Origin of the sequence: Saccharospirillum sp. (genome assembly GCF_039982735.1) — a bacterium.
GTDB lineage: Bacteria > Pseudomonadota > Gammaproteobacteria > Pseudomonadales > Natronospirillaceae > Saccharospirillum.
In genome coordinates this window covers 1-57671 of sequence record NZ_JBDWXV010000018.1, presented here as the reverse complement: position 1 = coordinate 57671, position 57671 = coordinate 1, and the positions used below count along the sequence as shown (strand labels likewise).

The 57671-nt window shown below is 56.0% G+C and carries 43 protein-coding genes (1 of these 43 running past the window's edge); 16 read left to right on the top strand and 27 right to left on the bottom strand.

The window, feature by feature from the left end; all coding sequences use genetic code 11:
- Together ABJT94_RS15980 and ABJT94_RS15975 are read right to left on the bottom strand one after the other, a co-directional pair.
- On the bottom strand, nt 1-120 hold the 5' portion of the coding sequence (locus tag ABJT94_RS15980; RefSeq protein WP_348476440.1) for an ABC transporter ATP-binding protein. 981 nt of this gene lie to the left of the window's left edge; the window shows 120 of its 1101 coding nt (coding positions 1-120); the start codon lies at nt 118-120; its stop codon lies beyond the left edge, outside the window.
- Between the two features lie 689 nt (nt 121-809).
- Nucleotides 810-1016, bottom strand: a complete 207-nt coding sequence (locus ABJT94_RS15975; protein ID WP_348476439.1) for a cold-shock protein — start codon at nt 1014-1016, stop codon at nt 810-812.
- 479 nt (nt 1017-1495) lie between these two features.
- On the opposite strand from ABJT94_RS15975, the gene ABJT94_RS15970 reads away from it, so the two are divergent.
- On the top strand, nt 1496-3115 hold the full coding sequence (locus ABJT94_RS15970) for a GMC family oxidoreductase N-terminal domain-containing protein (protein WP_348476437.1): 1620 nt from the start codon (nt 1496-1498) through the stop codon (nt 3113-3115).
- Between the two features lie 36 nt (nt 3116-3151).
- Here the strand turns inward: ABJT94_RS15970 and ABJT94_RS15965 are convergent, their stop codons facing one another.
- The gene (locus ABJT94_RS15965; RefSeq protein ID WP_348476436.1) at nt 3152-3472 is read right to left on the bottom strand and encodes a hypothetical protein; all 321 of its coding nucleotides are present in this window, start codon (nt 3470-3472) and stop codon (nt 3152-3154) included.
- A gap of 113 nt (nt 3473-3585) precedes the next feature.
- Nucleotides 3586-4566 (bottom strand): nucleoid-associated protein, encoded by a 981-nt coding sequence (locus ABJT94_RS15960; protein ID WP_348476435.1) that lies wholly within the window; start codon nt 4564-4566, stop codon nt 3586-3588.
- A gap of 141 nt (nt 4567-4707) precedes the next feature.
- Between ABJT94_RS15960 and ABJT94_RS15955 the strand changes: the two genes are divergently transcribed.
- Nucleotides 4708-6063 carry an AarF/ABC1/UbiB kinase family protein gene (locus ABJT94_RS15955; protein WP_348476434.1) on the top strand — a complete coding sequence of 452 codons (1356 nt, stop codon included), beginning with the start codon at nt 4708-4710 and terminating at the stop codon, nt 6061-6063.
- Between the two features lie 148 nt (nt 6064-6211).
- Entirely contained in the window at nt 6212-8041 is a 1830-nt protein-coding gene (locus ABJT94_RS15950; RefSeq protein WP_348476433.1) for a sensor domain-containing phosphodiesterase, read from the top strand.
- 7 nt (nt 8042-8048) lie between these two features.
- Here the strand turns inward: ABJT94_RS15950 and ABJT94_RS15945 are convergent, their stop codons facing one another.
- The 5 genes from ABJT94_RS15945 to ABJT94_RS15925 all read right to left on the bottom strand — a co-directional run bounded on the left by ABJT94_RS15945 (nt 8049) and on the right by ABJT94_RS15925 (nt 14532).
- A complete protein-coding gene (locus tag ABJT94_RS15945) occupies nt 8049-8789 on the bottom strand; it encodes a GntR family transcriptional regulator (protein WP_348476432.1) in 741 nt (246 codons plus the stop codon).
- Complete coding sequence (locus ABJT94_RS15940) at nt 8782-9780, bottom strand: oligopeptide/dipeptide ABC transporter ATP-binding protein (RefSeq protein WP_348476431.1); 999 nt, start codon at nt 9778-9780, stop codon at nt 8782-8784. The genes ABJT94_RS15945 and ABJT94_RS15940 overlap by 8 nt, the downstream gene beginning before the upstream one ends.
- On the bottom strand, nt 9777-11669 hold the full coding sequence (locus ABJT94_RS15935; protein WP_348476430.1) for a dipeptide/oligopeptide/nickel ABC transporter permease/ATP-binding protein: 1893 nt from the start codon (nt 11667-11669) through the stop codon (nt 9777-9779). Before ABJT94_RS15935 ends, ABJT94_RS15940 begins: the two co-directional genes overlap by 4 nt.
- Before the next feature lie 26 nt (nt 11670-11695).
- Entirely contained in the window at nt 11696-12655 is a 960-nt protein-coding gene (locus ABJT94_RS15930; protein ID WP_348476429.1) for an ABC transporter permease, read from the bottom strand.
- A gap of 320 nt (nt 12656-12975) precedes the next feature.
- Entirely contained in the window at nt 12976-14532 is a 1557-nt protein-coding gene (locus ABJT94_RS15925; protein WP_348476428.1) for an ABC transporter substrate-binding protein, read from the bottom strand.
- A 189-nt stretch (nt 14533-14721) separates the two neighbouring features.
- Between ABJT94_RS15925 and ABJT94_RS15920 the strand changes: the two genes are divergently transcribed.
- Genes ABJT94_RS15920 through ABJT94_RS15910 form a run of 3 tightly spaced genes read left to right on the top strand, consistent with a single transcriptional unit; the run spans nt 14722 to nt 17671 of the window.
- Nucleotides 14722-15411: a DUF1028 domain-containing protein gene (locus tag ABJT94_RS15920; protein ID WP_348476427.1), complete on the top strand. Its 690-nt coding sequence runs from the start codon at nt 14722-14724 to the stop codon at nt 15409-15411.
- Nucleotides 15411-16634, top strand: coding sequence for a M20 family metallo-hydrolase (locus ABJT94_RS15915; RefSeq protein ID WP_348476426.1), 1224 nt, complete (start codon nt 15411-15413; stop codon nt 16632-16634). Before ABJT94_RS15920 ends, ABJT94_RS15915 begins: the two co-directional genes overlap by 1 nt.
- Nucleotides 16631-17671, top strand: a complete 1041-nt coding sequence (locus ABJT94_RS15910) for a M20/M25/M40 family metallo-hydrolase (protein WP_348476425.1) — start codon at nt 16631-16633, stop codon at nt 17669-17671. Before ABJT94_RS15915 ends, ABJT94_RS15910 begins: the two co-directional genes overlap by 4 nt.
- A gap of 344 nt (nt 17672-18015) precedes the next feature.
- On the opposite strand, the gene ABJT94_RS15905 is transcribed toward ABJT94_RS15910, so the two are convergent.
- The 5 genes from ABJT94_RS15905 to ABJT94_RS15885 all read right to left on the bottom strand — a co-directional run bounded on the left by ABJT94_RS15905 (nt 18016) and on the right by ABJT94_RS15885 (nt 23834).
- Nucleotides 18016-18987 carry a substrate-binding domain-containing protein gene (locus tag ABJT94_RS15905; protein ID WP_348476424.1) on the bottom strand — a complete coding sequence of 324 codons (972 nt, stop codon included), beginning with the start codon at nt 18985-18987 and terminating at the stop codon, nt 18016-18018.
- Between the two features lie 120 nt (nt 18988-19107).
- Complete coding sequence (locus tag ABJT94_RS15900) at nt 19108-20094, bottom strand: ABC transporter permease (protein WP_348476423.1); 987 nt, start codon at nt 20092-20094, stop codon at nt 19108-19110.
- Nucleotides 20091-21614, bottom strand: a complete 1524-nt coding sequence (locus tag ABJT94_RS15895) for a sugar ABC transporter ATP-binding protein (RefSeq protein WP_348476422.1) — start codon at nt 21612-21614, stop codon at nt 20091-20093. The genes ABJT94_RS15900 and ABJT94_RS15895 overlap by 4 nt, the downstream gene beginning before the upstream one ends.
- Entirely contained in the window at nt 21611-22753 is a 1143-nt protein-coding gene (locus tag ABJT94_RS15890) for a Gfo/Idh/MocA family oxidoreductase (RefSeq protein ID WP_348476421.1), read from the bottom strand. The genes ABJT94_RS15895 and ABJT94_RS15890 overlap by 4 nt, the downstream gene beginning before the upstream one ends.
- A 28-nt stretch (nt 22754-22781) precedes the next feature.
- Nucleotides 22782-23834, bottom strand: coding sequence for a sugar phosphate isomerase/epimerase (locus tag ABJT94_RS15885; protein WP_348476420.1), 1053 nt, complete (start codon nt 23832-23834; stop codon nt 22782-22784).
- Between the two features lie 301 nt (nt 23835-24135).
- On the opposite strand from ABJT94_RS15885, the gene ABJT94_RS15880 reads away from it, so the two are divergent.
- Nucleotides 24136-25149 carry a substrate-binding domain-containing protein gene (locus ABJT94_RS15880; protein WP_348476419.1) on the top strand — a complete coding sequence of 338 codons (1014 nt, stop codon included), beginning with the start codon at nt 24136-24138 and terminating at the stop codon, nt 25147-25149.
- 103 nt (nt 25150-25252) lie between these two features.
- A complete protein-coding gene (locus ABJT94_RS15875; RefSeq protein ID WP_348476418.1) occupies nt 25253-27178 on the top strand; it encodes an alpha-amylase family glycosyl hydrolase in 1926 nt (641 codons plus the stop codon).
- 22 nt (nt 27179-27200) lie between these two features.
- On the opposite strand, the gene ABJT94_RS15870 is transcribed toward ABJT94_RS15875, so the two are convergent.
- Together ABJT94_RS15870 and ABJT94_RS15865 are read right to left on the bottom strand one after the other, a co-directional pair.
- Nucleotides 27201-27623, bottom strand: coding sequence for a GFA family protein (locus tag ABJT94_RS15870; RefSeq protein WP_348476417.1), 423 nt, complete (start codon nt 27621-27623; stop codon nt 27201-27203).
- 216 nt (nt 27624-27839) lie between these two features.
- A complete protein-coding gene (locus tag ABJT94_RS15865; protein WP_348476416.1) occupies nt 27840-28346 on the bottom strand; it encodes a GNAT family N-acetyltransferase in 507 nt (168 codons plus the stop codon).
- 146 nt (nt 28347-28492) lie between these two features.
- On the opposite strand from ABJT94_RS15865, the gene ABJT94_RS15860 reads away from it, so the two are divergent.
- On the top strand, nt 28493-31033 hold the full coding sequence (locus ABJT94_RS15860; RefSeq protein WP_348476414.1) for a mechanosensitive ion channel domain-containing protein: 2541 nt from the start codon (nt 28493-28495) through the stop codon (nt 31031-31033).
- A gap of 99 nt (nt 31034-31132) precedes the next feature.
- Here ABJT94_RS15860 and ABJT94_RS15855 read toward each other — a convergent pair whose 3' ends face one another.
- The 5 genes from ABJT94_RS15855 to ABJT94_RS15835 all read right to left on the bottom strand — a co-directional run bounded on the left by ABJT94_RS15855 (nt 31133) and on the right by ABJT94_RS15835 (nt 39345).
- Complete coding sequence (locus tag ABJT94_RS15855) at nt 31133-32143, bottom strand: adenosine deaminase (RefSeq protein WP_348476413.1); 1011 nt, start codon at nt 32141-32143, stop codon at nt 31133-31135.
- A 188-nt stretch (nt 32144-32331) separates the two neighbouring features.
- On the bottom strand, nt 32332-33303 hold the full coding sequence (locus ABJT94_RS15850) for an alpha-E domain-containing protein (protein ID WP_348476412.1): 972 nt from the start codon (nt 33301-33303) through the stop codon (nt 32332-32334).
- 33 nt (nt 33304-33336) lie between these two features.
- Entirely contained in the window at nt 33337-34788 is a 1452-nt protein-coding gene (locus tag ABJT94_RS15845; protein ID WP_348476410.1) for a circularly permuted type 2 ATP-grasp protein, read from the bottom strand.
- A gap of 25 nt (nt 34789-34813) precedes the next feature.
- Entirely contained in the window at nt 34814-38182 is a 3369-nt protein-coding gene (locus ABJT94_RS15840) for a transglutaminase family protein (protein ID WP_348476408.1), read from the bottom strand.
- Between the two features lie 59 nt (nt 38183-38241).
- On the bottom strand, nt 38242-39345 hold the full coding sequence (locus ABJT94_RS15835; RefSeq protein WP_348476407.1) for a putative zinc-binding peptidase: 1104 nt from the start codon (nt 39343-39345) through the stop codon (nt 38242-38244).
- A 138-nt stretch (nt 39346-39483) separates the two neighbouring features.
- On the opposite strand from ABJT94_RS15835, the gene ABJT94_RS15830 reads away from it, so the two are divergent.
- Nucleotides 39484-42099 carry a circularly permuted type 2 ATP-grasp protein gene (locus ABJT94_RS15830; protein ID WP_348476406.1) on the top strand — a complete coding sequence of 872 codons (2616 nt, stop codon included), beginning with the start codon at nt 39484-39486 and terminating at the stop codon, nt 42097-42099.
- Complete coding sequence (locus ABJT94_RS15825; protein ID WP_348476405.1) at nt 42096-42998, top strand: transglutaminase family protein; 903 nt, start codon at nt 42096-42098, stop codon at nt 42996-42998. Before ABJT94_RS15830 ends, ABJT94_RS15825 begins: the two co-directional genes overlap by 4 nt.
- A gap of 24 nt (nt 42999-43022) precedes the next feature.
- Here ABJT94_RS15825 and ABJT94_RS15820 read toward each other — a convergent pair whose 3' ends face one another.
- The 3 genes from ABJT94_RS15820 to ABJT94_RS15810 all read right to left on the bottom strand — a co-directional run bounded on the left by ABJT94_RS15820 (nt 43023) and on the right by ABJT94_RS15810 (nt 46616).
- Nucleotides 43023-44885, bottom strand: coding sequence for a GGDEF domain-containing protein (locus ABJT94_RS15820; RefSeq protein WP_348476404.1), 1863 nt, complete (start codon nt 44883-44885; stop codon nt 43023-43025).
- Between the two features lie 366 nt (nt 44886-45251).
- Nucleotides 45252-45458, bottom strand: a complete 207-nt coding sequence (locus ABJT94_RS15815) for a cold-shock protein (RefSeq protein WP_028671572.1) — start codon at nt 45456-45458, stop codon at nt 45252-45254.
- Nucleotides 45459-45752: 294 nt separating this feature from the next.
- A complete protein-coding gene (locus ABJT94_RS15810; protein ID WP_348476403.1) occupies nt 45753-46616 on the bottom strand; it encodes an SMP-30/gluconolactonase/LRE family protein in 864 nt (287 codons plus the stop codon).
- Between the two features lie 125 nt (nt 46617-46741).
- Between ABJT94_RS15810 and ABJT94_RS15805 the strand changes: the two genes are divergently transcribed.
- From ABJT94_RS15805 to ABJT94_RS15785, 5 genes are all read left to right on the top strand, one after another.
- Complete coding sequence (locus ABJT94_RS15805) at nt 46742-49096, top strand: NdvB protein (protein ID WP_348476402.1); 2355 nt, start codon at nt 46742-46744, stop codon at nt 49094-49096.
- A gap of 159 nt (nt 49097-49255) precedes the next feature.
- Nucleotides 49256-50269 (top strand): TRAP transporter substrate-binding protein, encoded by a 1014-nt coding sequence (locus tag ABJT94_RS15800; protein ID WP_348476401.1) that lies wholly within the window; start codon nt 49256-49258, stop codon nt 50267-50269.
- Nucleotides 50270-50321: 52 nt separating this feature from the next.
- Nucleotides 50322-50882 carry a TRAP transporter small permease subunit gene (locus tag ABJT94_RS15795; RefSeq protein WP_348476400.1) on the top strand — a complete coding sequence of 187 codons (561 nt, stop codon included), beginning with the start codon at nt 50322-50324 and terminating at the stop codon, nt 50880-50882.
- A complete protein-coding gene (locus ABJT94_RS15790) occupies nt 50882-52198 on the top strand; it encodes a TRAP transporter large permease subunit (protein ID WP_348476399.1) in 1317 nt (438 codons plus the stop codon). Before ABJT94_RS15795 ends, ABJT94_RS15790 begins: the two co-directional genes overlap by 1 nt.
- Before the next feature lies 1 nt (nt 52199).
- The gene (locus tag ABJT94_RS15785) at nt 52200-52736 is read left to right on the top strand and encodes a gluconokinase (protein ID WP_348476398.1); all 537 of its coding nucleotides are present in this window, start codon (nt 52200-52202) and stop codon (nt 52734-52736) included.
- 138 nt (nt 52737-52874) lie between these two features.
- Here ABJT94_RS15785 and gntR read toward each other — a convergent pair whose 3' ends face one another.
- The 3 genes from gntR to ABJT94_RS15770 form a co-directional block, all read right to left on the bottom strand.
- Nucleotides 52875-53870: a gluconate operon transcriptional repressor GntR gene (gene gntR / locus ABJT94_RS15780; protein WP_348476397.1), complete on the bottom strand. Its 996-nt coding sequence runs from the start codon at nt 53868-53870 to the stop codon at nt 52875-52877.
- A 155-nt stretch (nt 53871-54025) separates the two neighbouring features.
- Nucleotides 54026-54631, bottom strand: a complete 606-nt coding sequence (locus ABJT94_RS15775; protein ID WP_348476396.1) for a response regulator transcription factor — start codon at nt 54629-54631, stop codon at nt 54026-54028.
- Between the two features lie 58 nt (nt 54632-54689).
- Nucleotides 54690-57056: an ATP-binding protein gene (locus ABJT94_RS15770; protein ID WP_348476395.1), complete on the bottom strand. Its 2367-nt coding sequence runs from the start codon at nt 57054-57056 to the stop codon at nt 54690-54692.
- Nucleotides 57057-57671: the final 615 nt, after the last annotated feature.

Here is a 57671-nt window from a genome sequence, read left to right as displayed (position 1 = left end):
CAGAAACTCGCCTTTGCTGATGGCAAGGTTCAGGTCCTTGACAACCAGCTCCTCCCCGTCATAACTCTTTTGAACACGATCAAAGGCTACGAATACTTCACCGGGATTTTCGTTCTCCAACGTGGCATCTCCTGTATTGTTTTGACTGCTTTAACATGCGCCTGCCCAGCAGGTTCTGTCGATGAAATCCCTGATGACACTCTGAGTGAAAAGCCCCCCGTAGGGTGTCAGTCAACACAGGTTCACGAAACCGGACAACCCGACCAATCAATCGTGCTCTAAGCGTATGCAAATACTTTGCCGACTGTCTAGATTTGTCGATTTTTTTCAACCGCAGGCTTTTTGACCAGTTTTTTGTTATTACAACGCTGAATGGGACAGGTTGCAGTCAGATGCGGTCAAATAAAGTGCAGGCTTATGGTGCATGATGTTCAACTTTGGGGCAATGCCCAAATACCCCTCATCAACGCAACCCTGACCAGCACAACGACTGACCAGCATTCCCTTATTACAGTAAACATTGTTTTCTGTATTTTGCAAGAACGTCACGGCTTTCGGCATGACGAAAAGCGACAGAAAAGCGATGTCCCGCGACCGTCTCAGTGATAGGCTTGCTCGCCCTGAACGCCCTTGCTGTCGGGCACCTGAAGAGTGCAGCAAGATTTTACCGGCTGAGCCACCCGCGGCGGACACAAAAAAAGGCACTGTCCGAAGACAGCACCTTTTTCGCAATGTCGCTATATAGCGACTCGCCTTATACCACCCGGCTCATCAGAGCAGGCAGTGTTGAGCGTTGATATTCACCGGAATCAAAGAACGACGATGTTCTCTGCCTGAGGACCTTTTTGACCCTGGGTAATGGTGAATTCCACTTTCTGGCCTTCAACCAGAGTCTTGAAGCCAGAACCAGAGATGGCGCTGAAATGAGCGAAAACGTCAGGGCCGCTTTCCTGCTCGATGAAGCCAAAACCCTTGGTTTCGTTGAACCACTTAACAGTGCCGGTAGTCGTAGACATAAGTATAACCTATCAATTTACAAGTAATGTGTCGTTCCCGAACGGCAGCCGGTATTCATGCCAGCCGCCCCAGGAGAACCTTTTTGCTTTTCAGTATTGCTAGTACTTATGGATAACCGACGAGTTCAACTGACAACTGAGCTTACAGCGTTCACATCGAGCTAACATTCATAAATAGTAAGACGAACTTTCAAGCTGTAATCATGTTAACCGACTGCTAAATGTTGTCAATAAATAATGGGATGAGCCCGCTATGGCGGGGTTCTAAAGGAATTTAAAGGTTTGACTAACACCTTGAATCCTATGTGATTATTGCCTCAAAACACCCCACAAAACATTTTTCATTCCACCCAATTTCTCGGGTTGTCGACCCGGATGAAACGCAATTCTTGTCGGAAAATCACGAACCTTCCACCCCATTTGCCAAGAACAGCCCAACCGGCTAGCGTGACAGATCAACCCAATAGAGCCACACCCCGATGACCCGGAAAAAAAATTCTCAGGCCGAACACCGCGTCGATTATCTGATCGTCGGCGGCGGCTCGGCAGGCTGCGTTCTGGCGGCTCGTCTGTCGGAGGATCCGGAATGCCGTGTTTTGTTGGTAGAAGCTGGCGGAAGTGGTCGCAGCCCTCTGATTCAGCTACCGCTGGGCACTGCTGCAACCGTACCGGGGTATGCTCACAACTGGAACTTCTCGACGACACCTCAACCAAACCTGCAGCATCGCCAGACCTTTCAGCCCAGGGGGCGGGCCCTGGGCGGCAGCAGCGCCATCAATGCGATGATTTATACCCGCGGGCACCCTCGGGACTACGATAACTGGGCAAGCCAGGGGCTGACTGACTTCGGTTGGGAAAAGATGTTGCCGTGGTTCATTCACAACGAAGGCAACCAGCGCGGTGCCAGTGAAGCCCACGGTCAGGACGGACCGCTGGGCGTGGATGATATTCGCTATCACAACCCCGTCGTCGATGCCTTCCATCAGGCAGCAGCTGGCGCGGGGTACCGTCTGACGTCCGATTTCAATCAGGGCGATCATGAAGGAATTGGCCGCTACCAGGTCACTCAGCGAGGGGGTCTGCGCTGCAGTGCTGCCCGCGCTTACCTGTTTCCCGCCCTGTCACGACCCAACCTGAGTGTGCTCACCAACAGCCATGTATTCCGGCTTTCCCTGAGCAATGGCCGGGCTGGCGGTGCCTGGGTGCAAACCGGTAATGGTCCACTGCGGCTAATCAATGCCCGCCGCGAGGTTATTCTCAGTGCTGGCGCTTTCCAGTCCCCTCAACTGCTGATGCTCTCTGGAATCGGCCCTGGTGATCACTTGCAGGCTCTGGGAATTGAAACCCAGGTCCACTCACCCGGGGTTGGCCAAAACCTGCAAGACCACCTCGATTACATCAGCGCCTGGCGCAGCCCATCGCCCCACCTGATCGGGTACGGGCTGACCGGCGTCGCCCGGGTTGCCGCCTCTCTGCCCAACTTTTTGTGTCGCCGCCGTGGAATCTTCACCAGTAACGGTGCGGAATCTGGTGGTTTTGTGAAGACCAGCCCTAACCTGACCCAACCCGACATTCAATTGCATTTTCTCGTTGCTCTGGCCGATGATCATAATCGCAAGCTGCATTATGGTCAGGGGTTTAGCCTGCATGCCTGCGCCCTGCAACCGCACTCCCGGGGGGAGGTCCGTCTGGCTGACCCGCACCCGCTGACTCCGCCACTGATCAACCCGTGCTATCTAAGTGATGAGCGGGATATGGCGACTCTGCTTGCGGGTGTAAAGCTCAGTCGGCAGATCGCTCTGCGTCCGGAATTATCGGCATTGCGAGGCAAGCCAATGTACATTGAAGATAATGCGTCTGATGCGGCACTGATCGAGTCCATCAAAGCGCGGGCCGATACCATCTACCACCCTGTGGGCACTTGCCGCATGGGCGTGGATGACAGTGCGGTGGTTGATGCCCGATTTCGGGTGAAGGGGGTTGCGGGGTTAAGGGTGGTAGACGCCAGCGTCATGCCAACGCTGATCAGCGGTAATACCAATGCACCCACTCAGGTGTTGGCCGAACGGGCTGCCGACTGGATTCGCCACGGGGAGTAACGCAAACCTATGGGTGCTCCGGCCGTGTGAATACGCTTAGCCTTCTTTCCAGACCCAGCGCACCGGCTCGCCAAAATCGTCGTAAATCCAGACTTTTTTGGGCCCACGGTTCTTCACCTTCCGGCTTTCCTTTTGCTTGCGCGAGTCGATGGCGGCCAACACTTCCGGGACTGGCGTGCGTTCTTTGGGCGGCTCGTGGTTCTGACCCGACTGGAACGGATTGGACCAGGGTTTGTTACGGTCGAGCCCGGTTTCACCACGCTCAATCGGTTCTATCTTGCCGCCTTCGCGCAAGAACGCATCAACCTGAGACTCCAGATCTTTGCGAATGTCTTTTTTATCAACTGGACGCTTCACGACTGGCCTCGGCTGACTGGACCCGCTAACCCGGAGTTTAGCAAATTTTACACCTGCTTCCGAACCGGCGCTAACCTCAGTCAGATGCCGGCGTTTGAACCCTCCGGAGGACCTCATTCGCCTTTCAACTGTTTCAGAAGGCTGGCGGGTATTTCATGGATGATCAGGCGTTCATTGTCCGCATCAAATTGCACATCTTTCCCCAAATTAATATTGCTGAAACTGATGGAGACATCCTTGCTGCGACCCGAGTAACGTATGTATTTCTTCAGGCTTTTCCGGTCCGGGATAAAGCTTTCCTTGAGGCTCGGCTGCTCCTGTTCAATAAACTGAGAAAAGGAAGCATCTGCATCGGCTTGCAGTTCTTCCGACAACACCCGATAGGAAACCGGCTCGCCCATCTTGTCCTGTTCAATACAGAACTCGGCCGCCTTCTTGCGATAGTTTTGCCCCTTATCAGCCGGTAACTGCACCGAAAACGCATCAACCACGGCCATAAAGGCCTCGGTATCCGCGCTGGTATCGATCGTAGCCACGAAATCCACAAAATTCAGCAACGCATCCTGCAACGCCTTGTCGCCAAACCCAAAACTGACCGTCAGATATTGGCCGGGCGCCTCCTGTTCCCACTCTGTCACATTCAGGCAGGCGCCAAAACCCAGGCGACCATAGTCGATCAGGCGGCTATCGCTCAGGTTCAGGTCGTGAGTGACCGACAAGCCATGCTTGTGGCGCAGTTGAAAAAACCAGACCTGACGGCCGGATTCCAGTTGTTCATCGGCAAACAGCCAGTACCCGTCTGATTCCACGCCTTCATTTTCCAGCGCCAGCGCCAGGCGCTCCATCAATTGCTGGCTCCAGGTTTTGAAGGTGATGCCATCGCGCAACCACTGACCGGTCAGTGCCTTGAAATGCCCTGCTTGCTCGGAGAAACCGCCATAGCGCTTGCTGGCTCGTCCGGCAAAACTGCTTTTGACTTCCGCGACCAGCGTCAGAGCGGCATCATCAACCGTCAGCGCTTCATCCTGAAGATGAAGGTCGGTTTTGGCGTCAAGGCGGGTCAGTTGGTGGACAATCAGATGGTTCAGTGACAATGGTTTAACCCCGAATGCTGAAAATGACACAGCGGCACAGTATACGGGTTTATCACCCGATTGTCGGGGTTAGTGTTTGTACTGCTCCAAAACCGGTATCCTTTCGTACACCCTGATACATGCTGTTATTGGGCCTTCTCCATGAGCCAACCAAAAAATCGTCGTTTACACCAAAGCCGACTGGGCCGGTTCAGCCAATTGGGCCGTTTGGCCGGCGGTGTTGCCGGTGGCATGCTCAGTGAGGGGGTGAAACGCTGGTCGAACGGCGAAGGGTTCAGCACCCGGGAGCTGGCGTTGACGCCCGCTAATCTGGAACGGGTCTCCGACCGGCTGTCTCAAATGCGAGGCGCTGCGATGAAAGTCGGCCAACTGGTGTCCATGGATGCCGGGCATTTAATGCCTGCAGAACTGTCTGCCCTGCTGAACCGACTGCGATCGGACGCCGATGCACTGCCACTGTCGCAGCTCGAACCGGTGCTGGCCGACGCCTGGGGTAACGACTGGATCAACCAGTTCAGTCAGTTCACCTACCAGCCTATCGCCGCGGCATCCATCGGCCAGGTGCACAAAGCCGTATTACGAACGGGTGAAACGCTGGCCATCAAGGTGCAGTACCCCGGCGTCCGGCGCAGCATCGACAGCGACATCGACAACGTGGCCACCCTGCTGCGCTGGTCCCGCCTTTTACCTGATTCACTGGATCTGGCTCCCTTGCTGACCGATGCCAAAGCCCAGCTTCATGCGGAAACGGACTATCAACTGGAGGCTCGCTCGATGCAACGGTTCAGCGACCGGCTGACAGGCCGCACCGAATGGGCCGTGCCGGACGTACATACCGACTTGAGTGGCCCGACGGTGCTGGCCATGAGCTACGCGCAAGGTGAGCCACTGGAGCGGTTGGAACAGACTGACCACGCCACCCGTGAACGCTGGGTGAGCCGCCTGTTCGAGCTTTTCTTCGAGGAACTGTTCCAGTTTGGCAGCGTTCAAACCGACCCCAACTACGCCAACTATTTATACGATGACGCACGCCAGGTTATTACCCTGCTCGACTTTGGCGCCGTACGTGACTACGAGCCAGAGATGATCGACGGCTACCAGGCGCTTTTTATGGCGGCCATGCATTCAGACCGCGCAGCGCTGTTCGAGGCTGCTCGTCGAATCGGCTACTTCAGTGAGAGTATTGATGACGCCCAGGCCGAAGCGGTACTGGATCTGTTCATCATCGCCACGGAACCGCTTCGCTCCACCCAATACGATTTTGGCAGCAGTGATATAGCAACCCGACTCCGCGAACAGGGCCTTGAGCTAAGCATGAAGCAGGGTTACTGGCACAGCCCTCCGGTCGCTTCGCTGTTCCTGCATAGAAAGCTCGCAGGGCTTTACCTGCTGGCACAGCGGCTTGGCGTCGCTCTGCCGGTCCGTGCGTTGCTTGAACGACGGTTGGGTGGGAACGAGCAGTCGCTAGACAAACGCCCGGCAGGCTGCCATTCTTAACCGGATTAATCGTAACATAGGGCGCTTGTTCGCCAGCCTCCTGTAAGCAGCAGTACCGGTTGTACCGCTGTTGGTTCTAACCCCGTGACCGGGGCGTATCCGGATGATACCCCCTTGCACAACGGACCCGGGCAGTACAGTCTCCGCAATGAATCAAAATGAAGAGTTCATTGAATACCACCGAGCTCTGATGTCACTCAGCCATGACTCGGCGTTCATCCAGAGTTCCCGTATTGAAAAGATGTCGGCTTTGCTGGATCTGTGCGGCCGTCTGCTGCGCGTAGAACGCGTCAGCGTGTGGAAACTGACCGACAGCGGCGACGCCATTAATCTGGAGTGCCTGAATACACTCAGCGACGGCATCTTTACCGACGCCACCACCCTGAGCCGCGAGCAAAACCCCTTGTATTTCGAGGCCATGCTAACCGCGGAAGTTATTGATGCCGGCCATGCACCGACCGACCCCCGAACCCGGCAATTCAACCATTCCTACCTGCAGCCGCTGGGCATTGAATCCATTCTGGATGCGCCCGTGTTCGATGGCAGCAATCTCAGCGGTGTTATTTGTCTGGAAGCGACCAGCCATCGTGCCTGGACACTGCCCGAAATTTCAATCGTTACGGTGGTGGCCGACACCATTAGCCTTATCAATTCCTATGAGGCCTGGCATGCCTCACAGCAAGCTCTCGATTTTATCAGCCACTACGATGAACTGACGGGCTTGCCAAATCTTCGCGCCTTTCGCAAGCACCTGGAGTATCTGTGCAAAACTGAAAAGACCACACCGTCAATGGCCGTATTCTGGATCGACATCGACCGAATCAAAAGCATCAATGACGGTATGGGCGAGACCATTGGCAACCATCTGATTCAGGAAACCGCCAGCCGGCTCCAATCGCTGCGCATCAGTGGCAAGGAAAAGGTTGCCCGCAGTGGTGGCGATGAATTTCTACTGTTGCTGCGCCACACAACAGAACCGGAAGCGTTACGTCAGGTGGCCGATCAGATTCAGGCGTTGTTGTCTCAACCCTTGTCGATGACGGAGGTCGACGTCGCGACTACCGTATCCATAGGCATCAGCCTCTACCCGGCCGACAGCAAAGACCCTCAGAGTCTGCTCAAACAAGCCGAAGCGGCCATGTATCAGGCCAAGGAATGCGGGCGTGGCCAGGCCCGGTTTTTCAATGCCGACCTGTCCATACAAGCACGCCAGCAATTCCAGGCCGAAGCCGAAATGCGCCACGCCATCGCCTCGCGCGAGCTGGTGGCCTATTACCAGCCAATCGTCGATGCCTTTAGCCAGAAGATCGTCAGTGTTGAAGCCCTGGTTCGCTGGCAACACCCGGAACGGGGACTGATCAGCCCCGATGGTTTTCTGAACCTCGTGCGCTCTGCCAACCTGATGAAAGATCTGGGCCAGGCCATGCTGGAAACCGTACTGGAAGACGTGTTGACACTGCGTGACCAGGGTGTATCGATTCCTGGCATCAGTTTGAATTTATCAGCCGAACAGTTATTGGACCCGGAGTTCGCCGGTTCCGTGCGCAACCAGTTGCAACGCGCCCAACTTCCCGCCTCGACACTGGATTTTGAAGTCACCGAAGACGCCATTGAGAGTGATACCAAATCCCTTCTCGACAATCTGACCACCCTGGTCGAAATGGGCGCCAGCCTGTCGATTGACGATTTCGGAACCGGCTATTCTTCGCTGTCTCGACTCAAACACCTGCCCTTTACCCACTTGAAAATTGATCGTTCCTTTGTTTCGGGCCTGCCCGACAAACAGGATGATAAAGCCATTACTCTGTCGATACTTGGTTTGGCACGGGGCATGGGTATGTCGGTGGTCGCTGAAGGCGTTGAGACAGTCACCCAGGCAGACTGGCTGCAGGCACAGGGCTGCGCCTATTTACAAGGCTACCTGCTGCATCGACCTATGCCGTTTGAACAATTGGCTGCGTTGTTGAAAGGCAACTAGCGCCCTGTCAAGGCAGTCTTTTCGACGGCAAAAACTCATCAAGCACGATGGTTTCCTGAGCCTGCATCAGACTTTCAGCTCGGATCATATGGGCGCGCATGACACGACGAACCTCTTCTTCATCTTTGCGCTTAAGGGCGCCTAACAACTGCATCTGAAAATGCCGGCCGGTTTCCCAGAGTTCCGGGTTGGGCAGGTCATAGATGTCGTGGCAAAGGCGCAGATTTTTGAGCAGGCCGAGTAAAAAATGACAGGTAAAACTCAGAATGGGGTTGGGGCACAAATCGACCAGCACTTCATGAAAACTCAGTTCAGCCAGGCGCTGGGAGTGCTCTTCCTTCTGGTTTTTGGGCGGTGCATCGTAGATGGTCATGGTGTTCTGCAAGCGCTGAAAATCATCGTTCGACAAACGACCACAGACTGAAGCGGCAAGCTCCGGCTCCAGATGAACACGCAGTTGGTAGATATCGTGAATGGTGATGTCTTTAAAATAAAAATAGTTGGCAAGTAGCGACATCGCGCGGTCGGGCGGTACGTCGGCGACGAAGGCACCGCCGCCAGGGCCGGTTCGCGTGACAATCAGGCCCTGGGTATCGAGTGCCTTTAACGCTTCACGCACAGTACCCTTGCTGGCGGCAAACTGCACCATCAGGTCTTTTTCCTGAGGAAGCCGATCGCCCGGCTTCAACCGGTGCTCTGCGATCAGCCCTTTTAACGCATCGGCAACCTGGTCGGAACGTTTAGTCATGGTTATTCGCATCCGGTGGAGACAACGGATGATAACACGCCACCCGGTGGCCGGTCGCCAGTGCATCCAGCTCGGGATCGGACTGCCGGCATTCAGCCGTCGCCACCGGGCAACGCGCGGCGAATGCACAGCCGACCGGCGGATGCATCGGGTCGGGTAATTCGACCGCATCGTCTTCTGCTGGCAACTTGCGCACCAACTGACCGGGAACACTGTCGAGCAATCGCTGGGTGTAGGGGTGGCGTGGCTGACTGAATATAGCCTCGACCGGCCCCTCCTCGACCACCCTCCCCAGGTACATGACCGCCACCCGGTCGCAGAAATTTCGCACCACGCCCAAATCGTGACTGATAAATACATAGGTCAAATGCAGCGATTCACGCAAATCCTTGAACAGGTTCAGCACTTGCGCCTGAACCGAGACATCCAGCGCAGAGACCGGTTCATCCAGTATCAGCACGTCCGCCTCTGCGGCCAACGCCCGGGCTACACCAATGCGCTGAGCCTGACCACCGGAAAACTCATGAGGGTAGCGTTCCAGAAATTCAGGACGCAGATTCACTTGTGTCATCAGTTCCTCCAGCCGGCTTTGGCGTTGCTCTGCCGACAGGCCTTGCAAGTAAATAAGCGGTGCAGACAAAATATCACGAATGGTTTTACGCGGGTTCAACGAAGAAATCGGATCCTGAAAAATATACTGAACCCGACGCGCGTGCTGCTTGAGGTTCACCTTGCCGTTGGCGCCCACCAGATCGTTGCCATCCAGTTGAATAGTACCTTCGCTCGGCTGGTCGAGCCCCACCAGCATTTTAGCCAGCGTGGATTTGCCACACCCGGACTCCCCTACCACGCCTAAAATTTCACCGGCAATCACCTTCAGTGTAATACCCCGAACGGCTTGTACCGACGGACGGCGTTTGCGCATGAGCGACAGCCCGCCACCAAAGTGTTTAACCAGATCACTGACTTCCAGCTTGGTCTGGGTTGTCATAATACCTCCCGCGCAAAGATGCAGCGTGCTTGCCGGCTGTCGGTCAATGTTTCCAGTTCGACCGGGGCGGCCCGGCAGGCGTCGGTTACCTGGTCGCACCGATCGGCAAACTTGCAGCCGACCGGCAAGTCGTTCACCTTCGGTGGCAAGCCAGGTATTTCAGTCAACCGGTCTGCTATCCGGTTCACATCCGGAACGCAGGCGATCAATCGCCGGGTATAGGGATGAACTGGCCGGGCCAGCACCTCGGCGACCGGGCCCACCTCAACCAGTTCACCGGCATACATCACCGCAACCCGGTCGCACAGTTCAGCCACTACGCCAAAGTCATGAGTAATAAACATCAGGCTCGAGTTTTGTTCGTGACGAAGTTGATTCAATAATTTCAGCACCTGCGCCTGAACGGTCACATCCAGTGCGGTGGTCGGCTCGTCGGCAATGATCAACTGTGGTTCGTTGGCCAGCGCCATGGCAATACTGACTCGCTGGCGCATGCCGCCCGACAACTGATGCGGGTACACCTTCGCCCGTGCCTTGGCGTTCGGAATCCGTACCTGTTCGAGCAGCGCCACCGCTTTTTCCCAGGCCGACTGATAACTCAATGGCTGGTGCGCCCGGAGTGCTTCCACCAGTTGATCACCAATTGAAAACAGCGGGTGCAGGGTCGACAGCGGGTCCTGAAAGATATAGGCCAATTCACCGCCGCGCAGGGTGCGCAACCGGTTATCGTCAACCGCCAGCAGGTTCTCATCCCGATAATTCACCTGGCCATCCATAATGGTGCCCGGCGGCGACGCCACCAGCCCCAGCAACGACATCGCCGTAACCGACTTGCCAGAGCCCGACTCACCGATGATGCCCAGGCACTCGCCGGGCGCTATGGAAAAACTGGGTCCGTTGACTGCCCGGTGCACTTCAGAACCAATATGGAACTCGGTGCGCAATTCAACCACATCCAACAACCCGTGCTGCGGCTGTGCCGGAGCTTTCTTAGCCGCGCTGGCAACCCGGGTTCTGGCTGCCGGGCGCATCAGGGCACCGGCTTTCAAGCGTGGGTCGAGCGCATCGCGTACGCCGTCACCGAGCAGGTTAATGCTCATCACCAGAATAAAGATTACCAGACCGGGCAAGGTTGCCACATGGGGGGCATTGATAATCAGCCGCCGACCTTCACCAAGAATGGAGCCCAGATCGGCTGTGGGTGGTTGAGCACCCAGCCCCAGAAACGAAAGGCCCGCAGTTTCCAGAATCATCCAGCCAACGGTGGTCGACATGGTGATCACAATCACCGGCAGCACATTAGGCAAGACTTCGGTCAGCACAATCAACGCATCGCCCTTTCCCGACAAGCGGGCCGCATCTACGAATTCCCGGTTGCGCAATGTCACCACCACGCCCCGAACGTTTCTGGCGAAAAACGGAATATTAACAATGGCAATAGCGTACAGCGCATTCAACAAGCCGGGCCCGAGCACCGCAACGATAGCCAGTGCCAGCAGGATGTAAGGAAAGGCCATCAGCATGTCGATGCCGCGCATCAGAATGCCATCAACCCGTCCGCCAAAATACCCGGCCAGTAACCCAATGGTAGAACCGAGCGTCGCTGCCACCAGCGTCGCGACAATGCCCACCGCCAGGGAGACCCGGGTACCCCAGAGCAGGCGCGACAACATATCGCGACCAAGCTGGTCGGTTCCCAGCCAGTTACCCGGTGTCAACGGCGGCAACAACCGCTGTGCCGGGTCGGTAATATTTGGATCGGCCAATGGCAACCAGGGTGTTACCACAACCAGTAACAAGACAATGGCAAGCACCACCAACCCAAAGCCCGCCAACTGGTTACGCATCAGCAGTTTAAATGGCCCTGCCCGGCCCGATTTTCGGGTCATACCCGATCCGCTAGCATTGGCCACCGTCATGACGTCACCCTCGGATCCAGCAACACCTGCACCACGTCGGCAAGCAGATTAAAGAACACATAGGCAGCCGCCACAACGAGCACCCCACCCTGCACCAGCAACAGATCTCGCGTGGAAATTGCGGTCACCAGCATGCTGCCGATGCCCGGCCATTGAAAAACCGTTTCGATGTAGACGGCTCCGCCCAGCACAAAACCGGCCTGTATACCGATAACAGGGACGATACTGACCAGGGCAGCCTTGAAGGCGTGTCGATATATTACCCGTCGCTCGGACAGCCCTTTGGCCCGGGCGGTACGAATATAATCCTGGCGCAATACTTCAAGCATGCTGGCCCGGGTCAGTCGCGCAATCACACCGGTGGCAATAAAAGCCAGCGTACCGGCGGGCAGAATCAGGTGCCGGATCAGATCGGGCAAGTCACCTCCACCATAAACGGCGTACATGCCGCTGGCGGGCAACAGCCGCCATTCAACCGCGAACAACATGATCATCAGCAGACCCAGCCAGAAAGCGGGCGTGGAAATGCCGATCAGTACAATCAGCGTCAGCACTTTATCGACGAACCCGTACTGTTTGACGGCTGAAATAATGCCGACCAGTAACCCCATGATCGAACACAATACCAACGCCGTACCGGCCAGAATTAACGTGGCCCCAAACCGTTCGTTCACAATGTCCAGTACCTCACGGTTCTGGTTAAAGGAACGCCCGAGATCGCCCTGCAACAGATTGCCCAGCCAGGTGAAATACTGACTGACCAGGGGCTTATCCAAACCCAATTGGGCATTGAGCCGGGCCACGTTTTCGGGCGTGGCGTAGGACCCCAGAATGGCGGTCGCGGGGTCACCCGGAATCAGCGCCATGATAAAAAAGACGATGAGGGTCAGGCCCAGTAAAACAGGTAAGGTCATTACCAGTCGTTTACCAATATATGGCCAGATAGGACTGCGCATAAAACACCCTGCCTGATAATAAGATCTTGATAACTCAAGTCCCGGAGTTTGCACAATGCTAGCGGCGGGTGCTGGTGATGCCTCTGCGGGGAAGTCCGCAGCAGGGACTAAAACGCCAGGAGCGTTTTAGCACGAGCGCAGCGAGCACGAGACGTCGGACCGCCAGGACGGATTTCGCCGACCCCGCAGAGGCATCACCGGTGGCCGACGCGGACGATAGCCACCCAACTTGAGTTGGTAATAGAAACCCCCGGCCAGTGCTTCACTTCATGGCACCGGCCGACAGGGTTCGGTCGGCACACAGGCCGACCTCAGCTCAATTACGGCTTGCTCACATCCTGCAATTGCAGCAAGAAGGAGGGCTGTAACTTGAAGTTCTCGACCGCATCGGTCGCCACGGCGTTTTGCTGCCAGTTGGCGATAAAAGCCCAGGGTGCATCGTCATAAACAATAGCCTGCATTTCCCGGTACAGCCGCGCACGTTCGTCCTGATTGGTACTGGTACGGGCCTGGTTCAGCAGTTCGTCCACTTCAGGGTTGCTGTAGTAGCCGGAGTTGAACCCCCCATTTTCCGGGAAGGCTTCAGTGCGCAATGCCAGGAACGGCAGGGTATCCGGGTCGTTGGTCATCCAGGCCATTTCGGCCATGTCCGCCTTGCCTTCCAGACCGGGGTTTACTTCGCCGAGGAAGGTATTCCACTCATAGGTTTCGATGCTGACATCCAGTCCTACGGCAGCCAGATCGGCCTGAATGGCCGTACCCATGGAAATGGGGTCGAGCATGCCCGAGCCGCCTTCGGTGACATAGAAAGTTATTTCGGCACCCTCACCACCGGCTTCGGCGATCAGTTCACGAGCGCGGTCCGGATCGTAGGGGTATGGTTCCAGATCGTCGTTGTAGGCCCAGCCAAAGGCCGGTGGTGTTGGCCCGGTGGCGACCGTCGCTGTGCCCTGCAGGATATCATTCACCAGTGATTCTTTATCGATGGCGTAGTTCACAGCCTGGCGCATCGCTTTGTTGTTAAACGGCGCTTCCTTCATATTGAGAATCAGGAACCACAGGTGTGGACCTGCCTGCTCGTACAGCTCAAATGACCCGTCATCTACAAAGGTCGAGACATTATCGGGCGGGACTTCAACCATCAGATCAATACCGCCGGACAACATTTCTGCCACCCGGGTATTGGCATCGGTAATGGGGCGGAAGACCACAGCTTCCAATGACGGCGCGCCGTCCCAGTAATCCGGATTGCGGGTGACGACCACGCGCTGGTTGGCCTGCCACTCTTCAAACTGAAACGCACCTGTACCGGACGGGTTACGCCCGACTTCCTCGCCATGTTCACGCACCGCTTGCGGAGAAATGATCAGACCGGTGGGGTACGCCAGGTTCGACAGAAAAGGAGCAAATGGCTCGGTCAGCGTAAATTTAACCTGATATTCACTGACTGCTTCAACGGTATCCACCTGACCGAAATAGAACGCCAGCGGGAAGGGGCCAGTGTCGTAGTAAGGGTGGTCTTCGTTCAGCATGCGTTCGAAATTGAACACCACGGCTTCGGCATTGAAGGGCGAGCCATCGTGAAATGACACGTCGTCACGCAGATTAAAGGTGTATTCCAGACCATCGTCACTGATGGTCCAATCTGTCGCCAGTGAAGGCTCTACGTTCAGGGTGCCGTCGGCATAGCGCACCAGCCCGTCATAGACATTCACCAGAATGCGGAAATCGTTAACCGCGGTAACCGCGTGAGGGTCCAGAGATTGTGGCTCGGCAATCTGACCGACAATCAGGACGTTGGGGGGCGTTTCGGCCCATAGTGGACTGCTGGTCAGTGCAACCAGTCCGAAAAGCAGGGATTGGACGACGCGTTTCACCTTGAGTGCCTCTCTGTTTTGACCGTTTTTATTGTGATTGCGTGCAGCCGGCGCCCCTTTTTCTCATCCTGCACAAGTCAGGAAGGTCAGGGTCAATCAGACTGCCCTATTACATTTATCACTATAAATTAGTGGACGCAATAAATTTTATGATGATAAATTAAGCTGACAGCCTGAACGGATACCTGCATGACCTACTCCATCATTGCCACAGACCCAGCGAGCGGCGCCGTCGGCGTTGCCACGGCCACCGGCAGTGTCGCGGTGGGCGGCTTTGTGCCGCATGTGCGCTGTGGTCAGGGCGCCATAGCTACCCAGGGAGCATTCACCAACTGGCTTTATGGCGATCAGGGCCTGGCATTACTGAAAGATGGGTTGAAGGCCGATCAGGTCCGGGACCAACTGATAGAGGCCGATGAAGGTCAGGCACAGCGGCAACTCATTGTCTGCGACCGCTGGGGCAACACAGCCGGTCACACCGGTTCAAACAATCTCGATGCCAAGTTACACCTGTGCGAACCGAATTTTGCCGTCGCCGGTAACATGCTCAACAGCACCGACATTGTGCTGGCGATGAAACGCGCCTTTCAGCAATTATCAGCCGCGCCTCTGCACGATCGCCTGCTGGCGGCAATGATGGAAGGCGAACGCATTGGCGGTGACTTTCGCGGCACCCACAGCGCCGCCCTGAAAGTGCACTACCCCGACAAACCCCCGGTCGACCTGCGCGTCGACTGGGCCGAACGCGACTGCATCGAGCAGTTGAAAATTCTGTATCACAAAACCCAAAGCGAGCCCTTCCAGGAGTTTCTGGCAGGGGTACCCACCCTGGCTCACCCCACCAAAACCGGGCACGTCAATCGCAAGGAGGTTCGTTAATGTCTCTGGGCAACCGCATCATGGCCTGGTCTGAACAGGCGGCACGCCATTCCGAACCAGGGCCGGGCGTCACCCGGCTGCTGGGTTCACCTGAACACAAGGCGCTGCTGGCGGATCTTGAAGGCTGGATGAAGCAGGCCGGTCTGACCACTGAACTCGATGGCGCCGGCAACCTGGTCGGCCGCACCGAACCCAAACCAGGCCGCAAAACCCTGATCATCGGCTCCCACCAGGACACCGTGCGCCAGGGCGGCGCTTACGACGGCATGCTGGGCATACTGCTGCCGCTGGCCGTGTTGCAAGACATTCATGATCAGAATGAAACCCTGCCAGTTAATATTGAACTGATCGCGTTCAGCGACGAGGAAGGCGCCCGGTTTTCATCCACGCTGGTTGGCAGCTCAGCGCTGGCCGGCACCTTCAACCCTGATATCCTCAATGCGACTGACCGTGACGGCACGACACTGCAAAGTGCGCTTCGCAGTTTAGGTGCCAATACGGATCAGATACCGACCCTGAAACGGGATCCAACTCAACTGGCCGGTTTTCTTGAGGTTCACATTGAACAGGGGCCGATCCTGGAATCGCTCGATCTGCCCGTGGGTGTGGTCTCGGCCATCACCGGCATTGAACGCCACAAGGTGCACATCACCGGAAAGGCCGGACACGCTGGCACCACCCCCATGCATCTGCGGCAGGATGCGCTGCTTGCAGCCACCGACGTGGTGCGCGCCGTCAACGACCTCTGCCAAAACACCGAAGACCTGGTCGGCGTCGTCGGCGAACTGAACGTGACGCCTAATGCTGTCAATGTCATCCCCAGCGGCGTTGATCTGACCATTGAACTGCGTTCACCGGTTACCCGGGTCCGCGAAACCGCCCGCCAGCAATTGCTGGCCCTATTGAATGACCGCATTGCCGCGCATGCCTGCCAGTGGAAACATGACCTGGTTTATGAACAACAGGAAGTCGACTGCTCCCCGGTGATTCAACAGCAATTGCACAGCGCCATCACTGCCTGCGGCTGGCAACCCCACACTCTGTTCAGCGGCGCCGGGCATGACGGTCTCGCCATGGCCCGTAGCATGCCCATTGGCATGCTCTTCGTGCGCTGCACCGACGGCCTCAGCCACCACCCGGACGAAGCGATCACCGAAGCCGATGCCAATGCCGCAGCCCAGGTCATCAAACACGCCCTGCAGAACTGGGAGGTACCGGCATGAGCAGTCTACCCAAGGTCAATATCCAGCGACTGTTAACCACCCTCGACCAACTCCTGCGTATCGATAGCCCCACCGGCGACACAGCTGCCATGGAACAAGCCATGTGCGAGCGCCTGGCTCCCCTTGGCTGGCAAGTCAGCCAAACGCACCGGGGTAATGTACTGGCGCAATCGGGCGACAACCCCAAGCGCGCAATCGCCGCCCACCTCGACACCCTGGGCGCCATGGTGCAATTCATTCGCGACGATGGTCGGCTTGAAGTCACACCGCTGGGCACCTGGTCCGCCCGTTTCGCAGAAGGCGCCCGGGTCACCGTAAAAACTCGCCAGGGCCCGATCCGTGCCAGTCTGTTACCCCAACTGTCATCCGGCCATGCCTGGAACGACGCTGTCGATACCCAACCCATAGCCTGGTCACAACTGAGCGCCCGACTCGACCGGGCTACCTCAAGCCGGGAAGAAACCCTCGCGCTCGGCGTTCAACCTGGCGACATCGTCAGCATTGACCCGGCCCCGGAATTCGACGACTCCGGCTACCTCATCAGCCGGTTTCTCGACAACAAAGCCGGCATCGCCTGTGTTCTGGAAATGCTGCATATGCTGCAGGAAAACAACTTGACGCCGGCACAACCGGTGTTACTGGCCTTCACCAACGCTGAAGAAATTGGCCTGGGCGCCGGCACCGCCCTGCCCCGATTGATTGAAGAATTAATCAGCGTCGACATCGCCCCGGTGGCCGACAATCAGGCCAGCCGGGAAGACTGCGCCACTCTCGGGTACAAAGACGCCCTCGGACCCCACAGCCGCTCACTGCTCGACCGACTCGACCACATAGCCACAGAACACCAGGTTGATTTTGTACGAGACGTTTTCCGCCACTACCACAGCGACTGCTCCTCCACATTAACCGCAGGCTACGATGCATCCACTGCTCTGGTTGGCTTTGGCACAGACAGTACCCACGGTTACGAGCGAACCCATCAAAACAGTTTGATTGCTGTTACTCATTTACTGACCGGATATGTGCTGAGTCATTGATGTCATGAGTTAGAAATTCGCATTGATTAACCGACGCACTATCGAAGGACTATCGGGTGCGCCTACTGGAGGTCGTCTGACCGCAGGGACTAAAACGCCAGGAGCGTTTTAGCATGAGCGCAGCGAGCCCGAAGGGTGAATCCCATGGAAGGGATTCATATCCGGCAGCGAGCCCCCATGGATGGGTTTACGGCGTGCCTCCAGTAGGCGTACCCGATAGTCCAACCGCCACCGGAGTCCAGGCAACCACAGAATTAAATTACCTCTGCGAATTTCTAACTCATGCCCCCAGAAACAAAAAACCCGGCTAGTGATAGCCGGGTTTTTTTAGTAACTACGATTGATCAGTAAGCCGCATCGGGCTCGTAGAACTCATCCGCATTGTCGGCCGTGATTGGATCGGCCGCCAGTACCATGCGTGACGGTACGCCGTGGTACATGTCACCCATTTTCTCGCCGCGCACGCCATGTACAGCCAGTGCAATACCGGACGCAATCATGTTGGGCGGATAGGTTACGGTTGCTTTCACAATCGGATGGTTGTCACGGATCATACCGATCACGTCTTTGGACCCACCACCGCCAACCAGAATCTTAATGTCATCACGACCGGATTCCTCAATGGCCGTCAGCACACCCTTGAGTGCATCGTCATCACCGGCCCAGACTGCATCGATGTGCGGGTGACGCGCCAGCATGTCTTCCATCACGTTCAGCGACGTTTGCGGGTTCCACTCACCGGACTGGGAATCCAGAATGGTAATGCCCGGGTGACGCTCCATTTCTGCATTGAACGCATTGACGCGCTGGCTGTTGATCGGAATCGAAGGCCCTTCGATCACAACGACATTGCCATCGCCGCCCATCGCCTCAGCCATGTACTTTGCCGCCTGCTCACCCATGCCCGGGTTGTCACCAGCCAGGAACACATCCTGCGTTGGTGTTTCCAGTTCACGGTCAACCACCACGGTGTAAATGCCATCCTGATAGGTCTCGGCAATCACCTGCTGCAGCGTGGCTGGGTTGTGCGGCAGTATGACCAGCGCATCGATCTGGCGTACGCGCAAATCTTCCACATCGCCCACCTGAGCCGTGCCCGAGTTCGCCGCCAGAATAGTGAACTCAATGTCGGGGTATTTCGCCGACAGATCTTCCGAAGCCTGGCGAGCCCACCATAACAGGCCAGCTGTCCAGCCGTGGTCGGCCGATGGCACACTGACCCCAATGTGGTAGCTGTCTTCGCCGAAGGCAACAAAAGGCGTTACCGATAATGCAGTGGCGACCGCCGCCGTTTTTAACAGTTTTTTCAGTTTCATGATTTCCGTCCCATCTCTGATTGTTGTTATCCCATCCCCTCTGTTGCAGGGAGATGCCTACCTGGCTTGCGCCGAACAAGGCCGATGACGAACCGGCCATGGTTTTCATTAAACCCCGATCTACTGCTGACGCTTGTACTGCACCAGCACAGCAATCAGGATCACCGAACCCTTCACCAGCCCCTGCAAATAGGGTGATACCCCCAGCAAGTTCAGCATGTTGTTGATGATGCCCAGAATCAGCGCACCAATGACCGTGCCCCAAATAGAGCCCTTGCCACCCGACAACGCCGTACCACCAATCACCACTGCGGCAATCGCATCCAGTTCATAAAGCACCCCGGCGTCGCTGGGGCTGATTGAATTCAGGCGAGAGGCAAGCATGATCGCCGACACCCCCACACAGCCACCGGCAATGGTAAAGCTGCCTAGAATGACCGTTCTGACCCGAATACCGGAATACCGCGCGACCTGAGCATTGGCACCGACGGCACACAAATGCCGGCCAAAGCGGGTGTAAAACAACAGGATATGAGCCACCACCGCCAGGATCAGAAACGCCCAGACCGGAATCGGTACGCCCAGCCAATAGCCGCCACCCAGATTTGGGAACAGCGGATTGCGGGACACCACTTCACCTGCATCGGTCAGATATAAGGCCACAGAGCGGAAAATGGACATGGTGGCCAGCGTTGCAATAAAGGCGGTGATTTTGCCCCGCGTGACCAGCAAACCGTTGAACACCCCGAACAGCGCACCGCTGCCGAGCGCCACCAAAATGCCGACCACAATCGCCATCACCGGATCGGTGACCGAGTTCAACGCATAGAGCAACAACACACCCACCAATGCCACCATCGACCCGACGGACAAATCGATGCCACCGCCGATGATTACAAAGGTGACCCCGATAGCGATGATGCCGGTGTAGGAAACCTGACGCATTACATTGGTCAGGTTGCGGGTATTGAGGAAATATTCACTGGCCAGTGACGACGCAATCAGCAGCACAACCAAAGCGATCAACGGAGCGAGAATCGTCAGATCCAGCCCGAGGCGATTGACGCTGCTGGAGAAACGATCGGTCAGGGTTTTTGCCTGGTTCATGACAACGCCACTCCTGCTTCGGTAACGTCCGACGCGCCCCGGGCGCCCGCTGCATATAACATGATGTCTTCCTCATTTATCCGTTCATCGCGCAGGTCGGCGACAATACGCCCTTCGCGTACCACCAACACCTGATCACACAAGCCAATGATTTCTTCCAGTTCCGATGAGATCACCAGTATCGCCTTGCCTTCGCTGGCCAACCCCCGGATCAGCCGGTAAAACTCGTGTTTGGTTCCCACATCAATGCCGCGCGTGGGTTCATCGAGAATCAGGATCTCGGGTTCAATATCCAGCAACTTGGCCAGATAGACCTTTTGCTGATTCCCGCCACTGAGCAGTCCCACTTCGGTTGCCAGGCTGGCGGTGCGAATGCTCAGTGCCTTTTGGTAATGCTCTGCCTGCCGACGCTCGGCCCGGGGACGAATCAGCCCCTTGATGTACCGTTTTAGGCTCAGCAACGTGATGTTCTCAATCAGATTAAAACTCATTACCAGGCCCTTGCCCTGCCGATCTTCCGACAAATAGGCCAGGTTGCGACGATGCGCATCTTCCGGTGATTGAATCGTGCAGGGCTCTCCATTGATAAGAATCTGGCCCGAGGTTTTCTGGCGCAGGCCCATGATGGTTTCGGCAATCTCCGTTCGCCCAGACCCGACCAGCCCGGACAAGCCGAGAATCTGTCCGCGGTGCAACGTGAAATTCACATCGATTAACACAGAGTCAAGCGACAGCTGGCGCACCTCCAGTGCAACCTTGCCGTGCTGCCCCTGCTTTTCAGGAAACACCTGTGACAATTCCCGGCCGACCATTTTGCGGGCCATGCTTTCCTCATCCAGATCGTCGGTGGCGCATTGTTCAACGACCTGCCCATCACGAAGGATCAGCACCGTATGACACAGATCCTTCACTTCTTTCAGCTTGTGCGAAATAAACAGCACCGCAACACCGGTGGCCTGCAAACGACGCACAACGTCGAACAACACCTTCACTTCCGGGTCGGTCAGTACCGTGGTCGGCTCATCCAGAATCACCACGCGGGCGTCATCGACCAATACCCGCGCCACTTCAACCAATTGTTTTTCAGCCACGCTGAGGCTGCTGATAGGTGCTTCCGGGTCGAGGGTTGATTGCAAGCTGGCCATAACCTCGCGGGTCTTTTGGCGCATGGTGGTGCGATCGAGAAAGCCGTGTTTGCGCACTTCCTGGCCGAGAAACACGTTTTCGTAAACGCGCAGGGTAGGCACCAGATTAAATTCCTGCGGAATCATTGCGATACCGAGACGGCGCGAAGTCACGGGGTCGAGTTCTTGATACTGTTTACCACCCATTTCCAGCGTGCCGGTACTGGGTTGATAAACACCGCTGATCAATTTCAGAAGGGTCGATTTACCCGCCCCGTTTTCACCCAGAATGCCGATAATCTCACCCGGATGAATGTCCAGATTTATGTCCTGCAACACCACATTGGGGCCAAAGGATTTGCCCAAACGATGCAATCGAATAAACGGCTCGGTCATGAGGCGGCTCCGTTAAACGGTGTCCAGATACCGTTGTTCTGATCAGAACGCAACGTGGCTGCGATGAATTTCAGGCCATCAACACCGGTGGAGACATCTGGCAACCAGCCGCCTTGCGAGGCCGAGCTCACATCTGCTGACAGCCCCTGATACAAATTGGCAAAGCCCTCGAGATACCCTTCCGGATGCCCGGGCGGCAAGCGTACGCTCGCGCCAGTGGCATCGCTAAACCAGTCTTCCCGGCGGGTAATACGCTGCCGTGGCTGATTCAAGGGCGAGAACCAAAGTTCGTTTGGATTCTCCTGCGCCCATTCCAGTGATGCCTGTTCGCCAACAACACGAATGCGCAAGGCATTTTCAAACCCCGGTGCTGTTTGACTCGCCCACAACATACCGGTAGCCCCGCCTTCAAAGCGCAGCAATGCCTGAACATTGTCATCCAGCACCCGCCCCGGCACCTGGCAGGTCAGTTCCGCACTGACGGCCTCGGGCGTTAATCCGGATATAAAACAGGCCAGCTGAAATGCATGGGTTCCGATGTCACCCAAAGCACCGGCCGACCCGGCACGCTTGGGGTCGAGCCGCCAGTCCGCCTGTTTGTTATCGGCCGTAGGCACTTCGCTCAGCCATTCCTGCAGATACTCAACCTGCAAACTGAGAATGCGACCAAGATCGCCGCGCTGAACCCGCTCACGCGCATGCTGCACCAGCGGGTAACCGCAATAATTGTGCATCAGTACAAAACGCACACCCTGTGCCGCAACGCGCTCGGCCAAATGCTCAGCCTCGGCTAACGTCATCGTCATCGGTTTTTCACAAATCACATCCAGCCCCGCCTCAATGCAGGCCAGCGCTATCGGGTAATGCAAATAATTCGGCGTGGTAATCGCCACAACACGGGCGCCATCGTCGCGTTTGGCTTCAGTAGCAATTAACGCCTCGTAGCTGTCGTAGCAGCGGTTCGTGTCGAGTCGCAGTTGTGCGGCGGTTTCCCGGTTACTCTCGGGCCGGGTGCTGAAAACACCGGCGACCAGTTCAAACCGGTTGTCCATCCGGGCCGCGAACCGATGCACCGCACCGATCATGGAACCCGGGCCACCGCCGATCATCGCCAGGCGCAGGGGAGTTGATTGGGTCATCACAAACATCCTTTATCGGCTAAGCGGCTCAGAGACCGAGCAGCGACCGGTTAGTGGCTTCGTCGGTACCGGCGGCGGCGAAATCATCAAAGGCCTTGTCGGTCACCCGAATGATGTGGTCCTCCACAAAGCGAGCGCCTTCTTCAGCACCTTGCTCCGGATGTTTGAGCGCACATTCCCACTCGATCACGGCCCAGCCAGCGAAATCGTACTGCGCCAGACGCGAGAAAATGCCTTTGAAGTCAACCTGGCCATCGCCCAGTGAGCGGAAGCGACCGGCGCGTTCAACCCAGCCTTCGTAACCGCCATAGGTGCCCTGCAAGGCTGTCGGGTTAAATTCTGCATCTTTCACATGAAACATTTTGACGCGATCACGGAAGTGATCGAGAAAGCTCAGATAATCGAGCTGCTGCAACACAAAATGCGACGGGTCGAACAAAATGCAGCAGCGAGGGTGATGATTGACGGCCGTTAAGAAGCGCTTAAAGGTGGCGCCATCGTGCAGATCTTCACCGGGGTGAATTTCATAGCACAGGTCGACCCCGGCGTTGTCGAAAGCATCGAGTATCGGTTTCCAGCGCCGGGCCAGTTCTTCAAAGCCGGTCTCCACCAGGCCAGGCGGACGCTGCGGCCAGGGGTACAGAAAAGGCCACAGCAAGGCACCCGAAAAGGTGGCGTGCGCGGTCAGACCCAGGTTTTTACTGGCCTTGGCGGCGAGCAGCAGTTGATCGACGGCCCAGGCTTGCCTGGCTTGCGGGTTCTTGCGCAGAGACTCCGGCGCAAAGCCATCGAACAGGTCATCGTAGACTGGGTGCACAGCGACCAGTTGGCCTTGCAGGTGAGTCGAGAGCTCAGTGATTTCCAGGCCATAACCGGCCAGTAAGGCAACTACTTCACGGCAGTAATCAAGATCTTCAGCGGCGCGTTCCAGATCGAACAGGCGCTTATCCCCACTGGGAATCTGCACCCCTTTGAACCCCAGACTGGAGGCCCAGCGGGCAATGCTGTCGAGGCTGTTGAACGGGGCTTCGTCACTGGCGTATTGCGCCAGAAAGAGCGCAGGCCCTTTGATGGTTTTCATAAACAAACACCTTTAATTTTTGTTTTTGTATAATGTAATGCATTACATTCAAGCAGAGAGATTTGGCGAGGTCAACACCTTAAGCATCAGATTATTTTGAGAAACCAAGCAAAAAGGCTTATATTCAAGTGAAAATACGCCATGGCGGGCTATCACTTTATGCAAGAAAATCTGTTACTGGATGTAATGCATTACATATCAACTCGATATCCTGAACGACAAACACTCAGGTCCGTGCCGGTTTATCCTGCATGGTATCGCTGTGGTAACATCGCCCCTGTTCACGTTGCAGATACGTACCATGCCCACCATTAAAGACGTTGCCCTAGCCGCCGGCTGCTCTACCGCCACTGTGTCGCGGGCGCTTGCCAACCCGGAAAAAGTGACCGAGGCCACGCGCAAGCGAGTGGCCAGCGCCATCGCGAAAGTGGGTTATTCACCGAACCTCGCCGCGCGCAATCTGCGCCGCAGTGAATCGCGCACCATCGTGGTGTTGCTACCCGACATTGCCAACCCTTTTTTCTCGGAAATCATCGCGGGCCTGGAAGACATTGCCCACCGCGAAGGCTATCGGGTCTTGCTCGGCGACTGCGAACACGACACTGGCCGCGCCAAGGCTTACTTCGACTTACTGCCCACCAACCAGGCCGATGGCATTATATTGCTGACCGCTGAAATCCCGCTGTCGCTGGTTACCCAGCAAGCCCGTGGCAGTCAAATTCCGCTGGTGATGGCCTGCGAGTACTTTGATCAGCTTGCCCTGCCCACGGTACGCATCGACAATCCGCTGGCCGCCGCCCGGGCCGTCGAGTACCTCTCATCGCTCGGACACCAGCGCATTGCCACCATAACCGGCCCGATGCAGAACCCTATCTGTATCGATCGGGTGAAAGGCTACCAGTCGGAAATGGAACGCCAGCAGTTAGTGGTTAACCCAGGATGGATTGTCGAGGGCGATTTCGGATTTCTTTCAGGCTATCAGCAGGGTCAGGTTTTGCTTGCCATGCCACGCGAACATCGACCCAGCGCTATCTTCTGCCACAGCGACGAAATGGCCATCGGCCTGATGAAAGCCGCTCGCGACGCCTCGGTTCGGGTGCCAGAAGACCTGTCAGTTATCGGCTTCGACAACATTGGCCTTAGCGAATACTGCCAGCCGGAACTGACAACCGTTAGCCAGCCCAGAGACGAGATTGGCCGCTGTGCCATGCGGCTATTACTCGATGTACTGCGCAAGAAACAGGTGCCTCACCAGCAAGTGCTGAGCACTCAACTGATCGTGCGTGCCAGCACCGCACAAGCGCCCAAACTCTGACAGCACAGCAACTTAAACGATTAAATTAACATTAAGCGCCAAGCTGGTTAGACTGAGTGAATCGCCACCCGTTCACTTTGCATTTTTGCTGGAAGGCCGCCCCATGGATCACTCGCTCGATTACGACGTCCGCATCACCCTAGAACGCCTGCTCCCCCGGTTGAAACCCAAAGCCAGCAGCGATAAGGAATGGGCGGCCTTTGAAGCGAACCTGAACACTCAGTTTCCCCGCTTGTTCGCCCTACTGCGCTCCTTGTACGGAGACCAGTACGACTTTTACTATCATCTGGAAAACACTCTGGAAACCCTGTTGATTGCCTACCAGGAACGACCCTCTGTATTGCGCAATCAGGACAAAAAACGCCAGGCCGACCCGCTCTGGTTCAAGCGCGAGACTATGCTGGGCGCAGCCTGTTACGTCGACTTGTTCGCCGGCGACCTCAAAGCCCTGCGCGAACAGATTCCCTATCTGAAAGAACTCGGCCTCACCTACCTGCACCTGATGCCGCTGTTCAAAGCGCCTGAAGCCAATAGCGATGGCGGTTATGCGGTATCCGACTACCGCCAGGTGAACCCAGCGCTGGGCACCATGAATGACCTGAAACGACTGGCCGCGGCACTGCGCAAGGAAGGCATCGTCATGGTGCTCGATTTCGTGTTCAACCATACCTCCGATGAGCACGACTGGGCGGTCAGAGCCCAGCACGGCGAGCAGGAATACCTCGATTACTATTTCTGCTTCGACCACCGCAGCCAATTGGCGCCCTATGAGCCCTATCTGCGCGAGATTTTTCCGGAAATCCGCCAGGGCTGCTTCACCTGGCGCGACGACATGCAGCGCTGGATCTGGACCACCTTCAACAGCTTTCAGTGGGACCTGAACTACCGCAACCCGGCCGTATTTAATGCCATGCTTGGCGAGTTGCTGTTTCTGGCCAATGCGGGCGCTGATGTGCTGCGTTTCGATGCCCTGGCCTTTGTCTGGAAAGAAGCCGGCACGCCCTGTGAAAACCTGCCTCAGGCCCATTCGCTGATTCAGGCGTTCAATGCCGCGGCCCGCATTGCCGCTCCGGGGTTGCTGTTCAAATCCGAAGCCATCGTGCATCCGGATGACGTGGTGCGCTACATCAGCACCGATGAATGCCAGCTTTCCTATAACCCCCTGACCATGGCCATGCTCTGGAACACCCTGGCCACACGCGACGCCACCCTGATGACCCGCAGCCTTCAGGCGCGTTTTCCGATCCCGCCCGACACCGCATGGGTCAACTACATTCGCGGCCACGATGACATCGGCTGGACCTTCGACGACACCATCGCCTGGAGTCTCGGCACCGACCCGGACCACCACCGACGTTTCCTGAACCAGTTCTACACCGGCCAGTTCCCCGGCAGTTTCGCCCGGGGGGTGCCATTCCAGGAAAACAAAACCACCGGCGATTGCCGGGTTGCCGGGCAATTGGCGTCACTGGCCGGCCTTGAACAGGGACTGAACGATCAGGATGCCGGGGAAGTACAGCGTTCGATCAACCGCATCATGCTGATGCACGCGCTGATTCTCAGCATTGGCGGTGTGCCGTTGCTGTACCTGGGAGATGAGCTCGGGCTGCTCAACGACTACAGCTATCAACAAGACGTCAACAAACTGAACGACAGCCGCTGGGTGAACCGGGTGGCCGTAAAAGACGCCGATCTGGAGCTGCGAAACCAACCCGACACGCCCAATGGCCGGGTATACGCCGGCCTGCAACGGCTGGTTGCCATTCGAAAGGCGACCCCCTTACTCGGTGACGCCCACACCCACATCATCGAAACGGGCAACCCCCATGTGTTCGGCTTTACCCGAAATCGGGATGCCGACACCCTGCTGGTGCTCGCGAATTTCGCCGATTTCGAACAAAGCCTGGACCAGTCACTGATCGACTCGTTACTCACTGGCGGCGCTCCAGTTGATCTGCTGGAAACGAAACCAAGTCGTGACTTGAAAACGCTGCAACCCCATCAGGTACGCTGGCTGACTGTTCAGTAATTGCCAACCCGGCTCACTGAGTTCAGCGAGTCGGATATTGCTCAAAAGCCGGTGATTCCTCAATGGCATCAACCCAATGCGGACGCTCCGACCAGAAAATGCGATCGTCCGGCGTCACCGCGGGATCCCCATCCAGGCTACCGGCGGGTACCACCAGAAACTTACCACTGCGGTTCACATAGGGCAGCGCAGACCCACAGGTCGCACAAAACTGCCGCGTCCAGTGCTTGGCTGTCGGCAATTCAAATCGTTTAATCTGATCCTCACCCTGCTCCCAGGTGATGGCATCCGGCACGGTAAACAGATTGGCGGCAAAAGCCGACCCGGTTGAATGCCGGCATCGGTCGCAATGACACAGGTGAAAAGCCGAAACCGGCCCGTTAACTACAAATCGAACAGCGCCACATAGGCAGCCGCCTGAAACGGCATTTAATGCATTGGTCATTTTGAACCTCTTGTTTTTGTATGTTTCGAACTTAGTGCAATCGCAGGATCAAGTGCTGGCCACCGGGTAGGCCTATCCGGGGGAGTCCGCAGCAAGGATGCTGCGGTCTAGGCTCCATGGATGGACTCACGCCGGGCGATGTGTCGCACCACCCGTATAAGCCTACCCGGTGGCCGGGCACGAACGAACGGCTATACAGTCAACCTAACCACCGAACTAAACAAGCCGCGTCATAAACACACTGTTTGGGTCTTCAACATAGTCGCCAAACGGCGGGCACGCTTCGAAGCCGAAGCGGCCATACAATGCCCGGGCCGCTGCGAAATAGTCCATGGAGCCGGTTTCCAGGCTTAGGCGAGTCAGCTGCTGAACTTTTGCCTGTTCCAGCAAATGCTGCAGTAAACGCTGGGCTACGCCCTGGCGCCGAAAAGCCGTTGCTGTGCGCATCGATTTGATTTCACCATGATCCGCCGTTAACCGCTTCAACGCACAGCACCCGGCGAGCTGTTCGCCCTGCCCTTCGGTGTTCGTTGTCCAAAGAGTCCAGAAGGTGACGTCCGGTTGCTTAAGGCCATCCAGATCCAGAGCATGTTTGCTTTCCGGCGGCGAGGTGGCGTTCATATCCGCCAGATGCTCTTCCAGTAACCGGGCTATATCGGGCCCGGTCAGATCATCGATCCGAATCAGAAAATTGGGCCTGGTCTGCGCTGTTCGAACGGTCATTGTGTGGCTCGCTGTCAGGGACTCGTTGAGGTGATTATTGCGCGCTCACCGTGGCTGCGCAATCGGGTTTAAACCACCGACATAGAAGACAACTTCACTGAAACCACGATAGACTGGCTCGTATCTCATTTGGCTCGGACCGGGAAATGCTCAAGCAATTAAGTTACAACACAGTGCATTGGCTGCTTGCCCTGTGTTTACTGTTCAGCCCCTCGGTATCGGCTGAATACACGACCAATACCAGCATTCAGCAAGCGCTGGATTTGCTCAGCACCCAGACCGGCCAGCTGAACCAGCGGTTGAATTCCGTTCAACGACAGCATGACCGATTGCTGACCAATGAAGCCGCCTTGAATGAGCATATCGTTGCTCTGAGAGGTAGCGGTCAGGTGTTTCGCGTGCTGCAGGAACAAAACACCAACCTGCCCAATTTCGATTTCGACCCGGGCTTGTCTGACCTGATCGCCGATGCGCGCCTGACACAGTTCAATGTGAGCCAGCAACAACGGGAGCTACAGGACAACCCCAGTGACTACCCGGCCGATTTGCGGCTGTCTGAATTGCAGGACCGTCTGCAGGAGCTGGTGGTAACGGCCGTCAGCCTGCAACAGGTGCAGCAAGAGCTTACTGCGACGGCCGACCGGCTTCGGTCCAGCATAATTGAACAATTGTTCTGGATACCCAGCAACCCCGCTATCAGCCTAAGTTGGTTTACCACCGCGCCCGGCGCTTTGGCGGATCAACTTACCCGCCTGCCTGCCCAGTTCTCCGTCAGCCTGACGCCGGGTGACCTGTCGCTCTGGCAATGGCTGGGCGTCTTACTGTTCCTGCCCGCTATCGCTTTGCACTGGGTGCGACCTCGCCTGAAAACCGCACTGGCAACAACCTTGAAAACGGGAACGGCCAGCTTTTATCGGCCATCCCTTCAAACAGAGCCTACATCAGACTCAGAAACGGCAAGCCCCAGCCCCTGGTCCACCCTGGTGGCACTGGCGTTGACGGCGGCAATTACGGCTCCCGCCAGCCTGGCTTTGCTGGCCATCGGAAACCTGCTCTCAGGCGCCCAGACAACCGATACTCTGGTGTTGGGCCCGGCCCTGACCGCCATTGCGCTCAGCTTGTTTGTCGTACAGTTTTTGCGCAGCATTCTGACACCCGGGCAGGTTGCCGAGGTCGATTTTCAGTGGCCAGACAACGCCCGTAAAACGCTGCGCACCTTTGTTCGTCGCTTTGCCTGGGTACTGCTGCCGACCAGTGCGGTGTTGACGCTGGCCGTTCAACAAGGTGCGGCGTTGAGTAGTGATGTTCTGGGGCCTGTGATACTGATTGTGGCGGGTGCGCTCGTGGCCTATTTTTTCCGCATACTGCTGAAACAGCTGCCTTCCAGTTTCGCCCCGGCCGGGGTGCGCTGGGTGCTCAACTTAGTGCTGGTGCTGCTACCACTAAGCCTGGTGGTGCTAACCTTGTCGGGGTATTACTACACCAGCCTGCAACTGACCGGTCGTTTTCTGGCCACCTTTTATGTTCTCAGCGGCTGGGTCATTGCAGAAGCCAGCGCACGCCGCGCCATTGAAGTCTCCAGTAACCGCCTGCGCCTGCAGCGGGAAGCCGAAAACCAGGTGCTAAGGGAGCAGCGCGACGCCCAGCGCGCCAAAGATCCTGACAAAATTCAGGAGCCGTTACCCGATACCACGGCCGAATTGCTGCAAGTGCGGCAACAAACCCAGCGTTTGGTTCGCTTTCTGCTGCTCACCGGTTTCGGAGGTCTGCTGTATTGGGTATGGGCTGATCTGGTGGGGGTATTTGGCTATCTCGACTCGCTGGTCATCTGGCAGTACGGCAGCGCTGAAAGCCCGGGCAGCATGAGCCTGCTGGATCTGGCCTCTTTTTTCTTCATTATCTCGCTGTCACTGTTTCTTGCCGCCAACCTGCCTGGCCTACTGGAGATGCTGGTGCTGTCCCGGCTCAGTTTGCGGCAAGGCAGCGCCTATGCCATGACCACCCTGCTTAATTACATTATTACCGGCATTGGCCTGGTTATGGCGCTGTCGAGCCTGGGCGTCAGTTGGGACAAACTGCAGTGGCTGGTGGCCGCCCTCAGTGTTGGGCTTGGTTTTGGGTTGCAGGAAATTTTCGCCAACTTCGTCTCCGGTTTAATTCTGCTGTTCGAGCGGCCTATACGCATCGGCGATATTGTAACCCTGGGTGATTTATCGGGCGTGGTACGTCAGATCCGCATTCGAGCCACCACCATTACCGATTTTGATCGCAAAGACATCATCGTCCCCAACAAAACCTTTGTGACTGATCAGCTCATTAACTGGTCGCTTACCGACACCGTCACCCGGGTCATCGTCCGGGTCGGCGTCGCCTATGGATCAGACCTCGATAAAACACGAGCGTTGTTGCTCAGTGCCGCCAAGGCTAACCCCCGCGTGCTGGATGAGCCGGAACCTCAGGTCCTGTTTCTCAATTTTGGGGCCAGCACACTGGACCACGAATTACGCATTCATGTGAAGGAACTTCAGGACAGAAACCCCGCGATCGATGAAATTAACCGCTACATCGACCGGGAGTTCAAACGGGCGGGCATCGAAATTGCCTTTCAACAGATCGACATTCATCTTCGCAACAGCGAAGGCCTCGACAAACTGGTTAGCCGGCAGCCGCCCCAGACCGACCAGTAAGGTCACTACTCATCGGCCAGAATCCAGTCCACCGCCTTTTCGGCGATGCCTTCAAACAGGTTTTTACCATCGAACGACAGTAAGACGTTCAACTTCCTCTCAGGCAAACACCTGAGCCAGCCTGGCCTTGTGCGCAGCCCGGGTGGTGTCGTCAATCCAGGCACCGTCGAATCCATTTTCCAGGAGTGTCAGCAATTGATCCCGATCGATCAGCCCCTGGTCAATCAATGCACCATAATTGTCGTTCACATAACCACCAAAGTAAGCCGGATCGTCGGAATTGATGGTCGCTTTCAGACCTGCAGCCAACATGGCCTTAATCGGGTGCTGCTTCAAATCGTCTATGACCTGCAGCTTGTGATTCGACAAGGGGCAAACCGTCAGCGTATAACCGCGATCCACCAGTGCCTGCACCAGCGCCGGGTCTTCCATGGCGCGATTGCCATGGTCGATACGGTCTACTTTCAATTGATCGATGGCCTGCCAGACATACGCCGGCGGCCCCTCTTCACCGGCATGCACGGTAATCCGTTGCCCCAGTTCCCGGCAATGTGCAAACACTCGCTCAAACTTCTCTGGCGGGTGGCCTTTTTCGCCGGAATCCAGCCCCACAGCATGAATGCGATCCAGATACGGCTCCGCAATCGCCAGGGTTTCAAAAGCACTTTCTTCGGATAGATGTCGCAGAAACGACATAATCAACCGATAGCTGATACCCAGTTCCCGCTCACCCTGCTGCAGCGCTCTTTCGATGCCACTAAGCACAGTGTCAAACGCAATGCCACGCTCCAGGTGTGCCTGGGGGTCAAACATGACTTCGGTATGAACGACGTTGTCGGCGTGAATTCGTTTCAGATAGGCCCAGGTAAGGTCGTAAAAATCGGCTTCAGTTTGCAACACCGACATACCCTGGTAATACAGATCCAGAAATTCCTGCAGATTGCCAAACTGATATGCTTCCCGCACTGCCTCAATGTCGGCATAGGGCAAGGTAATGCCATTGCGCTCGGCTAATGCGAACATTAGCTCAGGTTCAAGACTGCCTTCAATGTGCAGATGCAGTTCGACTTTGGGTGCTTTCATGGCAAGGTCAATTAATACTGAAGTCATAGTACGATCCAACAACTGATAGTCAGTAATTAAAATTTGAAAGTTCTACAAAGCCAAGTGCCAAGTGCCGGGTATGCTTATCCGGGGTAGTCCGCAACATGGATGTTGCGGCCTAGGCTCCAAGGACGGATTCACGCCGACCCCGGAGAAGCATACCCGGCACCTGGCACGACCCACTGGCAATCAACTCAGGCAACGTCGGACTGGCTCTGGGACTGCCCCCGATACTCGCCGCTGAAATAATGATCGGCGATAGCCTGGTGTAATTCGTTGAACGAGATCTGCAGTGTATCGACAAAATCGTGCAGCAAATCTGGCGTATGTGCCATTTTCTCCATGTTGGCATTGACCAGTCGCGGTAATAAATCATCCACCAGCGCCTGCACTTCCTCATGTCGTGGTAGATCCTCGAGCTCAAAGGATAGCTGACCCAGGCAACTGGCCACAGCCCGGGGGAAAAACTCGTCCTGTAACAAAAAGCGCAACACGTCCGGACCGCGAACACGCAGTCGAACTTGCTGGCGGTACATCTGATAACCGGTCAGGGATTTCAGCACGCTCATCCATTGCAGGTTTTCAAAGGGCGTCAGGTCATCCGGGCTGCGTGGCAGCAGGTTGGCCGAGCGCACATCAATGATGCGCGTCGTCATATCGGCCCGCTCCAGATTTCGGCCGAGCATCAGAAAGGTGTGCACCTGGGTATGACTCAGTGAGCCCTCGATCAACCCGTTGATGGCCTGGCAGCTGCGAATTACGCGTTTCAGAAAAGCATCCCGCTTACGCGAGGTAATACCGGCTTCCACCTGCTTCAGCGTATCCAGATAGAGGGTATTCAACTCCTCCCAGACTTCGCGTGGCATAATATCACGCGTCGTGCGCAGGTTTTCGCGCGCCGACTCCAGTGACGAAATGATTGACCCCGAATAATGCAGATCGACACAGAGAAAATTCAGAACATTATCAGCACTGCGCGTTTCATAATGCTCGTCGAATATATCTTCCGCCCCGGTAATGGTCACCAGCGAATCCCAGTCCAGCCGGGTGGTTTTTGGAAAATCGAGCAACAAATTACTGGTCACGTTAATCAGTCGGGCGGTGTCTTCCGCACGCTCCAGGTAACGTGCCAGCCAGTATATATTTTCAGCAACACGAGAAAGCATAGTTCACCTCGTTTTGGTCCAGAGTGGGCCGCATCAGTTCAAATCCACAATCCAGGTGTCTTTACTGCCGCCACCCTGAGACGAGTTCACCACCAGCGATCCCTTGGTCAGCGCCACCCGGGTCAAACCGCCGGTGGTGACGTAGGTGCTTCCTTTGCCAGACAGGATAAAGGGGCGCAAATCAACGTGGCGGGGTTCCAGCTGATCATCAATCAGCGTGGGGGTTGTCGACAGTTTTAGCGTAGGTTGCGCCATGTAATTGCGCGGGTCGGCCTTGATCAGCTCAGCAAATTTTTCCCGCTCTTTTTTCGTTGAATGCGGCCCTACCAACATGCCGTAGCCACCCGACTCGTTAGCGGGCTTTACCACCAATTCATGCAGATGATCGAGCACATAACGGCGGTCGTCCTCACGCATGCACAGGTAGCTGGGCACGTTGGCCAGAAGCGGTTCCTGATCGAGATAATAGCGAATAATCTCGGGCACAAAGGCATAGACGACCTTGTCATCGGCGACTCCGGCACCCGGTGCATTGACCAGTGCAACCTTGCCACTGCGCCAGGCGCGCATCAGGCCCGGCACCCCAAGAGCAGAATCTGGATGAAAGACCTCAGGGTCCAGAAAAAGATCGTCAACCCGGCGGTAAATCACGTCCACCCGCTTCAGGCCGTTCACGGTTAGCATGTGTACGACATCGTCGTCATCAACCACCAGGTCGGAGCCTTCCACCAGCTCGACTCCCATTTGCTGGGCGAGATAGGAGTGCTCGAAATACGCTGAATTATAGATACCCGGTGTCATCACCACGATCTGTGGATCATCGCCCGGCCGCGGCGACATGGAGGCCAGCATGTCGTAAAGCTGACCGGTGTAATCGTCCACCGGCTGAATTTTTCCGGTGGCGAACAGCTCGGGCAGAATCCGCTTGGTGACGTTGCGGTTTTCCAGCATATAAGACACGCCGGAGGGCACCCTCAGGTTATCCTCCAGCACATAAAGTGTGCCGTCTTTATCCCGCACGAGGTCCGACCCGCAAATATGAGCCCATATATTATTGGGCGGGTTGATACCCACGCATTGTTTGCGGAAGTTCGCCGACTGCGCCAGCACTTCAGCCGGAAACACCTTGTCGCGAATGATCTTCTGATCGTGGTACAGATCGTTGATGAACAGGTTTAGAGCTTCAACCCGTTGCTTCAGGCCGGCTTCGGTACGTTGCCATTCATCGAGCGGGATGACCCGAGGCACTATATCGAACGGCCAGGCGCGGTCGATCATGTTGCCTTCGGAATAGACGGTAAAGGTAATTCCCATCACCTGTATCGCCACTTCCGACGCGTTTTTCAGTTCGGCCAGTTCACGGCCACCGAGCTCGGCCAGATAATCACACAGCATTTTTGCAGCCGGATGCGGCACGCCGGGTTGAGCCATCAGCTCATCGTAAAACCCCTTACAGGCGTATTCCGACCAATTTATTTTACTCATCGATGGTTCTCCTTTACGCGCCCGTTCATTGGCCTGTCCGGCCCGATTTGAGTGCCGCTTCGCGTATATGATCGAAGCGCATATCAAGGGTGTGGGGGTACTCCCCGCGTGGTACCGACGCGGTCACAGGTAATGAACCCTGGGTATGACCGTGCGACCAGAACCGGGCCAGCCTGCGCGCCTCGGCTTCGTTGGCGTTAACCGGAAAATGTTCGTAGTTCCGGCCTGCCGGGTGTGAAACGTGGTAGGTACAACCGCCCAGTGAGCGGTCATTCCAGGTATCAACTATGTCGAACACCAGCGGCGCATGCACCGGAATCATCGGGTGCAGGGCAGATGGGGGCTGCCAGGCCCGAAAACGTACTCCGGCCACGGCTTCACCTTTGGTGCCGGTGGCATGCAGCGGAATCGGGCGACCGTTGCAGGTCAGCACATGGCGTTCCGGAGTCAGGCCACTGACCTTCAGTTGCAACCGTTCAACAGACGAGTCGACATAGCGAGCGGTACCGCCGCCACTGACTTCCTCGCCCAGCACGTGCCAGGGTTCGATCGCCTGCCGCAGTTCCAGTGAGATTTGGTCGTATTGCACCTGACCATAAAGCGGGAACCGAAATTCCAGGAAAGGCGCCAGCCAGTCGGGGTCGAAATCGAACCCGTGGTCGCGCAAGTCGGTGAGAATATCGAGCATGTCGGCCCATAAATAATGCGGCAGCAACCATCGGTCGTGCAGCGCTGTACCCCAGCGCACCAGCGGTTTGCGGTAAGGGTCGGCGGCGAACCGGGCGACCAACGCCCGAATCAGCAACTGCTGCATCACACTCATGCGTGCATGTGGCGGCATTTCAAAGCCGCGCAATTCGACCAGACCCAGGCGTCCGGTGGCACTGTCCGGCGAGTAGAGTTTATCGATGCAGAATTCAGCGCGGTGGGTATTGCCGGTAATATCTGTGAGCAGGTTGCGCAACAGCCGATCCACCAGCCAGGGCTGCGGCACTTCGCCCGGCGGCATTTGCTGGAATGCGATTTCCAGTTCGTACAGCGCTTCGTGGCGCGCTTCATCAATACGGGGTGCCTGGCTCGTGGGGCCCATGAACATGCCGGTAAACAGATACGACAGCGCCGGGTGGTGCTGCCAGTAGGTGACCATGCTGGCGAGCAGGTCGGGCCGGCGCAGGAACGGCGAATCCGTCGGTGTGGCGCCCCCGAGGGTAACGTGATTACCACCGCCGGTTCCGGTATGGCGACCATCGAGCATGAACTTGTCGGCACCCAGGCGGGTCTGACGGGCGGCTTCATAAATGGTTTCGGTCACCCGAACCACATCGGGCCAGTTGCTGGCCGGCATAATATTGACTTCAATCACGCCCGGGTCGGGTGTGATCATGAATTTTTCCAGGCGAGGATCCGAAGGCGGTGGATAGCCCTCTATGCCGACCGGTAGCTTGAGTTCTGCGGCGGTCTGTTCAACGCTGGCGAGCAGGTCAATGTAATCTTCGAGTTTGTCAACGGGTGGCATAAAGACAAAAAGCTGACCACCCCTGGGTTCCACGCAGAGTGCGGTATGAATGATGCCCTCGGCTTCATCAGTTAACGCATGCTGATCAAGGTGCTGTTCACTCACCGGATGTTGGGTGCCACTGTCTTTCTGCCAGGCGGTATAACGGGCTGCCACTTCACCATGAATGTCAGCCAGTGGCTGGCGCAATTCAAAGGCACTCGGTGGCTGGTGCTCTTCAGCCCGGTTGGCTTCTGGCAGGCTATCCAGCGGCAAACGCAACCCTATGGGCGAGTCGCCCGGAATCAGATAGAGGGCCTCGCGGCGCAGCGGCCACTCGCTGGATTGCCAGCGATCGCGACGCACATCACGCCCAAGGGGTAACACAAAACCGGTAATTTCATCCAAACCGCGTTGCAGCAAGGCCGCCAGACGACGCCGATTGTCGCTGTCTTTCAGGTCCTCCCTGCTTAAATCCACGTCGGTCGGTTGCTGCGCTTCCTGCAGCAAATAGTGGTAGGCGTCTTCATAACCGGGAATCAGAAACCGGTCACGTACGCCAAGTCGATTGGCGACCTGGGCAGCGAAGTTTCTGGCCGTATCAATGCTGACCGGTGCGGGCTTGGTTTTACCCTCTGTTGCGGTCGATTCATTAAAGGTCGCTAGCCATTGTTCGTTTTGCCACAGAGCTTTGCCATCCTTGCGCCAGTAACAGGCCAGCGCCCAGCGTGGCAGCGGCTCACCGGGGTACCATTTGCCCTGCTGGTAATGCACCAGACTGCCCGGTGCAAATTCAGCCCGAAGTTTGTGCAGCAGGGTTTCTGACAGGCGGCGTTTATCGTCGCCAAGGGCGGCGATGGTCCACTCCGGGGCGTCCATGTCATCGATAGATACAAAGGTCGGTTCGCCGCCCATGGTGAGGCGCAAATCCTGCTGGTTCAGCTGATCATCCACTTTATCGCCCAGGGCGAGAATGCCCTGCCATTGGTCTTCACTATAGGGCCGCGTTACCCGGGGGTCTTCATGAATGCGGGTCACACTCATCGAAAAGTTGAACTCGACCTCGCTCTTGTCACTCGCACCGGTAATGGGTGCAGCGCTGGTCGGTTCCGGTGTTGCCGCCAGGGGAATGTGCCCTTCGCCGGCAAACAGACCTGAGGTGGGGTCCAGCCCGATCCAGCCGGCTCCCGGCACAAACACCTCGGTCCAGGCGTGCAGGTCAGTAAAGTCGACCTCGGTTCCCGACGGACCATCGAGCGCTTGCTGATCGGCTTTCAACTGGATCAGATAACCGGAGACAAAACGCGCCGCCAGGCCCAGGTGCCGGAAAATCTGCACCAGAAGCCAGGCGGAATCACGGCAGGAGCCGCGTTTAATGTCGAGCGTTACATCGGAGTCTTGCACACCGGGTTCCATGCGCACCAGATACTCAATGTCTTGTTGCAGGCGCTGGTTGATGCTGACCAGAAAATCGGCTGTCGGTCGTTTATCGAGACTGACGCCCTTTAACCATTGCTTCAATAAAGGGCCGTCTTCGGAGACTTCGAGGTAAGGGGTCAGCTCTTTCTTCAAAGCGGCCGGGTATGTAAACGGAAACGCTTCGGCGTAATCTTCCAGAAAAAAGTCGAAGGGGTTGATGACCGTCATCGGCACGATCAGTTCCACATCCACTTGCAGAAAGCGGACTTTATCGGGGAACACAACGCGGGCCAGGTGATTGCCGAACGGGTCCTGTTGCCAGTTAATAAAATGCGGGCCACCGCTCACGTTTAACGAATAGGCATCAATCGGTGTCCGGCAGTGCGGCGCTGGCTTCAGCCGGATCAGGTGCGGGCTGAGAGCGACGGACCGGTCGAAGGCGTAGCGGGTGGAGTGCTTGAGCGCAACGCGAAGGGTCATGATTCCAATCCTTGAGAGTATGAGTTTGACGTAGCAATTGCTACGCCAGTTAGTGCTGGCTAAACCAATGATTCGGCGGTGAGGAGTGGCGTCGCACGGTGAATGATATCGTGCACCAGACTGAGCTTGCGCACTGCACCGGGTGAAAGCACGAAAGGGTATAAATCGCCATGTCCCATGCTTCGATTCAAACTGTTTAGAGCATAGGTCAATGGTAGCCAGTGCTCCAGCAGACGATCTATGTGCGTATCAAAATAGGGGTTAAAGTCCTGTTCGGCGCTCGTTTCGGCGTCTTCGGTCACCCTGGGTTGCAGGCTCAACCCGAACTGGTAGGCCGTTTCCAGAGTGTCGACCATGTGCAGGTAGTGAGCCCAGGTTTCCGCCCAGTCTTCCCAGGGGTGGGCACTGGCGTAGGCGCTAACGTGATGCTCCTGCCAGTTTGCAACCGCGCCCTGGCTGTACAAGGTATCGAGTGCCTGGCTGTAATCCTGTCGTTCATCGCCAAAACACTGCCTGAACGACTCGAGCCAGGGAGTATTCCAGACCAGTCGGTCCCAGTAATAATGCCCGGATTCGTGCCTAAAATGCCCCAACATGGTGCGATAGGGTTCGGCCATCTGGCTACGCATGGCCTCTCGCGCAACCGGATCGGCCTCGGCAATGTTCAGGGTGATAACGCCGTCTTCATGGCCAGTCATCACACGGCCACTTTCGTTAAACCGGGGCGCAGTATCGGCTAGAAACTGAAACGCCAACCCTTGTTGTTCATCGGTTTTGGGCGTCAGCGGCAAGTTCAGTTTCAGCAGGCTGTAAACCAGACGACGTTTTTCAGTTTCCAGCCGCGCCCAGAGCACCTTATTCGAATCAATACTGAGGTCAGGGATGGTCTGGTTAAGACGACAGGCCACGCAAAAATCTTCGGGTGACCCGTCCGGCAGCAGCCAGTTGCACACGCCCTGCACCGCATAATTACTGCACTGACGATAAACGCCACTGCCTCGCCAGCCGGTCGCCACAGACTGCCAGCGACCATCCCCCAGCGGTCTGATTGCCGACATCTCGAAGCGGTCGGGGTCGAACCCCAGCGCCGTGCCGCACTGGGTACACTGGGTGTTTTCGAAGTAAACCCGATGACCACAGGATTCGCACCGGAACAATTGCATATAATGTACTCAGTCGGGTGCTGTTGGTTTATCATCCATAGATATAACCTTTACCAGCCAGACTCAAGCGGTTTCGGAGAAACAGCCCGTAAACCCGGCACAACCACTTACCGATCGTCCAGCGGACACAGACCGATCATGCGCAATTCAGCCCCGTACAGCCCCCTGTTGCAACAACTACTAGCGGATTACCAGGCCGAACGACCACAGGGCACGCATCAGTACGATGACCTGGTCACCCGCGAGGGCCAATTCCGGGCACGCTGGCAGCCGCTGGTCGAAGAACTGGATGAACTGGGGCTGGATGGCCTGCAACAACGCACCCTGGAAGCCCAGAACCTCCTCTATGAAAACGGGGTCACCTTCAACGTTTACGAAGACGAGGTGCGCAAGCTGCGCTCCTGGCAACTGGACCCGATCCCGTATGTGATCAGCCCGCAAAGCTGGACCATGCTGGAACAGGGCCTGAAGCAACGGGCCCGGCTACTGGAATGCCTGGTGGCCGATCTATACGGCGAGCGGCGCGTGCTCAAAGACGGCATTCTGCCCCCCGAACTGATTTATACCCACCCGGGCTGGCTGTTCCCGGCCGCAGACAGCGGCAACCTGTATGAGCGCCCCCGGGTGATTTTTCAGGGCATGGATGTCATGCGCAACGAGCACGGCGAATGGCGCGTGCTGGGCGACTGGACTCAGGCTGCCTCGGGCGTCGGTTATTCTCTGGAAAACCGCATTATTCTCTCGCGCGCCCTGTCTCGACTTTACCGGGATGCGCCCCTGAGCCGCCTGGCTGGCTTTCTGCAGGCATATCATCGCTGTCTGTCGGAACTGGCGCCGCACCGTCGCGAGAACCCCAATATAGTTCTGTTCACCCCTGGCCCGGGCAGTTCGGGCTACTTTGAACACGCCTGGCTCGCCAACTACATGAATTTCTCACTGGTCGAGGGCGGTGACCTGGTGGTGCGGGATGGCCAGGTGTCGATGCGCACCCTGGGTGGCCTGAAGGCCGTTGATGTTATCGTCCGGCAAATCACCGACCCCTGGTGTGACCCACTGGAACTGCGCGGCGATTCGTTGCTGGGGGTTCCCGGCCTGATGCAGGCTGCCCGGCGTGGGGAAGTCGCCATAGCCAATAGCCTGGGCGTCGGGGTTCTGGAGCACCCGGCGCTGGCCGCCTTTTTGCCGGGCTTGTGCCAGTATCTGCTTGGTGAGCCCCTGCAACTGGCTGGCCGCGACGTGCTGTGGTGCGGTGAACCGAATTACCTGAGTACCGTGCTGAACGACCTGAGCGTCTGGCAGATACGGGCCGTGAACGACGTCACCCAGACCATCAAACCCGCTGAACTGATGCCCGACGCCCTGGCAAGCCTGCACCAATCGATCCTGCAGGCGCCACATCTTTATGTGGCAGAGCAACCGCTAAAACCCGCCTCTTCGCCAAGCTATAACCTGAAAGACAACAAGGTAACGCCACAACCCGTCTCTCTGCGGTTTTTCGCACTGGCAGACCCGGGCGATGGCACATCCGATCCGGAAAATCGTCAGCATCGCATCATGCCCGGCGGCCTGGCCTGGGTGGCTGAGCCGGGTACGCCGGTGATGGAAAGCACCATCGTCAAGGATATTTGGGTACTGTCACCGGTCGCTCAACCCCATGTCAGCCTGTTGCAACGCGCCAAGGGCCCCATTCTGGTGACCCGTGACGGGATGGATTTACCCAGCCGGGTGGCCGAAAGCCTGTTCTGGATTGGTCGCTACGGCGAACGTCTGGACAACCGCTCGCGCCTGATGCGGGAATCGCTCACCAGCCTGGTCGAGGAAGGCCAGTTGCGCCTGGCCGATACCCTGCTGCCCGATCTCTATACCGCGCTGAAACTGGATCTGCCGGAAGCTCTGGACCCGGAACGCGACCCGGCTATAAAACCCTCCGGCGAGCATCCACCAGCGGTCGAACAATTCATGATATTGCGCAAGAGCCTGCTGGGGCTGTTTCAGAATGCCGACGACGAAGGCTTGCCCAGAATGTTCAACGCCATGTTGCGTAACAGCCGTGCCGTACGCGACCACCTCGGTGACGATGCCTGGCGCACCATCAACACCCTGCATCAGACCTTCAGTGACCTGCCCAACACCCAGGGCGCCAACGCCGGACAGCGCAAACTGGAAGACATTATCACTCTGCTGGCTGCCTTCTTCGGGCTCTGCAACGAGACCATGCCGCACCACTTCGGCTGGCGTTTTATGGATATTGGCCGCATTACCGAACGCTGCATCGCCAGCCTGGAATTGCTGAAACTGGCGATGATCAGCGCCAGCAAACCGGGCACCGATCTATGGGAAACGGTATTGGCCACGACCGATAACTTAACGGTTTATCGGCGCCGCTACCGGTCGCAACTGTACCCGGCTGCCATTCTCGATCTGTTGTTGTTTGATGAAACCAACCCCCGCTCGGTGGGCTACATGCTGAAACGCCTGGAAACCCAGATCGAACATCTGCCCCACCCGGAAACCACCCCCTTTCGCAGCCAGGAAACCCGTCTGATCATTCAGGCCACCAGCTACCTGCACCTGGTCGACCTGGATACACTGACTGATCTGGAGAACTCAACCAAAGCACAGGCTGCGCTGGAAACCCTGCTCGACCAGCTACTGACACCACTGTGTGCCCTGTCGGATGCCATTTCGCACAGCCACTTTAGCCATGCAGAAACGCCGAAACAACTGGTCACCCTGCAAGGATCCGACACATGAAATACCAGTTGCGCCACACCACCCATTACGACTACAGCAGTCCGGTGACGCTCAGCCACAACGAAGCGCGCCTGCTGCCCAAAGACCTTGACTATCAGCATTGCAAGAACACTCGGCTGTCGATATCGCCCACGCCCCTGCGACAGCATGAGCGGCTCGATTTCTTTGACAATCGTATCGTCTACTTCGCCATTCAGGACATCCACGACAGCCTGGAGGTTACGATTCGCAGCCAAATCACCACACAACCCCGGCCAGCTCCTGCTGGAGATGTGGTACATACCGCCTGGGAAGCCGTGGTTGAACAACTGGCACCGGGCCGCGGTGGCGACGCAAAAGCAATAGACCCGGATAGTCTGGAGGCGCGGCTGTTCACCCTGAACTCGCCGTTCATTCACCGCAGCGAATCGCTGAGACAGTTCGCACTCGACTGCTTCACGCCGCAACGTTCCCTATGTGACTCGGTGCTGGACCTGAACCAGAGAATTTACCGGGAATTTAGCTACGACTCAGAGTACAGCACGCTGGCCACGCCCCTGGACGATGTATTGAAAGACCGCAAAGGTGTCTGTCAGGATTTCGCCCACCTGGCGATTGGCGCCCTGCGCTCAATTGGCCTGGCAGCGCGGTACGTCAGTGGTTATCTGGAAACCTTTCCCCCACCGGGGCAGGAAAAGCTGGTCGGCGCTGATGCGAGTCACGCCTGGTTAAGCGTCTTCATTCCGAACTGGGGCTGGCTCGATATCGACCCGACCAACGGCAGCCTGCCCGGTGAACGCTATCTCACCCTGGCCTGGGGCCGGGACTACGGCGATGTCACACCCTTGCGCGGCGTGATGAATGGCGGCGGCGCGCATGAACTGACGGTTGAGGTGGATGTGCTACCACTGGAGAGTTGAAAGGCAGCGATCAAACGGAAAAATTTACCCGGTAATGTTCTCAGAGCGCACCAACGCCTCAAACTCGGCCGCCGGCAACGACTTGGCAAACAGATATCCCTGAAAGATTCGACACCCCATAGCCACCAGTTCGTCGCGTTGATCCGGTGTTTCAACCCCTTCTGCTACAACATCGAGGCCGAGATTGGTGCCGAGTGTCAGAATGGTTTGAGCAATGGCTCTGGATTGCGCCTGTTCGGCGACTTCGCGCACAAAGCTGCGGTCAATCTTCAACTGCGAAAGCGGCAAGCTGCGCAGGTAGGAGAGCGATGAATAGCCGGTGCCAAAATCGTCGAGCGAGAACGTCAGCCCCAGCGCCACCAGCTTATCCATGGTTGTGATGACATCGTCGAGGTTCACGGCCAGCAGAGACTCGGTTATTTCGAGTTTCAACTGCCTGCAAAGCTGGGGTTGAAAGTCGACCAGGCTGGCAACAAAGCTGGCAAAGCCCGGGTCTCTGAATTGCTTCATGCTGATGTTGACCGACATTGGCAACTGGCCGAGCAAAGGGTCATCCTGCCAATTCTGAAGTTGCTCGCAGGCCAGGCTGAGAATCTTTCGACCAAGGCGGACGATCAAGCCACTCTCTTCAGCGAACGGAATAAAAACGCCGGGCAATAGCAGCCCCCGTTCCGGGTGATTCCAACGCACCAGCGCCTCGCAGGCAACCGGCTTCTGGTTGGCGTCAACCAATACCTGGTAATGGAGTTCGAACTGATCATTCAGCAGGGCCTGTCTCATGTCGTGCAATAGGCTGGTTCGCTGGACTGACAGAACTTCGAGGTGGTTGTCGTAAAAACGAATGGTGTTACCACCGGATGCCTTGGCACGGCGAATGGCTATGTCAGATTGTCGCAACGGGACTTCTACGTCGGTAATTTCTCCGTCGAAAATGCTGATGCCGAAACTGATGCTGACGTGAACCCGCTGACCATCAAGCTCATAAGGCTCCGTACAGACCTCATTTAATGTTTCACACAGTTTTTTAACACGGGTAAGGGTATCAGTCAGTTCTGAAGAAACGCTGTCAACCAGCACCGCAAACTCGTCGTCACCTAGCCGGGCGAGTGAATCGCTTTCCGGAATAAAGCGTCGCAATCGCTCCGCCATCTGGCTGAGCAGCTCGTCACCGCAAAGATGCCCGTATTCCTCGTTCAACGACTTGAAACGATCGAGATCAATAATAATCAGCGCATTGTAAAGCGATGAACGCTGGCTGGATCGCAGACTCTGGCGAATGCGTTCGCGAATCAGTGACCGGTTGGCAAGCCCGGTTAGCGTATCGAAAAATGCCAGACGATCAATTTTTTGCTCGGCACGCTGGCGTTGCAGTAGGCTGCAAATATTGCCCGCCAACAGCCGTATGGCCGCTATTTCGTCATCGCTCCAGGATTTGTGGGTGCGCACCAGATCGAGCCCTAACATCCCAAACAGGCCATCTTTGGTATTCATGGGTACCATCAGAGCCGACTGCACGCTCTGGTGTGCCAGTATGCCGTACTCAACGCTGTCGGAGGGGATGTCGTTTACCTGAGGAATATGAACCGGTTTTGCGTCGTTGAACGAACGCAGCCAGTTTGGAAAGATGTCCGCTTCGAGGTTCTGCAAACCTTCGATCTGTTCAGTCACCCCTTCGGCACACCATTCGTGGGTATTGCTGCACAGCCGGGCATCGTCTGAAAACAAAAAGATGTAACTTCTGTCAGCATTGAAATAACGGCCAACCCGATCCAGCGCCTGTTGAATAACCTTGTCGACTTTGTGATGAGGCGTCGCAACAAACTGCGCAGAAAGACTGGAAATCATCTCCAGAAAGGTTTTCCAGGATAGGTCAGACTCGCGTCGCATCGAACTGGTGACCTCTTGCAAAAACGGTTAAAGGGGTGTCACAACTACACACAGGCCTTCACAGTGATCTTACATTAGCTCAATGGGCCGGCTTTGGCGACTCACGGCCAACATTCATCCGACCGGAGATTGAAAAACAGATGATTGAAACAGTGTACGAGACTTCTTGGCAAAATCAAAGTCCGGTGGGGATGGGCTATGTAGAACTTTTGTCTAGGTTTTACACTGAAAACAGAAATACTGTAAAGCCTTGGCTCGTTAAGAAAGCCGCCTGAACTACAGCTTTGCTTCTTTACTGCTTAATAAATGAGACACATACAAAAAAGGCCCTGCCTAAGCAGAGCCTTTCGTAGAATCAATCAGCCCTTACAGCGGGGTGATGTTCTCAGCCTGAGGACCTTTCTGGCCTTGAGTTACGGTGAACTCAACTTTTTGGCCTTCGGTCAGGGTTTTGAAGCCAGAGCCAGTGATAGCACTGAAATGTGCGAAAACGTCTTTGCCGCCTTCCTGCTCGATGAAACCAAAACCTTTTGCTTCGTTAAACCACTTAACGGTGCCAGTTACTGTAGACATAGTCGTATTCCTATCAATTAACAATTGTGCCCGAAATTGAGCTCTTTTAGCATAAAAATTGGAGCTGACGTACTTAAGAACTTCAAGGCAGGAATAAAACTAAACCGGCATGGAGCAATTAAACTATCTTGCGTCTTTCTTTTTAAGCTGTGACCAAGGATATAGATTCCACCGATGATGTCAAAGGTTTCTCAGCACCCAAACGCAAATATTTCGAACGCTGGTTCTAACTGCTTGATTTGATTACATTTGGGCTTTCAAAAAAATGTTGAAGGCGTTATCCCGTGATGAAATTCACCCCCCTTCCAGCCTTACCTGGTGCTCAGCCTGGCCACGAATACCCACAGGGTACTGAAACACCCTCCCGCCCAACCCATCATCTGCCTCCAGCCCTTGGGCAGCCGTCGTTACATAGAGTGTATCCAGCGCTTCCCCGCCCAAAGCAGGACAGGTTGTTTGCGGGGTCGGCAGCGTTACCACCTGCTGCTCTCTGCCCTCCGGGCTGTAGCGAACGACACGGCCAGCGCCCCATTGGGCACTCCAGATATCGCCCCGGGCATCCACAATAGCGCCGTCCGGGTTAAGCCCCTGGGCAGCAAAATCGATCACGCGTTGCTTGTCGCCTGAGGGCCAGCCATGAACCGGGTCGAGTGGCTGACGCCATAATTGCCCCTCGGCGGTGTCGGTCCAGTAGGCACAGGTGGCATCTGGCGCGAAACAGATGGCATTGGGGATGCTCAGATCAGACACCAGCTTTTTCAGTTCACCCTGGTAATACCGATAGAGGCTGCCTGCCCCTACCTCTCCCTGCCAGCCCATGGTGCTGATCCAGAACCCGCCCCAGGGGTCGGCCCGCCCGTCATTACTGCGGGTTGCAGGGTTATTGGCTTCAAGCGAGTGCACGGGAACCCGTTCAGCACTGATCAGATCAAACCTGAACAGCATGGACTCGCTGGCAATCAGCAACTCGGTCTTACTGATCCAGCCTGCCGCCGAGACCGCCTCATCAAACGACCAGCTTATTGCCTCACCCCGCTGACGGCTATGCAGCCGGTTTTCCAGGATGTCGAACCAGAACAGCTGTTGTCGACGTGGGTGCCACAAGGGCCCCTCCCCCAGCTGACAACAACGGTCATCAAAAACACTCGGTGCGGACATGACGCTTGGATTCCTCTGGCTTGTGTAACCGGTTTCATTTCAGTAAACTCTACGGAGTTACCGGTAACATTACAAGCCAGACCGCTTACCTTGCTCGCACTGAACAGGCACCAGGAGCCATAACAATGATAAAAGCCACCGAGGCTGGCCAGCGTTTTGAGTTAAATAGCCCCACCACCATGCCACGCGCTGCCGGATTCCTTTGGAACCCGAAAATGATGATACAGATGAACTGCCGGGGTTTTGCCACTGCACAGTTCATGCAGCCTGAACCGGCCAAGTACATCTATGCGCCCAACCTTGAAGCCAGAACCTTCATGCAGCCCGAGCAACCTTACTACGCTCATCATCCGGGCCGGTTCTTTTACATTAAGGATGAACGCAGCGGCGAACTCTTTTCCGCACCCTATGAGCCGGTTCGGGCCACACCGGACCGCTTTGTGTTTTCGGTGGGCCAGAGTGACATTCGCTGGCGCATACTCTACTCCGGTATAAACATTGAACTGACCCTGAGCCTGACCGAGGACGACGTGGTCGAATTGTGGCAGGTAAAACTGATCAACGAATCCGACCGGACGCGAGCGCTCAGCTTTTACCCGTACACCCCCTTTGGCTATATGAGCTGGATGAATCAGTCAGCCAGCTACTGCAAAGATCTGGGCGGCATCGTTGCGCGGTACGTCACGCCCTATCAGAAAGTAGATGATTATTTCAAACAAAGAGACTTTCAGGAGCTCACCTATTTTCTGCACGACCAGCCACCATTGAGCTTTGAGACCCAGCGTGAACAGTTTGAGGGCGAAGGTGGCCTGCACCGGCCGGATGGCGTGCAACAGGCAACGCTGTCAAAGGGAGACGCGCTTTACGAATCACCGGTTGCAGCCCTGCAATACCGGCTTGAACTCGAACCGGGAGGCCAGCAGGAGTACCGTTTTCTGATCGGCCCGGCACGGGATGCGGCACACATTCGACAGATTCGGGAGCGCTATTTCAGCGCCCCGGATTTCAGCGAGGTTCAATCCCGTTATGCCCGCTATATTGGCCAGGGAGAAGGCGTGCTCCATATCGAAACACCCGATGCCCTGCTGAACGATGTTGTTAACCACTGGCTGCCACGCCAGGTGTTTTATCACGGCGATGTAAACCGGCTGAGCATGGATCCGCAAACCCGGAATTACCTGCAAGATGCATTGGGTATGGTTTATATCAACCCCCGGGTTACCCGTGACGCCCTGGTCTACGCCCTCAGTCAGCAGGAAGCATCCGGTGCGATGCCTGATGGCATTCGCCTGAGCGCCGAGACAGAATTGAAATACATCAACCAGATACCCCATACCGACCATTGTGTCTGGCTACCGATTACGTTGCAGGCCTACCTTGCTGAAACCGGTGATTACGACTTACTGTCACAACTGGTCAGCGATTGGCAGGGTGACGGCCAAAGCACGGTGTTCGACCGCATGTCGCAAGCCATGCGCTGGCTGATGCAGGGGAGGGATGAACGCGGGCTCAGCTACATCGCCCAGGGCGACTGGTGCGACCCGATGAATATGGTCGGCTACAAGGGCAAGGGCGTGTCTGGCTGGCTGAGTGTGGCGACCTCCTATGCCCTTAAACTCTGGGCGCAGGTGTGCCAGCACCAGGGGGACAGCGGCGTTGCTGAGGAATGCCTTGCCTGCGCCGGTGAGATCGACACAGCCGTAAACCGGCATCTGTGGGACGGCCAGTGGTATGGCCGGGGCATTACCGACGATGGCGTCGCGTTCGGCATCAGCGACGATGCCGAGGGGCGCATTTTTCTTAACCCGCAAAGCTGGGCGATTCTGGCCGGTACCTGCTCAGAAGCACAGCAATCGTCAATGATTGCAGCCATTGAAGCCCAGCTGGAAACCCCCTACGGCGTCATGATGTTTGCGCCAGCCTACACCGCCATGCGCGATGACGTGGGCCGGGTCACCCAGAAACACCCCGGTTCGGCTGAGAACGGATCGGTTTACAATCACGCAGCGGCCTTCTATGCCTACAGCCTTTATCAGACCGGTGAAACGGATCGTGCCTACCGGTTGATTCGACAGATGATTCCCGGCGATTCCGATGCTGACTACCGCCAGCGCGGCCAAATGCCGGTATATATTCCCAACTATTATCGGGGTGCCTATTACCAGTTTCCGCGCACGGCTGGCCGGTCCAGTCAGTTGTTCAACACCGGAACCGTTGCCTGGGTCTATCGAACGTTGATCGAGTCGCTCTTCGGATTAAGAGGCACGCAGGATGGCTTACTGATTCGCCCTGCTCTGCCGACAGAATGGGGCGAGGTTAAGGTGGTTCGGCAATTCCGGGGGGCCCGTTTCGGCGTGCGCTATCTGCGTACGGCCGAGTCAGACCAGAAAGGCATTTGGGTAGACGGACATCGCCTCGAAGGCGATTGTATAACCGACATTCGCCCGGGCAAACTATACCAGGTGAAAGTCGTCTGCTGAGCCTTTCCAATAGATGCGGCGATTCAGCCGCCATAAAACATTGTCACCGAAAGGTTCCTGCTATAGACTCGCCAAAGTTACCGGTAACAAAGCAGATCGCATAAAATTGTTACCGGTAACATAAGGCACCAATAACAACAAACCTCGCAGGAGATACCAATGAACACAGCCGTTAAATTGATCGCAGGGATTGTCTCATCAACCCTCGCTACGGGCGCTTTCGCCGCTGAGTACAATTTCAAATTCCAGTCGTCGGATCCGTCCGGCGTAAAGAACTTCCAGATTAAACAGGAATGGGCCGATCGCGTTGAAGCCATGACCGACGGTCGGGTTTCCATCGAAATCATGCCGGTGGGCAGCGTGGTCAGCCACACTGAAACGCTGGATGCGATTGAAGCGGGCATTCTGAACGGTCACATTTCCGTTACCGAATACTTCTCCGGTAAAGACCCGGCCTTTGGCCTGATTGGCAACACCGTAGGCGCCTGGTCAAACCCGAACCAGTTGATCAGCTATATCTATTACGGTGGTGGCTATGAACTGATGAATGAACTTTACGAGCCGTATGGCGTGAAGTTTGTTGGCGGTGGTGCCACGGGCCTCGAAGCCTTTGTTTCCAGCGTACCGCTGGACAGCGTAGCGGATCTGGAAGGCCTGAAACTGCGGGCACCTGAAGGCCTTGTACAGTCGGTATTTGCCGCCGCCGGCGCTTCACCGGTCAACTTGCCAGGCTCCGAAGTGTTCACCGGGCTGAGCAAAGGCGTAATCGACGCTGCAGATTACACCGTTTTTTCAACCAACCACGCGGCAGGTATGCACGAAGTTGCACCCCACCCGGTCTACCCCGGTTTCCACTCCCTGCCATTGCTGGAAGTGGTCATGAATCTCGATGAGTGGAACGAATTGCCCGCTGACATTCAAACTATTTTCACCACCTCAACGCGTGACTTTGCCTATGACATCAGCACCCAACTGGCGATGGCTGATGTTGATGCCGTAAAAGAAGCCCGTGCGAACCCGGAGATCACGATCCACAACTGGTCGGATGAAGAACGCATGAAGTTCCGTGGCATCGCTCGGACCCAGTGGGAAAGATACGCCGAGCAGTCACCCAATGCTCAGAAGGTGTATGAATCGGTAACGGCTTACCTTGAATCCCAGGGCCTGCTGTAATCTGACCAGTTCATCGGAGCCCGGGGAACTGCCCCGGGCCTGGAGTCTAGCAATGCCCGATACCCCTGAAACCCTCCCTCTCCCCGAAGCAGAACGCGACGAAGACCTCGCGAGTAATGCGCTGGACCGCGGCATCGTCTGGCTCGGTTCGAAGCTCAGTATCCTGTTTGCTGTGGTAGCCATTGTCTCGACTTACGAGATCGTCATGCGCTACGTTTTTGACGACCCCACAACCTGGGTACACGAAACCGCAACATTTATCGGCGCCTCTCTGTTTATTTTTGGCGGTCTCTACGCCTTTGCCTCAGACAAACATGTTCGCGTTGTCCTGATTTACGATTCCGTTTCCGAACGCGCCCAATGCTGGTTGCGCATCCTGCATCATCTGCTCGGTCTCGGCTTTTCCGGAATGATGCTTTACGCCGGCTGGACCATGGCTCGCAAGGCCGTCTTTACTCCCTGGGGGGCCTTTCGACTGGAAACCAGCGGCTCCGCCTGGAACCCACCATTCCCGGCCTATCTGAAAGTTTTCATCCTTGTCGCTTTTGCGGTACTGACGCTGCAACTGGTGTTGCATCTTATTCGTGACCTGCGCCAACTGAGGAACGTCTGATGTTTGAATTGTCCTCCATCGGCATTGGATATGGCAGTCTGCTGATGCTTTCTCTGATGATCCTGCTGCTATTAACCGGTATGCAGCTGGCATTTGCTACTGGCTTTGTCGCGTTGATTTTCGCACTCGGGTGGTTTGGCCCGCCGGCGCTCGGCATTGTAACCAGTCGCATGTACAGTTTCATTGGCAGTTACGTTTTTCTGGCGGTCCCCATGTTCGTGTTAATGGCGGCGTTGCTGGATCATTCCGGCATCGCCCGCGACTTGTTCGACGCCATGAACCGTCTTGGACGCAAACTGCGCGGCGGTGTTGCCGTACAAACTCTGGTCGTCGCGATGATTCTGGCCTCCATGTCAGGCGTGATCGGTGGCGAAACCGTGTTGCTCGGCATACTGGCACTGCCACAAATGCTGCGTTTGGGTTACGACCGAAATCTGGCCATTGGCACCACCTGTGCCGGCGGTGCGCTGGGCACCATGTTGCCACCGAGCATCGTATTGATTATTTATGGCCTGACCGCCAATGTATCAATTGGCGATCTGTTCAAGGGTGCTTTTCTGCCCGCCTTTATTCTGGCCATGTTGTACATCGCTTACGTACTGATTCGCGTCCGCCTGAATCCGTCACTGGCACCCCTGCCAACTGAGCAGGAAGCAGAAGAAGCCCCAGCCCCGAACTTTATTAAAGCCCTACTGTTCCCGATTCTCTCGGTCGTGACTGTGCTGGGCAGCATTTACAGTGGCATCGCTTCCGTTACCGAAGCATCGGCACTCGGCGCAGTCGGCATAGCTATCAGCACTTTGATCCGCGGCGAACTGACCTTCGACATGGTGCGCAAGGCCACCATGACCACACTGCGTACCTGCGGCATGATCATCTGGATTGGCATCGGCGCGACGGCACTGGTCGGCGTATACAACCTGATGGGCGGCATCGAATTCGTTCGAGACTCCATCTTCGCCGTCAGCGGCGGCCATGGGCTGACCACCATTTTGTTCATGATGGTCATTTTGCTGGTGCTGGGCATGTTCCTCGACTGGGTAGGTGTGGCACTGCTAACCATGCCAATCTTTGTGCCCATCATCATCGAACTGGGCTATAGCCCTATCTGGTTTGGCGTTGTCTTCTGCATGAACATGCAGGTGTCGTTTCTTTCTCCACCCTTTGGCCCGGCTGCTTTTTACCTAAAATCAGTTGCGCCCAAAGGCATTACCCTGGGCCATATTTTTACCTCACTGATGCCCTTCATCGGCTTACAACTGATTGCACTGGCATTGCTCATCGCCTTTCCTCAACTGGCCTTGTGGTGGGAATAATATGACCAGAGACAACAGATTGAACACCCCCTGCATTATCGTGATGGGCGTATCGGGCAGCGGCAAAAGCCTGGTGGGCTCGCGACTCGCAGAGGCCCTTGCTCTGCCTTTTTTCGACGCCGATGATTTCCACAGCCAGGCTAACATCGAAAAAATGAGCAGCGGTATCCCGCTTTCCGATGCCGACAGAGCCGACTGGCTCAATGACCTGGCCGCGTTAATTCAGCGTCAGCCCGGTCTGGTACTCGCCTGTTCGGCGTTGAAGATCGACTATCGCGACCGATTGAGACACGCCGCACCAGACACAACGTTTGTTTACCTCAAAGGAGACATCGATACCATCTGGTCTCGTCATTCACAGCGCGAAGATCACTACTTTTCCGGAAGAAGGATGCTGGAAAGTCAGTTCGAGCAGCTGGAGGCTCCATCTGAAACCGAAGCCCTGATCATTGACATCGCTCAGTCAGCAGAGGCGGTGATAGGCGATTGTTTGAGCAAGTTACAGACTCGTTACGAACAGCTTCAGTGGCCACAGTAGACCAATCAATCAGCCAGATTCAGGCAAACTACATTGCGTATTTTGACCGACTCGCCTGCCATGAAACTGCAGGTGACGCCAACCGTTGAGCTACAAGGATGTAACTCGCACACAGGCAGGGCGATTTTTTGAATCCTATTAGATGGTTCCGCCAGCTTCTATTCGATACCCGAGATCAATAATCGGTTTTTCAAACGGCCGCCCTTGAATTCGGCCCATCAATTCGTACGCAGCCCTTTCACCCACGGCCTCCCGGGGGGTTATGACACTGGCGAGACGGGGTGACATTACCTGACCGACGTCGTGTCCGTGAAAGCCGGCTATCGCCATCTGCTCCGGTACTTTTACGCCACGCTTCATGCACTCGAAATAGGCGCCCACGGCAACATCGTCGTTGGTGCAAAAGATGCCGTCCGTTTCCGGATACTCCTCCAGTACACTGGCCATGAGACTGGCACCCACGCTGTATGAGGACCGGGACGTAATGCGCAGTGTCTGAGGTGTCAGACCATGTTCAGCCATTGCACGCTGGTAACCTTCCTGGCGTTGCAGAGTGCGGGCATCGAGCCGAACCGCCAGATACAAAACCTGTTGACGGCCACGTCGAATCATCTCACAGACCATGTCGTAGGACGCTTCAACATTATCGAAGCCAACCGCCTGCTGAAAGGGACGAGTTCGCGAATCCATAATCTCAACGGCAGGAATACCTGCCGTGTCGAGCATGCGGATGGTACGTTGGGTATGCTGACTTTCCGACAATATCACCCCGTCAACGTTGTAGGACAGCAAGGAGGCAAGACTGCGCTCTTCTGTTTCAATACTATACCCATAATGGGACATCATCAGGTGGTAGCCAGCCGGTTCTGTGACTTTTTCAATACCCATGATCACGTCAGCAAACACCTGATTGGTTAACGACGGCAACAAGACACCAATGGCTCGGCTGGTTGATCTGGAAAGCATGTCGGGGCCGCGATTGGGGATATATCCCAGCTCTTCTGCAGCCGCAAAAATGCGTTGTCGCAAGTTCTCAGACACCGCATCCGGAGTACGCAAACAGCGACTAACCGTCATTTTGGTAGCGCCTACCCGGTCAGCAATATCCTGTAATGTTGGTCGTCTGTGTTTCACAAAATCAGTTAATCCATACCCGTAAAGACTAATATGATACACCTAATCGAGACATATGCAGGCGCGGATGTCACATCACTGGCGTCTACGTCTGGTAAATCAAGGCAATCACCATTCGGCCACAACGTCCTAATGCGGGATACCAGGTAACGATACTAATACAGAATGAAACCAAGCTGGCGTGCTTTCAGGACGGCCTGCGTTCGGTTATCGCATTTGAACAGCCCCAGAATGTCAGAGACATATTCCCGTACTGTGGTGGGAGCAATGTTAAGTCTGGCTGCGATCTCCTTGTTGGGGAGCCCCTGGGCCAGTAATTCGAGGGTATCTATCTGGCGGGGTGACAATGCTACGACGTCGTCGTTGTCGCGACCACTGAGAATAACAACTTCGCCTTCCATGACATCTCTGAGCGCCCGAACCATCATGGCGCGCGAACTGGTTTTTGCGATAAAACCATCGGCTCCGAGCTGCAGCATCTGCTGGATGCTGGCCTGGTAATCAACCGTAGACACCACCACCAGCGGAAGTGCCGGATAACGGGCTTTGATCTCTTTCAGCCCGTTGAGGCCACTGGTGCCTGGAATATGAATGTCAAACAACACCAGAGCTACGTCTGTATGGGCGTCGAGCAAGGAGAGCGTCGTGGGAAAATCACCCGATTCAATCACCTGAACGCCCGGAAATGCCTCAATCACCAGAGTACCCAGTGCATCCCGATACAGCTCGTGATCTTCAGTAATCACTATTTTCACGGTCATAATCTCGACTCTTGTGGTCGCATTACTGCTAATAGAACGGTAGCCATGAGGTCAAGTTTCACTGGGCAGCGACAGCTTGCGGTGCCTGAGACTGACGCTTTCGTGCAGCGAAGTTCAATAGGGCGCGCAACTGAGCGGGTATCACCGGCGCCGACAAGGCAACCCAGTGCTCGGGCAACGCGAACCCGGGTTTGCAAATACAGGCGGCCACGCAGTCTTGTGTCAGAACGTCGGCTCGACCAGATAACAGAGCGATGTCTCGCTGATTGGCGTCGTCACACAACACGATATCCACCGGCACTCCAGCCTGCAGCACCTCGTCCGCTGAGTTGAAAATCAATACCGAACAATTCCATTGTTTCAGCCGATCCCACACCGGATCTCTCAGACCGGTATTCCCCAGCACCAGTGCCACGACAAACTTACTGTTTCTCGCTGATGATGTTTCGGGATCTCTGCGCAGAGCCGTTTCTTCCGCCAACGGAGCATGGATCGCGAAACAACTGCCTTCACCGGGCACTGACGTTAACGACACCGGATGATCCAGCAACTGGGATATGTGTCTGACGATCGACAAACCAATGCCAGAGCCGCTCGTTGTATCCGGAGCGTCCAGTGAACGGTGATAAATATCGAAAATGACTTCCTGATCCTCACTGGCAATACCGCAGCCAGTGTCGATAACTTCTATGACCACCTGGTTGCCGAGGTTACGGCAAACCACCCTCACCTTGCCCGCGTCGGTGTACTTTATAGCATTGGAAATGAGGTTACGCAGCATGCGCTCCAGTAAGACCGGATCACTGCGCACCTGCAACGATTCGGCTTCGAAACTCAGCCCAAGACGCCTGGACATGGCCAACCCCAGATACTCACCCTGCAACTTTGAAAACAGACGTTCCAGTGACACGATTTCAAGGCCTGGCCTGATCACGCCGGACTCCAGCTTGGTCAGATCCATGATGGCGCTGAAGGATTCATTCATCTGGCGATGGGTTTCTTTGAGCCGTACAAACAGATCGTTGCCAGCTTGGCCATGAACATGGGGTTTCAAACATTCCATGTAGACATTCATCGAATGCAAAGGCTGACTGAGATCGTGACTGCTGTGCGCAATAAAGCGCGACTTAGCCTGACTGATCTGCTCCATGCGGTGCTTTTCTTCATTCAGCGCTTTGACACGCAAAACGATGGCGGCAATGTGCAGGACCATGTGCAAAATCTGAATATACAAAACATGGATCATCTTGTAGGAAACGACGATTTCCTCAACGACTCCCCGGGGGGCATTGACGACCCAGATCACCTGTACCATCGACAATACCATGGGTAGCCAGCCCAGTATGTACATCCAGTAATAACGCCCCTGTGACCGAACCCTGGAGAGGCCCGACCCCAGAATAACCAGCGAGACCGCGAAATAGTTCAGGGAATATACAAGTACGTTTGCGTTGAAAGAAAGCTGTGTACCAGCGAGCCCGACCAGCATCGTTGCCAGTACGGTGTAATAGAACACTGAGTATAATCGCCCTGACCGTCGGTTGATCTGCAGGAAACTGGCGGCAAAGGCGGTCATCGTCAGTAACGAGAACGTAACCAGCAACCAGAAAAATGCCGTTTTCTCGTAACTGGCTTGTCCCAAAATCGCTGGTAGGCTGCTATGTTCCAGGTAATAGCACAGCATCACCAGAGAGGATGCGGCACCCCAGAAAAACGTTTTGTCAGACGTCAAAGCCCAGGCAACAAAACCCAGTAGAATAATGCCCAGCATGATCCCGATGGCCAGCTTGAATGCAAAATCCATCTGCATTTGCCAGGGCTGATAAAAGTCTGCGCTCATCAGGCCGATGTAGGGTTTCCAGGTAACATGATTTGCGGACAACTCAACCATGATCTGATACGGCATGCCAGGTTCGAGACTGACCCTGACCGCACGTCCGATGGCATTGATTTCCGTGGCTCCGGAAGTCACCGTATTATCAATGGTATGAATGGTCTGACCATCCCAGTCCCTGATCAGGATGCGAGGTTGCTGAAAGCCGAAATTACTGATGTGCACGTACCAGTCACGGGTCTCAGTCTGATTAATAACGCGCGCAGATAACCAGTATCGGCTGTGCTGTCTGAAATTTGCGGTCAGACCGGCCCCCTGCTCACCCTTGAATTCGTAGGGTGCGTCTTCCAGCTTCTGCCCTATTGGAGCAGGCATGAAACCGGTCGAGTGGGTGTTGCTGGCGAGCGCGTAGCGAACATCCGTGCGGTCGAGGTCCAGCATCGACAGGTCGACATTCAAGTGTGAAGAAGCCGAGGGACGTTCAGCCTGAACCGGGTAAGCCAATAAGAGAACGAGGCAGAATAGCCCGCCAAATGTAACCAGCCCGGTGTGGGGTAGGAATGTCCTCAGGCCGAACGCAAGCAGATTCATAGCGGTGAAAGGTCCCTCTGACCAGAGCCAAATCGATAAATTACCGGCTCTGGTACGATGAGTAACGGGCAAAATGACCCGTTTTCACAGTGCTGTCAATATGGGGCGATTGATTTAAGCCCGGCAAGTATAAAACCGGTTAGGCTTCTTCTGCGCCCCAGATGTCAAAAAACGCGCACATTGTAATCTGCTATGAACCCAGCGCTCACCCGACATCTGTAGGGAATCCTGGCTTTCAAGCCCACTAGACCCAGCCCATTTCCTACCCACACAAAAAGCCCAAACCGTAATGTTCGGGCTTTGTGATGTTTTGTAGCTGGATTTAACTGTAGGCCACTTTTAACCAGGCAATAAAAAAGCCTGCTCATTACTGTTCGGGCTTTTTGTTTTGGTAGCGGGGGCGGGATTTAACCGGCCGGCGCTCCGGCTACGGCCTTCGGGTTATGAGCCCGACGAGCTAGCCTGATACCACTTTTTTTACCAGACATTAAAAAAGCCCGAACATTGCTGTTCGGGCTTTTTTGTTTGGTAGCGGGGGCGGGATTTAACCGGCCGGCGCTCCGGCTACGACCTTCGGGTTATGAGCCCGACGAGCTAGCCTGATACCACTTTTTA

What these genes read in the sequence shown, in the direction of transcription:
- ABJT94_RS15915 (WP_348476426.1), top strand. Translation starts at nt 15,411, where the DNA reads ATGTCTCTGGGCAACCGCATCATGGCCTGGTCTGAACAGGCGGCACGC.
- ABJT94_RS15890 (WP_348476421.1), bottom strand. Translation starts at nt 22,753, where the DNA reads ATGACCCAATCAACTCCCCTGCGCCTGGCGATGATCGGCGGTGGCCCG.
- ABJT94_RS15855 (WP_348476413.1), bottom strand. Translation starts at nt 32,143, where the DNA reads ATGACTTCAGTATTAATTGACCTTGCCATGAAAGCACCCAAAGTCGAA.
- ABJT94_RS15770 (WP_348476395.1), bottom strand. Translation starts at nt 57,056, where the DNA reads ATGAATCTGCTTGCGTTCGGCCTGAGGACATTCCTACCCCACACCGGG.
- ABJT94_RS15795 (WP_348476400.1), top strand. Translation starts at nt 50,322, where the DNA reads ATGCCCGATACCCCTGAAACCCTCCCTCTCCCCGAAGCAGAACGCGAC.
- ABJT94_RS15910 (WP_348476425.1), top strand. Translation starts at nt 16,631, where the DNA reads ATGAGCAGTCTACCCAAGGTCAATATCCAGCGACTGTTAACCACCCTC.
- ABJT94_RS15850 (WP_348476412.1), bottom strand. Translation starts at nt 33,303, where the DNA reads ATGCTTTCTCGTGTTGCTGAAAATATATACTGGCTGGCACGTTACCTG.
- ABJT94_RS15905 (WP_348476424.1), bottom strand. Translation starts at nt 18,987, where the DNA reads ATGAAACTGAAAAAACTGTTAAAAACGGCGGCGGTCGCCACTGCATTA.
- ABJT94_RS15800 (WP_348476401.1), top strand. Translation starts at nt 49,256, where the DNA reads ATGAACACAGCCGTTAAATTGATCGCAGGGATTGTCTCATCAACCCTC.
- ABJT94_RS15820 (WP_348476404.1), bottom strand. Translation starts at nt 44,885, where the DNA reads ATGCGACGCGAGTCTGACCTATCCTGGAAAACCTTTCTGGAGATGATT.
- ABJT94_RS15790 (WP_348476399.1), top strand. Translation starts at nt 50,882, where the DNA reads ATGTTTGAATTGTCCTCCATCGGCATTGGATATGGCAGTCTGCTGATG.
- ABJT94_RS15810 (WP_348476403.1), bottom strand. Translation starts at nt 46,616, where the DNA reads ATGTCCGCACCGAGTGTTTTTGATGACCGTTGTTGTCAGCTGGGGGAG.
- ABJT94_RS15865 (WP_348476416.1), bottom strand. Translation starts at nt 28,346, where the DNA reads ATGACCGTTCGAACAGCGCAGACCAGGCCCAATTTTCTGATTCGGATC.
- ABJT94_RS15945 (WP_348476432.1), bottom strand. Translation starts at nt 8,789, where the DNA reads ATGACTAAACGTTCCGACCAGGTTGCCGATGCGTTAAAAGGGCTGATC.
- ABJT94_RS15860 (WP_348476414.1), top strand. Translation starts at nt 28,493, where the DNA reads ATGCTCAAGCAATTAAGTTACAACACAGTGCATTGGCTGCTTGCCCTG.
- ABJT94_RS15830 (WP_348476406.1), top strand. Translation starts at nt 39,484, where the DNA reads ATGCGCAATTCAGCCCCGTACAGCCCCCTGTTGCAACAACTACTAGCG.
- ABJT94_RS15885 (WP_348476420.1), bottom strand. Translation starts at nt 23,834, where the DNA reads ATGAAAACCATCAAAGGGCCTGCGCTCTTTCTGGCGCAATACGCCAGT.
- ABJT94_RS15870 (WP_348476417.1), bottom strand. Translation starts at nt 27,623, where the DNA reads ATGACCAATGCATTAAATGCCGTTTCAGGCGGCTGCCTATGTGGCGCT.
- ABJT94_RS15920 (WP_348476427.1), top strand. Translation starts at nt 14,722, where the DNA reads ATGACCTACTCCATCATTGCCACAGACCCAGCGAGCGGCGCCGTCGGC.
- ABJT94_RS15940 (WP_348476431.1), bottom strand. Translation starts at nt 9,780, where the DNA reads ATGACAACCCAGACCAAGCTGGAAGTCAGTGATCTGGTTAAACACTTT.
- ABJT94_RS15935 (WP_348476430.1), bottom strand. Translation starts at nt 11,669, where the DNA reads ATGACCCGAAAATCGGGCCGGGCAGGGCCATTTAAACTGCTGATGCGT.
- ABJT94_RS15955 (WP_348476434.1), top strand. Translation starts at nt 4,708, where the DNA reads ATGAGCCAACCAAAAAATCGTCGTTTACACCAAAGCCGACTGGGCCGG.
- ABJT94_RS15845 (WP_348476410.1), bottom strand. Translation starts at nt 34,788, where the DNA reads ATGAGTAAAATAAATTGGTCGGAATACGCCTGTAAGGGGTTTTACGAT.
- ABJT94_RS15825 (WP_348476405.1), top strand. Translation starts at nt 42,096, where the DNA reads ATGAAATACCAGTTGCGCCACACCACCCATTACGACTACAGCAGTCCG.
- ABJT94_RS15900 (WP_348476423.1), bottom strand. Translation starts at nt 20,094, where the DNA reads ATGAACCAGGCAAAAACCCTGACCGATCGTTTCTCCAGCAGCGTCAAT.
- ABJT94_RS15880 (WP_348476419.1), top strand. Translation starts at nt 24,136, where the DNA reads ATGCCCACCATTAAAGACGTTGCCCTAGCCGCCGGCTGCTCTACCGCC.
- ABJT94_RS15840 (WP_348476408.1), bottom strand. Translation starts at nt 38,182, where the DNA reads ATGACCCTTCGCGTTGCGCTCAAGCACTCCACCCGCTACGCCTTCGAC.
- ABJT94_RS15895 (WP_348476422.1), bottom strand. Translation starts at nt 21,614, where the DNA reads ATGACCGAGCCGTTTATTCGATTGCATCGTTTGGGCAAATCCTTTGGC.
- ABJT94_RS15930 (WP_348476429.1), bottom strand. Translation starts at nt 12,655, where the DNA reads ATGCGCAGTCCTATCTGGCCATATATTGGTAAACGACTGGTAATGACC.
- ABJT94_RS15805 (WP_348476402.1), top strand. Translation starts at nt 46,742, where the DNA reads ATGATAAAAGCCACCGAGGCTGGCCAGCGTTTTGAGTTAAATAGCCCC.
- ABJT94_RS15975 (WP_348476439.1), bottom strand. Translation starts at nt 1,016, where the DNA reads ATGTCTACGACTACCGGCACTGTTAAGTGGTTCAACGAAACCAAGGGT.
- ABJT94_RS15950 (WP_348476433.1), top strand. Translation starts at nt 6,212, where the DNA reads ATGAATCAAAATGAAGAGTTCATTGAATACCACCGAGCTCTGATGTCA.
- ABJT94_RS15775 (WP_348476396.1), bottom strand. Translation starts at nt 54,631, where the DNA reads ATGACCGTGAAAATAGTGATTACTGAAGATCACGAGCTGTATCGGGAT.
- ABJT94_RS15815 (WP_028671572.1), bottom strand. Translation starts at nt 45,458, where the DNA reads ATGTCTACAGTAACTGGCACCGTTAAGTGGTTTAACGAAGCAAAAGGT.
- ABJT94_RS15875 (WP_348476418.1), top strand. Translation starts at nt 25,253, where the DNA reads ATGGATCACTCGCTCGATTACGACGTCCGCATCACCCTAGAACGCCTG.
- ABJT94_RS15835 (WP_348476407.1), bottom strand. Translation starts at nt 39,345, where the DNA reads ATGCAATTGTTCCGGTGCGAATCCTGTGGTCATCGGGTTTACTTCGAA.
- ABJT94_RS15785 (WP_348476398.1), top strand. Translation starts at nt 52,200, where the DNA reads ATGACCAGAGACAACAGATTGAACACCCCCTGCATTATCGTGATGGGC.
- ABJT94_RS15970 (WP_348476437.1), top strand. Translation starts at nt 1,496, where the DNA reads ATGACCCGGAAAAAAAATTCTCAGGCCGAACACCGCGTCGATTATCTG.